The following is a 57338-nucleotide window of genomic DNA, read 5'->3' as shown; positions in this document are numbered from 1 at the left end:
GCGGGTGCTGCAAGAGGCGGCGGGCGAGCAGCAGCTCCAGGTGCTCGACGGTCTGCGGGCCATGGAAGCGGCCTTTACCGAGCAGCTCAATCAGGTGCGCGGGTCGATCTTTACCCGCCGCGATCGCGTCCTCGACAAAATCGATACCTTCGACGCCCGCCTCAGCGAAGATCTGGCTACCCTGGGCACCAATACCGCCGAGCGCGAGGCGGCGGCTCGCACCCAGCTCGACGGGCTGATGGCCGAAATGGCGGAGCGATTTGCCCGATTGGAGGCCGACATTGAGGCCGGGCGCGAGGTCACCCTGGGCCGCCTGGGAGACTTGCAGCAGAGCTATCGGGTGCGGCTGGAAGCGATTCAGGCCGAGGCCCAGCATCAGAAGGACGACATTATGCGCCGCCTGGGCGAAGTGTCGCCCCAGTACCTGGCCGACTCGTTCATGAGCGAGGCGCGGCAGCAGTTCGAGACGATTACCGACAAGCTTACCCGGCTGGAGACCAACCGGCCCCAGCTGTTTCTTACCGCCGATGAATACATTGGTCGGGGCGATCGCTACCTGGCGGACGGTGACTACGCCCTGGCGGTGGCCGAGTACGACAAAGCCCTCGACATTCAGCCGGTCAATACCCAGGTGTGGCTCAACCGGGCCACAGCCCAGCAAGCGCTGGAGCAGATGGAGGGGGCGATCGCTTCCCTCGACCATGCCCTGGAGCTAGAGCCTAAGCATACGGTCGCGCTGATGCAAAAGGGGCTGATTTTGCGCGAGCTGCGCCGCCACGAGGACGCCCTGACGGTGTTTGACCGGCTCACCGAGATCACCCCCGATGATGCCAAAGCCTGGCTCAACCGGGGCATGGTGCTCAGCCGCCTCAAGCGCCGCGAAGACGCAATCGCCGCTTTTGACCGGGCGCTGGAGATTCACCCCGAGTACCACGAAGCCTGGGTCAATCGGGGTGTGTCTTATGGCATTTTGCAGCAGCATGAGGAAGCGTTTAACTCCTTCGACAAAGCGGTGGAGTACCAGGCCAACGATGCGATCGCCTGGCTCAACCGGGGCCTCTCGTTAATTGAGCTAGAGCGCTACGACGACGCCCTGGCCAGTTTTGACAAGGCCACCCGCTTTAACCCCGACGCCCCCAAGGGCTGGGACAACCGGGGCCTGGCCCTGGTGAAGCTGGGCCGCGACGAGGATGCGATCAAGAGCTTTGACAAGGCGATCGCCCTCGACCCCGACTACCCCAAGGCCCACTACCACAAGGCCCTCTGTTATGCCCTCCAGCGTCAGTTCGACAACGCCATGGAGGCGCTACAGCAGGCGGTGCGCCTCGACCCCGACTACCGCGAAGAAGCCCGCACCGAGCCTGCCTTTGACGAACTGTGGAGCGACAACTGGTTCCGCGAGCTGGTGGAAAAATAGATTGCAGAACGGCCCCTTAGGGGCAGAGAGCGGGTGCATCTGGTCGTATCCGGTACCGTTCCTAGGCGATCGCTTAGCAACGGTCAAATGTTGTACAAAAAATGAGAGATGTAACTAATAGTTTACTTTTCGTGTTCAATTGATCAAAGGTAGACCTATACTGACCCCAGAATCTGGACAGGCTGTTAGTTATTGACTTATTCAAGCAAACTGCTTGGCTTTGTTCAGGGTTCTCAACTGCTATTATCCCAGTCTTTAAAACAGCCCAGCTAAATTGTCGTAATGGGCTTTTCGTTTTGGGTCTCCTTTGGTATTGCTCAATGCAAGTATAATTTGCCCCCAGATTCAGTTTTGAAGGGATCTAGAGTTTTCAACGTTTCTAAATCATGCACTTGGGCGGGCTGCGCGGGGTGAAAATCAAGCGGGTCTGTAGGGTCTAGGGCGTTTACAAATTCACGCCTCAATTCAGCCATGCCTCTGATTTTTGATCAGCCCGTTTATTCCATGGTTTTGAACTAATCGCCCATCTGTAGTCATTGATTTTGCTCCAACAATTCGCTAATTCTCTCCCCAGAGGGGTGAATTGTTTGAGTATTCCCTGAATACTGAAGACTTTGTATCAGAAACAGTCATTGCGGTGGGCAATGGCTAGTTTTGTTGCTTTAGCTGCCATCTTGGCCAGAAAAAAATATATTCCCACGGATTTCAGAGTCAACTCAAATTACCGACGGGATTTATGAAAGCACTTCTTCTTTACCCCAAATTTCCCCAATCGTTTTGGTCCTACGATCGCTTCATGGCGATCGCGGGTCTCAAGGCCGTGATACCGCCCCTGGGGATCATCACCGTGGCGGCGCTGCTGCCTGCTGAGTGGGAGATTCGGTTCTGCGATCGCAACGTCACCGCCGAAACCGAAGCCGACTGGGCCTGGTGTGACATCGTTATTCTCTCGGCTATGTTGGTGCAGAAGCCCGATTTTCAGGGACTGATTCAACAGGCCAAGCGCTTGGGTAAACCCGTGGCGGTGGGCGGCCCCTACCCCACCTCGGTGCCCCAGGATGCCCTGGCCTTTGGAGCTGATTTTCTTGTGCTCGACGAAGGGGAAATGACCGTGCCCTTGTTTCTAGAGGCGCTGGAGCGCGGCGAAACCGAAGGCACCTTTCGCTCGATCGACAAGCCCGATGTCACCCACAGCCCTATGCCCCGCTACGACCTGCTAGAGCGGGATCAGTACTTTATGATGGCGATGCAGTTTTCGCGGGGGTGCCCGTTTAACTGCGAGTTTTGCGACATTATTTCGCTCTATGGTCGCAAGCCGCGCACCAAAGCTCCCCACCAGGCCCTGGCCGAACTGCAAGCGCTCTACGATCTGGGCTGGCGCGGCTCGCTATTTATTGTGGACGACAACTTCATCGGCAACCAGCGCAACGTCAAGCTGTTTCTGCGGGAGCTGATTCCCTGGATGCAGGCGCACAACTACCCGTTTACCTTTATGACCGAGGCCTCGGTGAATTTGGCCGAGGATGACGAGATGCTCCAGCTCATGAGCGAGGCAGGGTTCTACGCTGTGTTTTTGGGCATCGAAACCCCCGACCAGGACAGTCTGGCCACCACGCGCAAGGTGCAAAACACCCGCAACCCGCTGGTGGAAGCCTGCACCAAAATCAATGACGCTGGAATGTTGATCTACGCCGGGTTCATTCTCGGGTTCGACGGTGAGCGGGCTGGGGCGGGCGATCGCATCCAGGCCTTTATCGAAGAGACCAGCATTCCTCAACCCATGCTGGGGCTGCTGCAAGCGCTGCCCAACACCGCCCTCTGGGAGCGGCTAAAAAAAGAAGAGCGCCTGATGGAGAGCATCGACAACGCTACCGGCGACCAAAACACGCTGATGAACTTTGTGCCCACTCGTCCTGTGACCGACATTGCCCGCGAATATGTCGAAGGCTTTTGGACGCTCTACGAGCCGAGCAACTATCTCAGACGCTCTATGGAGCAGTGCCTCAAGATTCGCACGGTGCAGGGGCGAGGGCAGACGATGCAGTTTCCGCTGGGGCGTGGGCTGCGGCTGGTGGCCCAGGTAGTCTGGCACCAGGGCCTGCGCCGCCCCGAGCTACGGGGCCAGTTTTGGCGTCAGCTCTGGACGATGGTGAGGCGCAAGCCCCAGCTACTCAACATGTATCTGGGCCTGTGCGCCGCCGGAGAGCACTTCTGGGAGTACCGCGCCCTGGCCCGCGAGCGCATCACCCACCAGCTCCAGGCTGAACCCGTGGCCCCCCTAATCCAGCGCTCCAGAGAATTGCAGGAGCAGCATTGATTAGGAATCCCGTCGTTTGCTAATCCGACTCGCCCATCCACCCATCTACCCCCTTACCCATTCACTCCCCACCTAAACCGTGGGGAATGTGACTAAAATGTGGTGCTGCGATAGGGACGACCTTGGTAGAAATAGTGCTCTGGGCGTTGGGAATTGGGGTAGGGGCGATCGCGATCGTCGAGCTGCTGCTGCGGGTGCGCTATGGCCTGGGCAATCCACCCCTCTACGTTGCCGATACCCGCACTGGCTACCGCCTGGCCCCCAACCAGAGCCTGCGGCGGCGGGGCAACCGCATTGAGATCAACCAATATTCGATGCGGGGGCCAGCGGTGGCTCCCCAGCGCCCGGTCGATGCCCTGCGGGTGCTGATGGTGGGCGACTCGATTGTCAACGGCGGCTGGTGGACTGACCAAAGCGAGCTACTGTCGGTCAAGGTGCAGCAAGCGCTCGTTGACCTCAATCCACCGGGAGTTCAAACTGTAGAGGTGCTCAACGCCTCGGCCAACTCCTGGGGGCCGCGCAACGAGCTAGGCTATCTGCTGCGGTTTGGTACCTTTGAGGCCCAGCTGGTGCTAGTGGTGCTCAATACTGACGATCTGTTTGCGATCGCCCCCAACAGTTACGAACTCGGTCGCAACCCGGCCTACCCCACCCACCGTCCACCCCTGGCTCTGTGGGAGGTGGCCCAGCGGCGGCTCGGCTACACCCCCAGCCCGGCTCTGCAAGCGCTGCACGACCAAGGGGGCGATCGCGTCGGGGTCAACCTAGAGGCCCTGCGCCAGATCAACCAGGTGGTGCAGGCCGCAGGGGGGCGGCTGGCGATCGCCATGACCCCCCTGCGCCGCGAACTCGATCCCGATGGCCCCCGCGACTATGAACTCGTGGCCCGCCAGCGCCTTACTGCCTTTGCCCAAACCGAGGGCATTCCCTATCTTGACGGCCTGCCCCTGTTTCAGCAGACGGCCCATGAACAGCTCTACTTCGATCACATTCATCTCAGCGCCGAGGGCAATGACTGGGTCAGCCAAGCCTTGGCCAAGCTGCTGCTCGAACTCTGGAATCGCGCCCCCGACCCCTCTCTGCCACCAACCCACGAGCCCCTGAGCGATCTGTGGTGAAGAGGCAAAATCTGGGCTGTGACAGCTTAAAGCGCTAGAATTCAAACCCATTAAGCACCTTTTCGGTTTTCACGCTTCCATTTTTGTTCTTCTTCCACAAACCTGCCTTTAGGGTGAAACCCTGAGTGATCACATCGCGACACAACACAAGTTTTTTTAATGTTGTGTTACATTGTGCCTGGTCACGACGGACCAACGTTTAGTGCCAACCTCAAAGGAGAATTTCCGATGAACCCCCAATCCGATTTCACGCTGGAGCGGCGGAAGGTCGACATCCTCCACCTGTTCTTTTTCCTGATCGGAGCGCCCCACATCTACGGTGTTCTCCGCTTTACTGAGCGACAGCGGCAAGCTAGACCGCCCCTGCTGCAATACCTGGCGGTCGGCATGCTGGCGATGGCGATCGCCAGCGCTGCTGAAATGTGGCTGATGTAGAGATCGAGGTTTTAGTGGGGTGTAGGACTGTCTTGCACCCCCTACCCATCCACCCCCTACCTTACTCACCCCTGCTGCTGAAGTTCGCTATAGGCGGCATACACCCCCTGCACCGTGTACCAGTTGAGAAACACTCGGGCAAGTTCCAGCGCCACCTGGGGCTTGCCCTGGGCAATTAGCCAGCGCAGCAGGGGGGCCATGGTTTTTTCGTTGAGCCGTCCGCCTGCGGTGAGCACACCCCAAAGCACTTGATGGAGGGGGGTCATCTGAATCATCATTCGCACCTCGCGGGTGGGATGTTTTTTGTAGAAAATTGCCCCCATGCGACCCCGCTGAATTTCCTGGTCGATCATCTTGGGGATTTGGTCGAGAGAGAAGGGGGGGTGGTAATGGTAGCCCACGGCTTCGGGCACCTTGACCATGGTGACGCCCAGGTTTTTGAGCCTCACCCCCAGCTCTAAATCCTCCCAGCCGTACTGGCTAAATTCGGTGTCGAACAGGCCAGCGGTCAGCAGCCAGTGGCGGGCGATCGCCAGGTTAGCCGTATCAAAAAAGGCGTTGGAGAAATCCGTCACCTTGGCAGCTTCGGCGGTGGGCTGCTCAAAGTTGCTGGTGTTTACTAGGCGTCCGGCGGTGAATACGCGATCGTCTCCTAAACGCTGGTAGGCGTCGGCTAGGGCCTGGGCGTGAGCCTGGAGACTGCCCGGCGGCATAATCACATCGCTGTCCACAAAGACAATAGTGTCTCCCTGGGCCACCTGCACCCCGTAGTTGCGGGCCGCCGCCGCCCCCTGGTGGTGGCGCTCCACTAGCCGCACGTGGGGAAACTCGGCAGCAGCGGCTTGCAGCCACTCAATCGTGCCATCGGTAGAGCCGTCATCTACCACTATTAGTTCGTAGTCGGTAATGAGGGCGGAGTCAACGGCCTGGTTTTCGAGGGCACGCAAGCACTTTTCGAGAATGGGCTGGCGATTGTAGGTGGGGGTAACAACGCTAAAAAACACGGCGGGCCTCCAAATGGCCCTAATATCCTAGCGCCTTGGCCTGCTCTAGATGCGATTGGGCTATGCCCCTATCCATGCCAAAAAATAATGGCATATTCAGTATAAATGAACTAAAGTTCATGTGTATTTATGGTCGGCGATCAATGGGCGCTAAGACAAAGCTAAGGAAGAGGATAGACGGCGGCCATCAATTGGGGTGGAAGCCTGGGCAGGGCATCACTCTGGCCCTCGTGCTGCTGTCTACGGCCTGCTCCGGTTCCGGCCCAGGGCCCGGCCCGCGCAACGTCACCCTGCACCAAAAGTGGGCGCTACAGCCCGGCGATCGCCTAGCAGGCTACTCGGTACAGAGCGGCCTAGGCGATATCTCGGTTAATGTTCAAGGCAATCGGGTGTTTATGCCCTTTGATGGTCAGGTGCAACCCGCCGAGGGCAACGCCGACCAGTGCGTTATTTTGTCGAGCCCAGATGTGCCCGCCTACCTGTTTCGCCTCTGCGGGCTGCGCCAGGTGAAGTTGGGCGATTTGTCCCAAGGTGAGCCCATTGGCAGTGGCAACACCGTGGCCTTTGCCACCCTGCGCCGCCAAGCCGATGGCACCTGGGCGATGGTTGAACCCGCCAAAGAGCTGTTGGCGCAGTTTCTAGATCGTCCTTAGACGGTCTATTCCGCCAGCAGTCCTTCTCGCAGGCCTCCCTCCGCCGGGGCTCCGGCGGGAGTGTCTATACCCGGCAGCGGTTGCAGCGGGTCAGTTTCGGGAGTCTCTGCTCCCAGCTCGCGCAAAATTGGGGTCGCTGGCTCGGGCTCCTCTACAAACACCGCTGACAGCACCGCTTGCAACGTGGGAGCCATGGCAATGCGGTTTTTGTAGACCAAAATCACCCGGGCTAGGGTGGGCAGCTGATTTTGCTCAGCCACGAGGTACAAGGGCTCTACATAGATCAGCGACTGCTCAATGGGAATTACCAGCAAGTTGCCCTGCTGGGCTTGGGACCCTTGGGTATCCCAGAGAGAAATGCGCTGGGAAATCTCGGGGTCTTGGTTAATGCGGGCCTCGATCTGCTCAGGGCCAAACACTAGATCCTGCTTGGGAAAGCGGTAGAGCAGCCGCAGCCCGTAGCGATCGCCGTCCGACCTCGCCGCCAGCCAGGCAATCAAATTGTTGCGCTGATCGGGGGTAAACAACCGCAGCAGCACAAACTCCTCGGTGTCTTCCTGGGGCAGCTTCATAATCAGGTAATAGGGGTCAACCTCCTGGGCCTCGTTCGCATAGATTTCGTTAGGCGCGCGCCACTGGTCTTCCCGGTTGTAAAACACCTGGGGGTCGGTCATGTGGTAAGTCATGAGCGAATTGGCCTGTACCGAGAAGAGATCCTGTGGGTAGCGAATATGGGCACGCAGGCTATCGGGCATGGCCTCTAGCGGCTCAAACATGGCAGGCAACAGCCGAGCCCAGGTTTGAATAATAGGGTCGTTGGGGTCAGTGACAAAAAAGCTGATCGCCCCGTTGTAGGCATCAACCACCACCTTGACCGAATTGCGAATGTAGTTGAAATCGTTGTCGCTGGGGTCAGAGTAGGGGTACCGACCGCTGACGGTGTAGGCGTCGATCACCCAATAAAGGTAGCCTTCGGTGTCTTGGGAGTCGTAGTTTTCGACGGTGAGGTTGGGGTCGCGATCGCGAAAGCCCTCAAAGCTGACTGTGCTCGGCGGGCGACTGCCGTGGGCCTCGCCAGTGCCCCACTGCTGCGAGGCGTTGCCAATATCAGCGGCGACCAGGTAGGGGTCGGTGTCGAAGCGCAAGAAGGGGGCGATCGCCCGGACGCGATCGGCAATATTGCGGCGAAACAGCAGCCGCGTATCGGCGGTAAAGTCTTCGGTAAACAGCATGCGCCAGTCGAGCAGGTAGCGGGCAAACAACAGCCGCCGCCAAAGGCTGTCCAGGTTGATGCCGCCCCGGCCTAAGTAGGAGGTATAGACATTCTCGTTGCCGCTGGGGTAGTCAAGCTCCAGCAGTTGGGTGTTGGTCATCACGTAGGTGTCGGTGAGCTCCCCAAAATACAGGCGCGGCTCCCCAATGGGAATGCTCTGGCGCACTTCATCACTGCTGGGCAGGTTGTTAATGCCGCTGACAAAGTAGGTGGGCAGCCCGTCGGGGCCAGCGGTATTTACCGGGCTCATGGTAAAACCGTAGCCGTGGGTATAGACCAGGTGCTCATTCACCCAGGTTTTGGCAATCTCAGGCACCCGCTCGTAGTTGAGTTCGCGCGCTGAGATCATCACTTGGCGGCGCTCTGATCGGCGCTGCTGATTCAAGATGCTGTAGCGATCGAAGTCGGCATCTTTAAACTCGTAGTAAAGGCGAATTTGCTGGAGCTGACGGTTGCTGTCGAGCAGCGGCCTGGAGTCCCACAGACGAATGTTTTTGAGGGTGAGATCGTTTTGCTCTAGGTCTTCAGCATTGATATCGCCACTGGGGTCAAAGGGCTCTGACTCGATGGCCTCTAAGTCAAAGGCGGCGCGGGTGAGGGCAATGGAGTTAGTAATAAAGGGGCGCTCGCGCTGGAGTTCGTTGGGCTGCACCACCAGCCGCTGCACTAGGGCCGGCACCAGCACCAGGCCCAGCAGGGTTAATACCAGGTAGCCACAGATACCTGTGACCAGCAGGCTGGCGCGTCCCATCCCCACCCCACCCCCCAGCGGAGATTTAGCAGCAGCGAGAGATTTGCGTATCGGGTTGACATAGATCGGTGCCCACAGCAGCCCTCGGCTTAGAAAGACCAGCCCCAATCCCAGGGTCAAGATCGACAGCAGCCAGTTGGCGGGCAGCACCACATTGACGTGGGTGTAGCCCGCGCCATAGACCACGCCTTCACGGGAGTAGAGTATGTCGTAACGTTCTAGCCAGTGGCTAACGCTGGTGGCCAAAAACAGCAGCCCAGCTAGCCTATAGAGGTGCTGCTGCTGGGGGCCAGAAAAACCATAAAAGCGGCCCTGGCTGAGGGTATTATCTCTGAGCAAATAAACCAGATACACGCTGACCAGGGTGAAGAAGAGGCCGCCAACCACCCAAAATTCCAGCAGGCGCAGCACCGGTAGCCGAAAAATATAGAAGGCAATATCGCGGTTGAAGATCGGCTCTGTTTGCCCGTAAGGTACTGGGTTGAGCGCTAGCAGCACGGCGGGCCACTGCTTGGCCAAAATCAGCCCGTAGCCGAGACTCATCAACATGGCTGCCAGCCGCCCTAGCTGTCGGGGATAGAGCAAAAAGGCCACCGTGCTAATGCCTAGGGCGATCAGCAGCCAGGGCTGGGTGATAAAAATTCCAACCACCTTAAAGAGCTGGAGCTTTGGCCACAGGGCTAGGGGCGTGGTGGAGTCGTAGAGGGTAGTGGTCTGCTGCCAAAAATCACCGGCAATTTGCCCCTGGTAAATTAGCTGTAGGCCGATCAAAAAGCTCAGCGTTATGCTGACTAGCAGCAGCCCGCTCAGACCCAAACTGCTGGCCTGGTTGGGGCGATCGCCCGGTTTCTCTAGCGGTTGAGTGCGATCGGCGAGGGTCAAATGGCCCCAGGTAAACCCCAGAGTGCACAAAATCGGAACAATGCCGAGGATCAGCTGCGACCTCAGCCGCAGCCAAAACACCGCCAGGTAGTTGACCTCCTCAAACCACAGCCGCTCGGCCTGAAGATTGACGATCGCATCAAAACAGAGCAGGGTGAGTAGCCCCAACCCAAGACCCAGCCACCCCCATCGGGGCAGACGCTTGGCAAATGCTTTAGTCATCATGGGCTCTACGATTCGACACCTACCCCAGCAGTGCCTAGATTGTAGCGGCTCAGTGCTGAGGCACTCTTAACAGCTCTTGTTCTCAAAATCGCACTGGAAGATAAAAGGCTCCTGCCAATGCAGCGGAATTTCCAGCAGATCGCGCACGCCGGTCACCCCCTGGCTAATGAATAGCAGCACCGCCACGGTGTTGAGAGCAGCGTGGGTCAGCCGCCAGCGCTTAGACTTGTAAATTTCGGGCAGGGTAGCGAGGGCAAAAATCATCAGCATGGCCGCGGCCATGCCCAGGTAAAAGTGAGACACCTGCCACTCATAGCCGCGCCTAAACACCCCCGGCTGCATTCCCAATAGCCAAAGCCCCATGCCGGTCAGCGTCGCAAAGGTGCCCCGCCAAACCCGGCTGCTAGAGCGATACAGCAGCACCAAAGCCCCCAGGGTGAACGCGTACATAGCCACCACAAACACACCTCGAAAGAGGTCTTCAGCCCAAACATTTTCCCGTAGAAGGGTCTTGAAGATGGGGTGGGCCAAACCCAAAAGCACCAAACTCACCACTGCCCCAGCCAGCCATTGCCCAACCCGCACATGCTCTTTGCCCACCACCGGAGAGATGGTGGTTTTGGTTTTGTCGGCTACGGCTAAGCGCCGCTGGCGAGTCTGCACCGCAAAATAGACGGCGACGCCAATCAACGGCATCACTATCGTGACGGCTAAAAACGGGTGCAGCAATCTGAGCAGATCGGGGGCGTCTAGCATAGGGCTTCCTAAAGAGAGGGCGTGGTTGGGCTAAGTTTTTCTTACTGTAGGGCACAGCCCTCAACCGGCACGGTGATTCGCCGCACAATATCGGGTGTTGATTAACCCGAGCAATGGTCAAGCTCGGCCCTGATCAGCCATCGTCCCGCCCCACACGTTTACAGGTGTTGTTTTATCGATGCCGCTAAGCCCAAAGATTAAAGCGAGATAAGTGCTGCTCAAGGGCCTTGGGAATCTGCTTGACAATGTCGGTCTTGGTTTTAAAGGTCAATCGGTTTTGGGCAGGCAGGTCAAAGGGGTACTGTCCGACAATATCGGCTCGCTCCATTTGGGCCAGCAAAATTTGCTCTGCGGGCTTGGCCTGGAGCGCGTAGCCCATCTCCACGCACACGTGGGGGCTAGGCACCAGCAGCGTGGTGTTGCCCTCCACGGCTGCGATCGGGGTGCCGTCAGCCACAAATAGCAGCGACTTGCGAATTTTGCGGGTGAGGGCGCTGTTGAGCCGAGCGGGGCCGTCGCTGAGTCGCTGGGACAACTCTAGGGTGAGGGCAACGCGAGACTTTTTGTTGAAGCTTTCGACGGCATCGGTCAGGGCTGCATGCAGCGCTTCCGCCGACTCGCTGTACTCCTGTTGGTAGCAGAAGTAGATGGTCGGCTCCAGATGGGCCATGACATCTAGCTTAGTGAAGTAGATCTCGTGGCTGATCAGGTCGATGTTCGCGATGCCGTAGCCGCCGCTGCCCTCAATGTAAAATTCCACGGTTTCGCCATCGAGGTAGCGCTGAAACCAGGCCGACTGCTTCACATCGGCGCTGTCGTCTAAAAAATCGGCTCGCAGTGCCGACTTCAGCAGGCTGTTTTTGCTCAGCCGCAGGTCGTGAGGGCGCTGCTCTAAATCTCGCACCGGCTCGTAGGCTTCGAGATACCAGGCTTTGAGGGCAATAATGGCCATAACGAGTCATCCTCTGAGGCGGTGGGCTGGCCTTGGGGGCCGGTTTGCTCGGGCGCGAGTCCAAAATTATCGTTTGATTCTAAGGCTAGATCGAGATTCAGATGGGAACAAAATCGAAAGAAATGTTGAGTCCCGCATAACCTGGGGCTTACAACGCCTTTGAGGCTAGGGTTTTGCACTAATATCGGCGCGTTTTCTCTCAGTTACTGCTTTGATCGCCATGACCATCGCTATTTCATAGTTCAATTGTACTAAAATTTTCACAATAGTGGAGGACTTGGTTAGGCTATTTGGGTCTGCTCCCGTGCTTTGCCCCCAAGGATGCTCGCCATGATCGACCTCTATTACTGGACAACCCCCAACGGCCACAAGGTCACCATTTTTCTCGAAGAAGCTGATGTTGACTACACCATCAAGCCCATCAACATTGGCAAGGGCGATCAGTTTAACCCCGCCTTTCTGGCGATCGCACCCAACAACCGCATCCCCGCCATGGTCGATCACGAGCCCGCCGACGGCGGCGCACCCCTGAGCCTATTTGAGTCGGGAGCGATCTTGCAGTATTTAGCCGAAAAAACCGGGCAGTTTTTGCCGTCGGGGCTGCGCGATCGCGCCAACGTCATGCAGTGGCTGTTTTGGCAGATGGGCGGGCTGGGGCCAATGCTGGGCCAAAACCACCATTTCAACAACTACGCCCCCGAGAAAATTCCCTACGCCATCAACCGCTACGTCAAAGAAACCGAGCGCCTCTACGGCGTGTTAGATACGCAGCTTAAGGATCACGAATTTATCGCTGGCGACTACTCCATCGCCGATATGGCCTGCTATCCCTGGATTGTGCCCTACGAAGCTCAGCAGCAAAACCTAGAGGATTTTCCCAACGTGAAGCGCTGGTTTGAGTCGATCAAAGCGCGACCAGCGGTGGAGCGGGCCTATGCGATCGCCGAGTCAATGCGCGCCGAATCAACCATGAGCGATGAGGCAAAAGCGATCCTGTTTGGCCAGGGAAGACGGTAGGGGGAGGTGGGGAAGATAAGGGGGATAGGGAAGAAAACAGTTAAAGCTGCCCCACATTCCCAATCTCCCTCATCATCCTCATCCTCAAGCCAGCACGCCGTTTAAGAAGATGTCCGTTAAGCACTCGGCCAGGTCTTTCATCGCCTGGGGCGAAGCCGCTTCGTCGCCGAGGGTATCTTGGCTAAAGCCCGCAACCGTAAACATGCCCAAAAAGACGCGCGCTACCATGCGGGCGTTCATGGGGCGATAGACACCGCGATCCATAGCGGTTTGAAAGAAGGCTTCGGCAACGTCAATCATCTTGTCGATCACTTCGGTTTGAATCTGCTCCCGCAGCTCGGGGTGAAACTGCGCTTCCATAAAGCACACCCGCATCAGGGCCGAGTTCTTTTGCAGGTTGAGCATGCGCCGCTGCATGACCTGACCGATCGCCTTGTAGCTGGCCATTTCGCTCAGCTCAGTCAGCAAATCGGTGAGGATTTCGACCCAGCCTTGGCTGGCCACCGCTACTAAAATCGCTTTCTTATTCTCGAAATGGCGGAACAGGGTGCCCTCAGCCACCCCGGCGGTCTGGGCTAGCTCACGGGTAGTGGTGCCCCCGTAGCCGTGCTTGGCAAACAGCTTTAGGGCCGCTTTTAGAATCTTGGTCTCCGTATCGGTTTCCGCAGGGGCGGGTTTAAAGAAAGGCACCATCACAAAAACCCTCAAGAGTAAGCACAGATCGGCTTCTGTGGCCCATTGTGACCCTGATTCCCTCGAAGGCCGGGGCCGGGTTCACATAACCTCATAAAACCTGAGATAACTACTCTTAAGGGTTTTAGTTATTGCTTTGACCAGAGCTAATCTACCGATTCGGCGGCGGCCAGAGTTTGCTTGACGATCGCATCGCTGATCTGCCGCTGGAGGGCAGTATCGTCGGCGGAGCGCTCCAAAATACTGTTGAACGTATCGATCGAGAGCCCGTCGGCCTCGATGGCTTTTTCCATATCGCCTTCGGTGCTCTGGCGAATGGCGATGATGCGATCTACGGCTGTTTTGAATTTTTTGTCGTCTTTTCGAGAAATTTTGGCTTTTGCGGCAATTTTAGCCATGTCTTCGGGGCTGTTGGCCGCACCGTTGAGCTGAGTCTCTGCGATCGCATTAAACCGCTCAATGGTCAAACCTTCGTCTTCTACGGCCTTGGCCATCTCTCGTTCGGCCCGGAGGCGCAGGGTTTGCACCTGCTGATAAACCTTGGCAAAGGTGGCAATATCGCCATCGCTAAGGGGCGCACTAGCATTCCCCTCAGGCACTTCTACTACAGTAGCCTGGGCGAGCAGCGGGGAGGATGGGCTGGCCCAAGCTGCCCCTGGGGTCAGCCATGCCAGCATGATTAGTAGAGCAGCAACACAATATCTCACCATGGCGGAGTCTCCTGATAACGCGAAATGTAGGCTTGGACAATTTTCCTTAGCCTAGCCCTTTGTTAGCACATCGGCATGGTGACGCAGATGGTCAGCCATAAACGACGCCATAAAAAAGTAGCTGTGATCGTAGCCCGGCTGCATGCGTAAAACTAGGGGTTGTCCGGCCTCTTTGCAAGCGTCAGCAAAAACGTCGGGCAATAGCTGGTTTTGTGCCAAAAAATTATCGGCGGTGCCCTGGTCGATCAAAAGGGTGCGATCGCGCTGAGGGTGAACCTTTACCAGCTCCGTCGCGTCGTAGGCTTTCCAGCTCTCACGGTCTGATCCCAAATAGCCCGAGAATGCCTTCTGACCCCACGGACATTGAGAAGGAGCGGCGATCGGCGCAAAGGCCGAGACCGATTTGAATAGATCGGGATTGCGCAAGCCGCACACCAGCGCCCCGTGGCCCCCCATAGAGTGACCAAAAATGCCCATGCGATCGCGCCGCACCGCAAATTCCTGGGCAATTAGCTCTGGTAGCTCTTGCACCACATAGCTGTACATGGAGTAGTTTTTGCTCCAGGGTGCTTCCGTAGCATCCACATAAAACCCGGCTCCGATCCCAAAGTCCCAGGCCTCCGCTTCATCGGGCACCCCTTCGCCGCGAGGGCTAGTGTCGGGAGCTACCAGCATAATGCCGTGTTCCGCAGCGTAGCGCTGGGCTCCAGCTTTACTGGTGAAATTGTCTTCGGTGCAGGTCAACCCAGACAGGTAAAACAGCACCGGCACCGGGCCAGTCTGCGCCTGGGGCGGTACAAACACCGCAAACCGCATCTCGCAGTTGCAGACAGCCGACGGATGGCTGTAGTAACCAACTGTACCGCCAAAGCAGGCATGTTGCTTCTGAAGTGTCAGGGTCATTGAAGGTGAGGAATAAAGGGTTTGTGGGATAGCCGTCCCGGCTGTCCATTGTCCATTAGATTTGTGCGACAGGTAGGATACCTATCCCACAAGAAGTACCCATGAGTTTGGGAAATAGCCCGGCTGTCCGAGAAGTATCTTAGGACTACTAAAACGTCACCACGCTGCGAATGCTCTCACCCCGGTGCATCAGGTCAAAGGCGGTGTTGATTTCGTCCAGCGGCATAACGTGGGTGATCAGGTCGTCAATGTTGATTTTGCCGTCCATGTACCAGTCCACAATTTTGGGTACATCGGTGCGCCCCCTGGCTCCACCAAAGGCAGTGCCCTTCCATTCGCGCCCGGTCACCAGTTGAAAGGGGCGGGTGCTGATTTCTTCGCCAGCGGCGGCGACGCCGACAATGACGCTGACACCCCAGCCTTTGTGGCAGCACTCCAATGCCTGGCGCATCAAATTTACATTGCCTACGCATTCAAAGCTGTAGTCGGCCCCGCCGCCCGTTAACTCCACCAGATGAGCCACCAGGTCGCCCTCCACTTCCTTCGGATTGACGAAGTGGGTCATGCCAAATTTGGTGGCCAACTCCTGCCGGTTGGGGTTGATGTCAACGCCGATGATTTTGTTGGCCCCCACCATACGGCAGCCCTGGATGACGTTAAGACCAATGCCGCCGAGGCCAAACACCACCACGTTGGCACCGGGTTCAACTTTAGCGGTGTTAATCACCGCGCCTAGTCCAGTGGTAACACCGCAGCCGATGTAGCAGACTTTCTCAAACGGTGCGTCAGAGCGAATTTTGGCCAGGGCGATTTCGGGTACCACCGTGTAGTTCGAGAAGGTGGAGGTGCCCATGTAGTGAAACAGCGGCTCGCCACCCAAAGAAAATCGACTACTGCCGTCGGGCATAAGACCCCGCCCCTGGGTGAGGCGGATGGCCTGGCAGAGGTTGGTCTTAAAGCTGAGGCAGTATTCGCACTGACGGCACTCAGGCACATAGAGCGGAATCACGTGATCGCCGGGCTTGAGGCTGGTAACGCCGGGGCCGACTTCGGCCACCACTCCGGCCCCCTCATGACCCAAGACTGCTGGAAATAACCCTTCGGGATCTTTGCCAGAGAGGGTGTAGGCGTCGGTGTGGCAAATGCCGGTGGCTTTGATTTCGACTAGCACTTCGCCCTCGCGAGGCCCCTCTAGCTGAACGGTTTCGATAGTCAGGGGTTGGCCAGGGCCAAGGGCAACGGCGGCTCTAACATCCACGGGCGAAGTCTCCTTTAGTCAATTAAAACTGTGGCGTTGGTGTCGGGTGCAGCACCCTAGGGGCGATCGCTCAGTCAATATGTAATGTGAATCTGCAATCTGGCTCGTCAGGCAAGGGGCTGAGAGCCACTTAACTGAGCTACTGCAACACCTTAGTCAGCTTACCGACTTTGCGCCGCTTAAGCTATGTGTCAGCTTTCTTAGGCATAGCTCAGCACAATGGCCGATGTGAGGCTAGACCGTTGCCGTGCCCCTTGGCCCGTGGGCATCTTGAGGGCATCAGGCTTTGTGCACTTACGATATGACTCAACTCTTGCGGCGATCGCGCAGACCGCTCTGTGGGCAAGCTAACTCTGCTGGGTTCACGCTGATTGAAGGATTGATTGTGGTGGTGATCGCGGGGCTGATGGCGGCGATCGCCGCCCCCTCATGGTTTAGTTTTGTGCAGCAGCGCAAAATCAACGCTACCCAAGACATGGTGTATCAAGCGCTCAGGGCCACCCAGGCCGATGCCATGCAGCACCGCCACGATCGCCGCTTTAGTATTCGCGAACATAATGGCCGCATTGAGTGGGCCAGCCATCCTGATTCAACTCTGCCAGCCCAGGTCATTGTTTGGCAACCGCTGGTGGAGGGCGTGGGGTTGGCCGATATCGACAATACTCTGGTCAAAACAGGCACTATTCACTATGCCAAGTTTGATATGCACGGCAATGTAAAAGGCCAACTTGGCACCGTTACAGTGGCTATGTCAGGTAGCCAACAGACTCACCGCTGTGTAGTGGTTTCTACCCTAATTGGAGCCATGCGCAAAGGCGAGGGGCATACCCAAGCAAACGACAACGGACGCTTCTGTTATTGACCTCTCCCCCCACTTGGAGCAAAACCGAGTTTAATAGGTTAGCGCCATGACATGCTTAGGAGTGAGTGAATGCCAGAACGAAATGAGGGGTGGTACGTGGTTCAGGCCGCAGACGGTACCTGCAACGTGCTGTCTGCTGAGAGCATCAGCCGTGAGCGCCTACAGGAGAGCCGACCCATGTGGGGGCCCTACGCCACCCAGCAGGAAGCCATTACCCGCCGGGTGGGGTTGATTCGCAGCGGCAAATGCGAGCCCGCCTAAGGAAACACCGTGACCTAGGCGGCAGTTCGGCCCCGCAGCGAGTCGTAGCTTTGCAAAAACCAGGCGTAGGTTTGCTCAACACCGGTTTTGAGGTCGGTTTTGGCCTGCCAGCCCGCTGCGTTGAGGCGCGAGACGTCGAGCAGTTTGCGCGGGGTGCCGTCGGGTTTGGTCGTGTCAAACACTAGCTCGCCTTCATAGCCGACCACGGCTTTCATGGTGAGGGCCAGTTCTTTGATCGAAACCTCTTGCCCAGTGCCGACGTTGACGAAATCTACATCGCTGTAGTTGTTCATTAAAAACACCAGGGCATCGGCTAAATCATCAACGTACAAAAACTCGCGCAGGGGGGTGCCGGTGCCCCACACGGTGACAGTCGGGTCGCCATTGACCTTGGCCTCGTGGAACTTGCGCATCAGCGCGGGCAGCACGTGGGAGTTGGCTAAATCAAAGTTGTCGTTGAGGCCATAGAGGTTGGTGGGCATGGCCGAGATAAAGTTCACGCCGTACTGGCGGCAGTAGTTTTCGCAGAGCTTGAGGCCGGCAATTTTGGCGATCGCGTAGGGTTCATTAGTTTGCTCTAGAAACCCCGTCAGCAGGTAGTCTTCTTTCATCGGCTGGGGGCAGAGCTTGGGGTAAATGCAGGATGACCCCAAAAACAGCAGCTTTTGCGCGCCGTGCTGGTAGGCGCTGTGGATGATGTTGGCCTCAATCATCAAATTGTCGTAGAGAAACTCGGCCCGGTAGGTGTTGTTGGCGTGGATGCCGCCCACTTTGGCCGCTGCCAAAAAGACGTAGTCAGGCTTTTCCTGGGCAAAGAACTCATCCACTGCGGCCTGGCTGCGCAGGTCAAGCTCTTGGCTTGAGGGCAGTACCAAATTTTCATAACCTTGAGCCTTGAGGGTTCTCACCAGGGCGCTGCCCACGAGGCCACCGGAACCGGCTACATAAATTTTAGATTGAGTATCCATAGGGTTGAGCTCAGATAAAAGTTACACCAGCACTAAATGTAGATGGCCTATCCCCATTGCCACGAGTCTGGCATCGGGAGTCTGTCAACGACAACTGCCTGCTCGCCGAGTTTAGCGGTAGTTCACAATGAAGACTGAAGCTCGTCTCAAGTTTCCCAATCTTTTACGCTATGACCCTACCGCCCCTGCCCAACCGCTGGCAATTTTGGATCGATCGCGGTGGCACGTTTACCGACATTGTGGCCCGCCGCCCCGATGGGCAAATTATCGTTCATAAGCTGCTATCCGAAAACCCCGATCGCTACACCGACGCCCCCATTCAGGGTATGCGCGATCTGCTGGGGCTAGGGCCAGGGGAAGCCATTCCGGCTGAGCTGATCGAGGCGGTAAAAATGGGTACGACAGTGGCCACCAATGCGCTGCTGGAGCGCAAGGGCGATCGCACCCTTCTGATCACTACCCAGGGCTTCAAGGATGCGCTGCGCATCGGCTACCAAAACCGCCCCAACATCTTTGCTCGCCACATCGAGCTGCCCGAAATGCTCTACGAGCAGGCGATCGAGGTCAACGAACGCCTTAGTGCCCAGGGCGAAGTTTTGGTTTCCCTAGATGCTGAGGAAGAAGCTCGACTCACCCAGGCACTTCAGCGAGCTTACGATGCCGGAATTCGGGCCTGTGCGGTCGCCTTGATGCACGGCTATCGCTACCCTACCCACGAACTGCGCCTGGGCGACCTCGCCCGTCAGGTCGGCTTTACCCAAGTCTCCCTCTCTCACCGGGTGAGCCCGTTAATCAAGCTGGTCAGTCGGGGCGATACGACGGTCGTGGACGCGTATCTGTCACCGATTTTGAGGCGTTATGTGGATCGGGTGGCGGGGCAGATGGGCGTGGGGGAGGGAGAAGAGGTAATAGTTCAAAATTCAAAATTCAAAATTCAAAATTTGCCTACCCGCCTCATGTTTATGCAGTCTAACGGCGGCCTCACCGATGCGGCGCTGTTTCAGGGCAAAGACAGCATTCTCTCTGGGCCCGCCGGGGGCGTGGTGGGGGCGGTGCAGACCAGCCGCCAGGCCGGGTACGATCGCATCATCGGCTTTGACATGGGCGGCACTTCGACCGATGTCTCCCACTACCGGGGCGAGTACGAGCGCACCTTTGAAACTGAGGTGGCGGGGGTGCGGCTGCGGGCACCGATGATGGCGATTCACACCGTGGCGGCGGGGGGCGGCTCGATCGTGAGCTTTGACGGCAGCCGCTACCGGGTGGGGCCAGAGTCGGCGGGGGCCTATCCGGGGCCGGCCTGCTATCGCCATGGTGGGCCACTAGCGATGACCGACTGCAACGTCATGGTGGGCAAACTCCAGCCCGAGTTTTTTCCCCATATGTTTGGGCCGAGGGGAGATCTGCCCCTGGATGCAGCGGTGGTGCGGGAGAAGTTTGCGGCCCTGGCCAAGGAAATCCACGCTGCGACTGGGGATGCTCGCAGCCCTGAACAGGTGGCCGCTGGGTTTCTCGCCATTGCGGTGGAGAAAATGGCCAACGCCATTAAAAAGATTTCCGTACAGCGGGGCTACGATGTCTCAGACTACGTGTTGTGCAGCTTTGGCGGGGCTGGGGGCCAGCACGCCTGCCTGATTGCTGACGCCCTGGGCATGACTGAGGTGTTTCTGCATCCCTACGCGGGGGTGCTGTCGGCCTACGGTATGGGTTTAGCGGATGTGCGATCGCTCAATGAGCAATCCGTGGAGCTGCCGCTAGATAAGGAGACGCTGCCGCAGATTCAGCCGGTGGTGGAATCCCTAGCTGATAGAGGATTGGAGGAGCTGAGGCGGCAGGGATTTGAAATTCAGAATTCAAAATTCAAAGTTCAAAATTTAGTGCCTGAATTGGTGGATGGGGTGCAGGTTTTGCCTCGGCTATTGCTCAAGTATGAGGGGACAGATTCGGTGCTGCCGGTGGATTTTGCTGGGGTGGAGGCGATGCGATCGCAGTTCACCACCCTGCACCGCCAGCGCTACGGTTTCGCCCAGGAGACTAAACGTCTGATCGTCGATACTGCCGCTGTCGAAGTCATCGGTCACACCCACAGCCCCGCCGAGCCCGACATTGTCAAACCCCGCACTATGCCGCTGGTGCCTAAAACCAGCGTGTCTGTCTACACCGCCGATACCTGGTACGACACCCCCGTCTACCACCGCGACGATTTGTGTCCAGGGGATGCGATCGCTGGCCCCGCCCTGATCATCGAATCGACTGGAACCAATGTTATAGAACCCGGATGGAACGCAACGCTGACAGCAAAGGGGCATTTGATATTAAACAAGAAAGCTAAAAGTCAGAAGTCAGAAACTCAAAATTCAAAACTCAAAACTCAAAATTTCTCTGCCACAGACACCAGCTCCACCCCACCCGACCCTGTGCTGCTTGAAATTTTCAACAACCTCTTCCGCGCCGTGGCCGAAGAGATGGGGATCACACTGCAAAACACCAGCTACTCGGTCAACATCAAAGAGCGGCTAGATTTCTCTTGTGCGCTGTTCGATCAGCAAGGGCAACTGGTGGCCAATGCGCCCCACATTCCGGTGCATCTGGGGTCGATGGGCGAAAGCGTGCGGAGTTTGATCAAGGCCAAGGGCAATAACCTCAAACCCGGCGATGTCTACTTGCAAAACAATCCCTACAACGGCGGCACGCATTTGCCGGATATCACCGTCATTACGCCGGTCTTCTTGGAAGCAAAGCAGCAGACAGCAGGCAGCGAGAAAACCGAAATTTCTCCTTTGGAGACGCTAGGCGTAGGCATAGCCAGTCCAAAGGACTTACAAAACTCCACCCACCCATCTACCCATCCACCCATCCACCCATCCACCCGCCCACTCTTCTACGTCGCCTCTCGCGGCCACCACGCCGACATTGGTGGCATTACCCCTGGCTCAATGCCGTCGAACAGCACCTCAATTGAGGAAGAGGGCGTGCTGCTCGATAACGTGCAGCTGGTTGATCAGGGGCGGTTTTTGGAAGCTGAACTGTTGGAACTCCTGACGGCTGCCCCCTATCCGGTGCGGAATTCGACGCAGAATATCGCCGACTTGCAAGCTCAGATCGCAGCCAATGAAAAGGGGGCGCAAGAGCTGCAAAAGCTGGTGGATCACTACGGTTTGGCCTTGGTGCAGACCTACATGCAGCATGTGCAAGACAACGCCGAGGAATGTGTGCGGCGGGTGATCGATCGCCTCCACGATGGGCAGTTCACCTACCCCATGGATGACGGCAGCCAGATTGCGGTGCAGGTCACCGTGAATCGCGAAGAACGCTGCGCCAAAATTGACTTTTCTGGAACATCTCCCCAACGGCCCAGCAACTTTAACGCTCCGGCAGCAGTGTGCAAAGCGGCGGTGCTTTACGTGTTTAGAACGCTGGTGGATGACGATATTCCCCTCAACGCGGGCTGCCTCAAACCGCTGGAAATTGTCATCCCCGAGGGATCAATGCTGAACCCGCAGTACCCGGCGGCGGTGGTGGCGGGCAATGTGGAGGTGTCTCAGGCGGTGACCGATGCGCTGTATGGGGCGTTGGGGGCGATCGCCGCCTCCCAGGGCACTATGAACAACTTCACCTTTGGCAGCGATCGCCACCAGTACTACGAAACCATCTGCGGCGGCTCCGGCGCTGGCCCCGGCTTCCCCGGCACCGATGCGGTGCACACCCACATGACCAACTCGCGACTCACCGACCCCGAAGTGCTGGAATGGCGCTTTCCGGTGCTGCTGAGAGAATTCTGCATCCGCCAGGGCAGCGGCGGCGCAGGGAAATACGCGGGTGGCAACGGCATTGTACGAACCATCGAATTTCGCGAACCGATGATGGCGGCCATTCTCTCTAACCATCGGCTAGTGCCGCCCTTTGGTTTAGCGGGTGGTCAGCCAGGGCAGATAGGTGAAAACTCTGTAATTCGCGCCGATGGTCGGGTTGAGCCTTTACCTGGGCAGGCTACTGTAGCCCTAGATGAGGGGGACTGCATTCGGATCGCTACACCGGGGGGTGGCGGCTTTGGCAACGTAAAAGAGTGAGGCGCAAGGGAAATTGACTATTCTACGCCCGCCCTAAAGATGTCCTGCGCAGTAAGCCTTAACCCTTCAAAGGTCGGTGAAGCTAGGAGATCGTTTTCAGTAAATCGCTCTAGTTGATAGCCGTCGGCCCCTAGAGTGCAGAGCGTGATCGTTGGCTGCTTCGGTTGGCCAATCACCCGTGCGGCCCCCAAGGCGCGAAAATCTACGATCCAGTATTCGGCGATGCCCATAGCTTCGTAGTCGGCTAGCTTGAGGCCGTAGTCGTCGCGCCAGTTGGTGCTGACCACTTCTACCACCAACTTGATCGTGGCTCCGTTGCAGACGGTAGACGATTTTTCCCACAGCGGTTCGTGCTGGAGTTGGGTGCGATCGAGCACAGCCACATCGGGAATGTAGCCCGCATTGGGCCGCGACGGTTTCACCACACAGGTGCGAGGAATCGTCAACGGCAACCCCGACTGGTCAATCAAAACACCTAGCTTGAGGGCGATGAATCCACCAATGTCTTCGTGGGCACCTGTGGGTCGCACCTCAACCACCTCGCCTTCAATCAGCTCGTAGCGTCCACCATCGCTGGGGTATTGATTGAGAAAGTCTTCAAAACTGAGGGGTTGCGCTGTGGCCTGCACCATCTAGACACCCGCCGTCATTTAGAACGATGTGACTACAGCTTACCGCACTCGTCTGGTTGCTTCGTCTTCGTCAGCCATGCGGAGCGTGAAACTCTAGGCTCATGGGGATGTAGCCTATACAACTTGACATATCAATGTTTCTTGAAATAATAAAGCATCAAAATTTTTTGAAATGAAGCTGTGTGCAGGCCATACAGCTAGTTGCTTGCGTGCTGGAGAGAGTTTAGAGATGGTAAAGGTCGCTATAAATGGATTTGGCCGCATTGGCCGACTGGTGCTGCGGGCGGGCTGGGCCTTTCCTGAACTGGAGTTTGTCCACATCAATGAGGTCAAGGGTGGCCCCGAGGCAGCGGCGCATTTGCTCAAGTTCGATTCAGTCCATGGCCGTTGGGCACCGGAGGTCGAAGCGGTTGGCCCTGAAAAAATTACTATCGATGGCATTCCTCTCAGCTTCAGCAGCGGTGCTGCCCCCGGTGAGGTGCCCTGGGCCGACTATGGCGTAGACCTGGTGCTAGAGTGCTCCGGCAAGTTTCGCACGGCAGAGGCGATCGCCCCCTACTACACCAATGGTGTGAAAAAAGTGATTGTCGCGGCTCCAGTCAAAGAAGGCGCGCTCAACGTGGTCTACGGCATCAACGACCACTTATACAATCCGGTAGAGCATCACCTGCTCACCGCCGCCTCCTGCACCACCAACTGTTTGGCCCCGGTGGTTAAAGTGATTCACGAAGGGCTGGGTATTCGCCACGGGGTGATCACCACCATCCACAACCACACGAATACGCAGACTGTTGTGGATGCTCCCCACAGCGATCTGCGCCGCGCTAGGGCCACAGGTATGTCGCTGATTCCGACTACGACGGGGTCGGCGACGGCGATCGCGCTCATCTACCCCGAACTGGTGGGCAAGCTCAATGGCTTAGCCGTACGAGTGCCGCTGCTCAATGCCTCCCTGACCGACTGCGTATTTGAAGTCGATTGCCCCACCACCGTCGAGGAAGTCAATGCTCTCCTCAAAGCCGCCGCCGATGGCCCCCTCAAAGGAATTCTGGGTTACGAAACCCGACCCCTAGTGTCGGTTGATTACAAAGACGATCCTCGCTCCTCAATTATTGATGCCCTCTCCACAATGGTCGTAGATGACACCCAGGTGAAGGTTCTCGCCTGGTACGACAACGAGTGGGGCTACTCCTGCCGCATGGCCGAGCTAGCCTGCAAGGTAGCCCAGAGTATATAGGCTTATTCCTCAAAAGATGGGGCTCAGCGAACATTTTCTCTTTTCTTGACTTGAACTCTGTGGTGCATTGCTGCGCGAATGCACCCTACGGCTCTCCCACTCCCCACCCCCCACTCCCTATGACCACCTCCACATTCAAGCCCGAGAGCCTGCGCAACTACGCCATCATCACCGCTGCCTACTGGGGCTTTACTCTCACCGATGGTGCCCTGCGAATGATGGTGCTGCTGCACTTTCACGTGCTGGGCTATAGGCCCTTTGCGATCGCCATGCTGTTTCTCTTCTACGAAGTGTTTGGCGTGGTGACCAACTTCTTCGGTGGCTGGATTGGCTCCCAGGTGGGCATTCGGCAAACCCTTTACGGCGGCATTGCCCTGCAAATTTTTGCTTTGGTAATGCTGAGCTGCTTGAACCCCGACTGGGGGGTGCCGGTGCAGGTGGGCTATGTAATGGCGGCTCAGGCCTGCTCGGGCATCGCCAAAGACCTCACCAAGATGAGTTCCAAGAGCGCCATTCGTTTGGTGGTGCCCAAGGAAGCAGCATCGCGCCTGTTTAAGTGGGTGGCGGTGCTCACCGGGTCAAAGAATGCGCTCAAAGGGGTGGGATTTTTCGTCGGAGCCGCCCTGCTAGAGGGGGTGGGCTTTCGTTCAGCGGTGCTGCTTCAGGCGGTGCTGCTGGGGATAATTTTGCTGTTGGGGGCGCTGCTGCCTGCGGGTATGGGCAAAATCGGCAAAAAAGTGCCCTTCAAGCAGCTGTTTTCTAAGAGCAAAGCGATCAATGTGCTGTCGGCGGCGCGGTTCTTTTTGTTTGGCTCTCGGGATGTGTGGTTTGTGGTGGCGCTGCCGGTGTTTTTGTATGAGGTGCTGGGCTGGCGGTTTATGCAAGTGGGCAGCTATATGGCCCTGTGGGTGATCGGCTATGGCATGGTGCAGTTTTTGGCTCCGCAGCTATTGCGCAAAGACCGCACCGGCCAGGTGGTGCCCAAGGCCAAGACAATTCTGTTTTGGACCTCGATTTTGACGGCCATTCCGGCACTGATTGCGCTGACGCTGATGGCTGGGGTGCGGGGCGACATCGCCGTAACCGGTGGGCTGGTGGTTTTTGGCGTGGTGTTTGCCTTTAACTCGGCGGTGCACTCGTACCTGGTGCTGGCCTACACCGAGGATAAGGACGTGAGCCTGAATGTAGGCTTTTACTACATGGCTAACTCGGGCGGGCGGCTGCTGGGGACGATCGCCTCGGGGCTGGTTTACCAGTGGTTGGGACTGGTGGGGTGCCTGGGGGTGTCGAGCTTGTTTGTGCTGGCGGCGGCGCTGATTACGACGCAGCTGCCTGACCCTAGGCCTGCTGAGCCGGTGGCGGTGGGCAGCTAGTGAGCAAATGTTGGTTTTGGCTGACCATTCAAAGATTTGTAATAGGCGATAGAACCCGGAACATCACTCTCTAAACTGTAGTTATAGCTACAGTTTTTGAAAGGAAGTTATGGATAAGCAATCGGACAACCAGCGTCGCCAGGTCATCGGAGAGCTACGCCACCAGCTGCGATTTGCCAATGTAGAAGAGCGCGATCGCATTCGCCAAGAGCTGAACTTTTGGGAACAGCGAGGCCGCTAACTCGCCGACAGCAGGGGCAGCAGCAGGGTGACGAAAAAGTACACCAGCGCCCCTGTAAACACATAGCTATCGGTGCGGTCTAAAATGCCGCCGTGGCCGGGGATGAGGGCACCAGAGTCTTTGACCCCGGCATCTCTTTTCATCAGCGATTCGGTGAGATCGCCCAGCAGGCTGGAGGTGCCCACCATCAGCCCCAGGGCAGCGCCAGTGGCAGGCCAGAGAGGCCATTGCAGCCAGTGGCTGCCGATCAGGGCCACCACCATGCTGCCCAGCATGCCAAAGACTGCCCCTTCAACCGTCTTCTTCGGGCTGATATTAGACAGCGGGGTGCGGCCAATCATTTTTCCAGCGATATAGGCCCCAATATCTGAAGCCCAAATGCAGGCAAAGGCTAGCAGGGTGACAACCAGACCGTAGGGCAAGCTGTCGAGGGCAGGGGGCCAGGTTGCGGGCCAAAAGCCGCCCAGGGGCAGGGTGGTGGCGGTGTCGCCCAGGTCGCGCAGGCGCACCCAAAAGCCGGGCAGATAGCCGCCGTAGAACAGGCCCAAAATAGACGCGGCCACATCGGCAATGGTGGCCACCTGGGGCTGAAACAGCAGATAAAAGCAGATAAACGTACCGCTTAGCGGTAGCAGGGCATCGGCCAAGGGCGGCGACAAATGGGCGGTAATCAGCAGCAGTTGGCTCACCACTAAGGTGATTTTGGCCGCTGGCAAAATGCCTTTAGCTTTTACCAGGGCAAAAATTTCAAGCTGCCCCAAGAAAATCAGCACCCCAAAGCCCAGGGTGAAGTACCAACCCCCCAGCAAAATCATGACCAGGGCGACCGCGATCGCCACTATTCCGCTAATAATTCGAGGCCAGGGCATAGGTGGAGTGCAGAGGGGGTTGAACAAAGCGTTGCCCCTAGTTATGGGGCAGTGACTGTCATGCAGCTTATTACACTGTGCCACATTCCCCTAGAGTCCCCGCTAGGAAACCAAGACAGGCGGGGAGCGGTAAGCGCAGTCCAAAGGCGTGCCCACGCGCTTGGGTCTAACCCTGGCCGGTAGTAGAAGCAAGCTGGGGATAGCCTGCTTCTACTAGGGCGCGATCGCGAATTCGGCAAGAATCGCACCGCCCGCAGGGTGCTGCACCGCCCTGATAGCACGACCAGGTTTGCTCGATCGGCACCCCCAGCGCCACGGCGCGACGCACGATATCCACTTTAGAATCCATCACCAGGGGAGCGACCAGCGCGGGGGCATGGCCCTCTAGCCCCGCCTTAGACGAGAGCTGAGCCAACTGCTGAAACGCCGCTAAATACTCAGGCCGACAGTCGGGGTAGCCCGAATAATCAACTGCATTGATGCCGAGGTAGATCGCCTCGGCCTCCTTGGCTTCGGCCAGTGCCAGGGCCAGAGCAATAAACACCGTATTGCGCCCCGGCACATAGGTGGAGGGAATGCCCGCCGCAATGCCAGTCTGGGGGTCGTCCTGGGGCAATGGCTGGGCCAGGTCGGTGAGGGAAGACGCGCCCCACTGGGCCAGATTGACATCGATAAAGCGGTGGTCGGCGATCGCCAAATGCTTTGCCACCGCCTTTGCCGCCTCTAGCTCGCGCTGGTGGCGCTGTCCATAGTTAAACGACAGTGCCGTCAGATCGTAGCCATCGGCGATCGCCTGGGCGGCGGCAGTGGCCGAATCGAGGCCGCCCGAAAGCAGCACAATGGCTTTGGGACTTAGGCTTGACTGAGACATAGGGTAGAGAAGATCGTTGCGACTGCTTAACAATTTGTCCGGTAGCTAGAGTAGCTCAATCTTGCTCAAAAGCTGATAGACTTTTGGCGGCTATCGTCGAATAGCTGCCAGCAATTCTGAATTTTTACCTTCCTAATTAATAGGTAATTATTCACAAAAAAGATGTCAGCGATAGTGCACGTCACTTAATGAAAATGTCAAAAAAATGAGGCATTAGCTACTTTCAAAGTACTCAAAACTATATAGAAAGTAGGGTGTCGAGAGCAACTAAATCTCTCCCCGAGATAGATATACCAATTGTCACCCAAGTTTCTAGTTGACAGGCCAGTTTTTTGAGCCTAGACTCAGTAAATCGAACAAGTCAGCCTAGTCTGCCAGCTCCGTGCCTTTAGGTTTGTGCCTAAGCGCCCGTGCTATCAGAACGGGGGAACCAGTAAAGGGGCGTATTTCCGAGTTCTTAATACCCAATTGAGGGTAATCGGAAGAGGACATCTCTCAGTCCTAGCCCGTCAGCTAACCTCGTCGGCATTGAGGGGAGATTGAATCGTCAGCATTGTTAGTAATGCCTGGCTGTTTCAGTGTCCTAAGTCGTGTTAACACGGCTTGTTCGCTGTCCATGATTAACCTCTAGGAGGGTCTCATGCAGCCTAAGTTGCGCGCCCGTGCGGCTGCCCGTTCGAGGCAGTCTCGCTCTGTCAAGCCGACATTTCGCCTGCCGTTGGAACGGATTGTTTTACCGGCGATCGCGTTTCTCGTCGTGCTGCTGGTGTGGTGGGTAATCGCCAGCTTTTTTACTACGCTCATGCCCACGCCCTGGGAGGCCTTCGTCGCCAACCTCGACTATATCTTTAACCCCTTCTTCCGGCGTGGGCCGGGCAATTTGGGTATTGGCTGGCTGCTGTTGGCCAGTTTGCGGCGGGTGCTGGTGGGGTTTTTACTCGGGACTTTGGTCGCCATTCCGGTCGGGTTTTGGATCGGCCTTTCACCCCGCGCCATGATGGCGATCAACCCCCTGGTGCAACTGTTTCGCCCGGTGTCTCCGGTGGCTTGGCTGCCCATTGCCCTATCAATTTTTAACCTGGCCAATCCGTCAGCTATTTTCGTAATTTTTATTACTTCCCTGTGGCCAACGGTGATCAATACCGCCCTAGGTGTGGCCAGCGTGCCTAAGGATTATTTAGACGTAGCTCAGGTGTTAGAAATGCCTCGCTGGCGGCAAATGACTAAGATTATTTGGCCAGCCAGTTTGCCCTATATTTTTACCGGTTTGCGCCTAAGTTTAGGCATCGCCTGGCTGGTGATTGTCGCGGTTGAAATGCTCACGGGCGGCATTGGCATTGGCTTCTTTATCTGGGATGAATGGAATCGGCTCAGCCTTAGCTCAGTATTTCTGGCAGTGATTGTCATTGGCCTCACGGGCCTGGTTTTAGACTACGCCATTACCCTGATTGAGCGATGGGCAACCCATCGCCCCGCCAAGGCAATGTAGCCTGCAACTAACGGCCAAAACCTCTCAATACACTGCTGCACAAATTTCCTAGACGGCAGGGTATGGGCAGACCTTCAGACCGAGTCGGTCAGGTCAATTAATTCCTCACACCTCACAGAATCAAAGGATTAAAGCGATGGCGAAGATCAATCGGCGATCGCTCCTGCAGGGGGCGGTTGGGTTTACGGCAGGGCTAGCGGCCTCGGCCTGTAGTCAAGCGCTGCGCCCGAGCGGTTCATCGCCTAGCGGGGCAGCGGCTCAGGCGGCCAACATTGATCAGGTGGTTGACCCGGCCAGTTTGGAGCGATCGCACATTAAGGTGGGCTACGTGCCCGTCAACGACTGCGCTCCCTTTGCGATCGCCCAGGCCAAAGGCTTTTTCCACAAATATGGACTGACGGTCACCCTCAATCGCGAGGCTAGCTGGGGCACCTCCCGCGATGGCGTCATCTTTGGGCGGCTTGATGCGTCCCCGGTGGTTTCTGGAGCTGTCACCAATGCTCGGGTTGGGGCTGAGGGTGCTCCCCAGGCTCCCATGTGTGCGGCCATGACCATTCACCGCCACGGCAACGCCATGACCATGAACCGCGCCATGTGGGAGTCTGGCCTGCGCCCCTGGCGAGAATACGAGGGCGATCTGGAGGCCTTTGGCCGCGACTTTCGGGGCTATTTTGACGGCATACCCACATCTCAGAAGGTCTGGGCCACGGTGCTCAGTTCAGCCATCTACGAATATTTCATTCGCTACCTCTCGGCGGCAGCGGGGGTTGACCCCATAGAAACCTTCCGCATTATTGTTAGTCCGCCGCCGCAGATGGTGTCCAATATCCGCATTGGGGCCATGCAGGCCTACATGGTGGCCGAGCCGTGGAATACCCGCGCTATCTCTGGCAACGAGGATGTCGGCTTTACCTTTGCCCATGGCAAAGAGATCTGGCGAGGCCACCCCGACCGAGTGCTGGCGGTGATGGAAGACTTTATCACCGAAAACCCTAAGACCTACCGCTCCCTTGTCAAGGCGATGATCGAAGCCTGCCGCTACTGCGACGACCCGGCTAACCGCACCGAAGTGGCAGACATTATCTCCGATCGCTCGTTCACCGGGGCCAAGCCCAAATTTACGGAACCGGCTCTGGTGGGTAACTACAACTACGGCGGTTTCGACGGCAAACCTCGCACCGTTCAAATGCCCGACAGCACCATCTTTTTTGACCTGCCAGAAAATCTGTCCCACCCTGCCGGGGATCACTCCACCTTTATGTGGCAGTCTCAGTCGATCTGGCTGATGACCCAGGCCACCCGCTGGGGCCAAATTGAGGAGTTTCCTGCCGATGCGGAAGCCAAGGCGAAGCAGGCCTGGCGCACCGATCTATATCGAGAAATTGCTGGCGAAATGGGCATTGATTGTCCAGCGGATGATTACAAGGTGGAGCCTGGAGAGTTATTCATTGACGGCATTGCCTACGACCCCAGCGACCCAGTGGGTTATTTAAACGGGTTTGAAATTCGCGCTAACCGTCCCCAGCAGATCTTGATGGGGTGAGGGTAGTCGATTGGGAGGTTGGCATGTTGGACGGTTGAAAAGTTGGGAGGTTGAGGAATCCTAACCTTTTAACTTTCTAACCTTTGAATCTTCCCCTTTGCTGCTAAACAGTCTTCCGTGATTTAGATGGACTATTCAGGAGAAAACCATGGTTAAGTCAAGCCAATATTCGCAGCCCTCTGGCCAACGGCAGGCTGAATTTGAAACGAATTTTTTAATTGTTCAAGACCTGGTAAAGGCTTACCCTAGCGCTGGCGGCGACCCGACGGTGGTGCTCGACAACATCAACCTCACCGTGGGGGCCAATGAGTTTATCGCCATTATTGGCCACTCGGGCTGCGGCAAATCGACGCTGCTCAAAATTGTTAGCGGTCTAGAGCAGGCTACCTCTGGTGGGGTGTTTTTGGAAGGGAACCCGATTAAAAAGCCGGGGGCCGATCGCATGATGGTGTTCCAAAACTATTCGCTGCTGCCCTGGCTGACGGTGCGCGAAAATGTGCGGCTGGCGGTAAATGAGGTGTGCGACCATCTCTCGCCCCGCGATCGCGCCGATCTAGTCGAAGAACACCTGGCGATGGTGAACCTCACCGCTGCCGCCCTGAAATACCCTGACGAGCTATCGGGGGGCATGAAGCAGCGGGTGGGCATTGCCCGCGCCCTGGCGATTCGGCCCAAGATGCTGCTGATGGATGAACCCTTTGGTGCCCTTGATGCTCTCACCCGAGGCCACCTCCAGCGCCAGGTGCTGGATATTTGGGAGCGCAATCCCCAGGCGGTGATGATGATTACCCACGATGTGGATGAGGCGATCTATATGGCCGATCGCATTGTGATGATGACCAATGGCCCCAATGCCCACATCGGCGAAATTTTGACGGTGCCGTTTGACCACCCGCGCGATCGCACTGCCCTGCGCGAATCCAAAGAGTACTATGAACTCCGCAACCATGCCCTAGGGTTTCTCGATAGCTACTTTGAGCAAATGAGCTAGGGGCGGGTGAGCAACGCTGACCTTGGCCACTCGTTCTACTCGGCTAAGACATAGCGGGTGAGCACGCGCATGATTTCGTTGATGCGTCCGGTGGGCTGGGGTTTGCTCCACTCGCGCACTTCGGCAAAGCCGAGGCGATAGAGTTCGTGGATGATGCGCTCGACGCCGTGGGCGCTGCCGATGACCAAAATGCGAATGATCTCGCGCCCTGGCTCGGCAGCGGGTTCGATGGTGACTTGCAGAGCGGGGTTAGACAGGATTGAAGGCATAAACGCTTGCGGCATAGGGACACCTTTATGTAATCGCTTAAGATGACAAGCGCATCATACAGCATCCATTACAAAGATGTCATCTCTTGCGATTACATTTACGATGCTCTGCTCCTTTGGGACGATGGGAGCATGGGAAGAGCAGGTAAAGCGCTACGGGAAGTCCTCACGCAGTACGGCATTAGCCAAAATAGCCTTGCCGTCAAAATGGGCTTGCAGCGATCGGCCATCTATAAGTGGTTCCACGAAGAACGCGATCCTACTGCGGAAACAGTCGTGGACATCACAGAAGCGTTGAAAAACCTTAATCCTCAGGCTGCCAAGGATTTCGTAAAGCTGTACCTGGGCGACGTACTCTCAGATTAGTAAGCATCCATAATATTTCTGTCTTGATAACTTGAACCTAAGAAGCTTCCTGAATTCGGGAACTCTGGATGGAATAGTGAACAGGTTTACCCGGTGGCCTTTATGACAGACTCTCTCAAAACTGCTGCAAAGGCAGGGGATATCAAAGCGATTGAAGGTCTTATGAACGAATCCTTCAAGGCAAAGGGAATTACCGTACGTGTTACTAGCATAGACTCTTCATTAAATATCTTGCTGAGAGGGAAAGAACCACCAGACCCTAAATTTGCAGCTTTGGTCAAGCAAGACTTGCAAAGCATTCAGCCCACTGGTTTCGAGAAAGCTTCAGTTGTCGCAAGAGCAATTGAAAAACAAATTTTATGGACTGAAGAGTGGAGCTTAGAAAGCCCTAATACAGAACCAAAGTCAACTCTCTCTAACACTCCTGAAACCTTAAGTCAGACGAAACATAACCGCAATTCAGGAGGGAAAAATTTTACTCTGCTATTGGTGCTATTAGGCTTGGCTGGAGTTATCGGATGGTTCTTATTTGAACGTGCTCAGCCAACCCCAGAAGCTGCCTCAATGCAGAACGCTGCTGAGGAGATCAACCGAACTATAGAGGAAACTGATCAGCAGATTCAGGAAGATTCAGCTTCCAGTGTTACTGATAAATCCCCTTTAACACCGCAAGTAAGTGATCCCTTTGGTGATGCCGTTAGAAGTGCTACACAGGCAGCCAACTTAGCTCAGACTGCTAAGGCATCCGAAGAATGGTCTGATGTAGCAAAATTTTGGTCAGAAGCCATTCGATATATGCAGGAGGTTCCTGCTAATAATACTAACTATGCAGTAGCCCAAACTAAGGCTAATGAATATCAAGCTAATTTTTCTTATGCTCAGCAACAAGAAACCAAAGGACTACCTACTCCTCAACCCAAAGAACCTGTAAAAGAAGCCCAGTTGGCTCCAGATATTATAAATGTAGGTGTTAGTGACGGTGGCCCAGTAGTCGTGAGCATGGATGTTAACTGCTCAAACCAAACAAGTCGAGTCATTGGTTCTATTAGTGCAGGATCGTTTACCTCAATAACCCCGACCCCTTGGGAGGAGTCTCTCCTTGCCCAAGCTGTTTGTCGTGGAGATTCAACCGTTGGAATGGATGGAGTTAATTTCTCAATAGAATATTAGCTAGTAGGGTGGGCAGTGCCCACCATTAAACCTAAGCTGCGCTAGCTAGCTCAATCTTCCTTGAAACCAGGCAAGTTCAGCAGGTTGCATTGGGGCGATCGCCCCTTCTCCCCCCCACAGTGGTCACTGACTACTCTGCCGTAGCTGCGATCGCTGCTCCCCAGAGAAAATATTTTTTTGTCCATCTACGCTTGCTGCGAACTCTATATAGAGAATTGATACAATGGCTACGTTGTAGCTAGGTACATTCCGGGTACAGACATGGTACTTGTAGCGAGCTGCAAACGAGATACTTGCCCAGGCCAGATCCAAAGCACTGACGGAGTAAGTTCTATGAGCAAGACCTTCAACCTCACCATTCCCTTTGACTTTCTCCTGCAAGCGATTGCCAAACTTAGCCCCGCCGACAAGCAACGCCTTTGGGAGTTTCTAGATACCGACCTACACGACTCCACCGACGAAGCCTTCGACCCCGAAGAAGAGACTGCGGTAGCCGCAGCCTATGCCGAGTACCAAGCTGGAGAGTTTGTCACCCTTGACGAGTACACCGCGCAGCGGGCACAGCGCATGGCATGAGCTATACCATCGTTGTGCCCAAGAGCGTGCAAAAGCAACTCGATAGATTACCCGAACAGATTTATCAGCGCATTCTCCAAAAAATACAGCTACTAACAGAAGAACCTTCTCCATCCTTGGCCTATGATCACTCAAATGATGGTACAACCCTCGTCCTGGGTTGATTCTGGGGTCACGCTTCGCAAAGTGCGAGGCCACAGCTTGTTCAAATTCACTGACTCTCTGCAAACCCGTCTAGATGACTTAGCCGAACGGCAGAAGACCGACGAGCTAACCGAGGACGAAAAAGCTGAACTAGCTGGCATCCTTGAACTCGATCGCATATTCACTCTCCTAAACGCCAAAGTTATCGCTGAACAATGACTATCAATGTTGAGCTACGGCGATACGTGCGCGATCGTGCCAACTACCTATGTGAATACTGCCACTCATCCGAAGAAGCCGGTGCAGCCCAATTTGCGATCGACCACATTCACCCTAGATCTCTAGGCGGCTCTGATGCTCCAGATAACCTTGCTCTGGCATGTCAACGCTGCAACGGCTATCGCTACAACTTCACCACGGGTATAGACCCTCTAACTGCTGAGCTAGTCAGTCTTTTCAACCCACGATTGCAGTCCTGGGCTGAGCACTTCATCTGGTCATTCGGTGGCCTCAAAATTGTGGGCATTACTGACTGTGGACGAGCTACCTGCCAAAGACTCGATTTAAACGATGACTTTCATAACGAAGGCTCTATTGTAAAGGCCCGCCGATTATGGATAAAAGGAGGTTGGCATCCTCCTGACGGCGACCCAGTTCAAGCACCATAAGCACCTTTGTTTCTTCAAATCACTCCTACTGGCGAAAGGATGCAGAGCCATAGCGCTAAAATGGGAAACTGCGTTGTTGCTAATCCCAAAGCCTAGACCTATGGCCGGTTCTGCTCGTCAATATCACATCACCACCTTCGGCTGCCAGATGAACAAGGCCGACTCCGAGCGCATGGCGGGCATTCTCGACACCATGGGCCTCACCTGGACCGACGACCCCTTCAACGCCGACGTGGTGCTCTACAATACCTGCACCATTCGCGACAACGCCGAGCAAAAAGTCTACTCCTACCTGGGTCGGCAGGCCAGACGCAAGCACGACAACCCCGACCTGACGCTGATTGTCGCCGGGTGCGTCGCCCAGCAAGAAGGCGAAGCCCTACTGCGCCGGGTGCCCGAACTCGACTTGGTGATGGGGCCACAGCACGCCAACCGCCTGCAAGACCTGCTAGAGCAGGTATTCGACGGCAACCAGGTCGTCGCCACCGAAGAGGTGGACATTATGGAAGACATCACCAAGCCCCGGCGCGACAGCACCATCACCGCCTGGGTGAACGTGATCTACGGCTGCAACGAGCGCTGCACCTACTGCGTCGTGCCCGGCGTGCGCGGCGTCGAACAATCGCGCAGCCCAGAGGCCATCCGCACCGAAATGGAAGAACTGGGCCGCCAGGGGTTCAAAGAAGTCACCCTGCTGGGCCAAAACATCGACGCCTACGGACGCGACCTGCCCGGCTCCACCGCCGATGGGCGGCACCAGCACACCTTCACCGACCTGCTGTATTTTGTCCACGATGTGCCCGGCATTGAGCGCCTTCGTTTTGCCACCAGCCACCCCCGCTACTTTACCGAGCGGCTGGTTCGCGCCTGCGCTGAGCTGCCCAAGGTGTGCGAACACTTCCACATTCCCTTTCAGTCGGGCGACAACGACGTGCTGAAGGCGATGGCGCGGGGCTACACCCACGAAAGATATCGCCGCATTATCGACACCGTGCGCCGCTACATGCCCGATGCGGCGATCAGCGCCGATGCGATCGTTGGCTTCCCCGGCGAAACCGAGGAGCAGTTTCAGCGCACGATGGAGTTGGTCAGCGACATTGCCTTCGATCAGCTCAACACGGCAGCCTATTCTCCCCGCCCCGGTACCCCCGCCGCCCTGTGGGAAAACCAGCTGTCTGAAGAGGTGAAGGCCGATCGCCTTCAGCGGCTCAACCATCTGGTGAATACCAAAGCGGCGGAGCGATCGCAGCGCTACGCAGGCCGCATCGAAGAAGTGCTGGTCGAAGCCGCCAACCCCAAAGATCCTACCCAGGTGATGGGCCGCACTCGCGGCAACCGGCTGGCCTTTTTCGCTGGCGATTTTGCGGCGCTGAAGGGCGAGCTGGTGCAGGTCAAAATCACCGAAGTGCGCCCCTTTAGCCTAACCGGGGAACCCATTCAGGCGTTAGTCGCCGCCAGCTAACCGAGCGTTTGCCTCAGAACAATTGAGCACACCCTAAAGTGCTGGGCGCAGGAGCTGCTGCGCTGCACTGTCGTGCGATCGCGGCCCTAGCCCGCCTTGGCAAAATTGGGATTGCAGGGGGAGAGGACGCGATCGGCCAGCTAACGACATCCTAAGAGTCTTCATTTTCTGTGCTTTCAGATACATTTATGCAGTTATGTCAGCAAAGTGTGACAAAATACCTTCAGAGTATTTTTGCTTATCGACTGCGTTGACCAGTCAGGCGGTCAAGGGCCAATAGCGGACACCACTATGAGACTTAACTATCGACCTGCGCCTCAAAACCTCAGACTATTGCGCCCTTCACCCCATCAGCCGCAATTCACCCACGAGCAGATTCTCACTTCCTACCTGTGCAGCTTTGTGGGTATTGCCGTCTTGGCCTACCTCACGGTCTACACCGGCTATCCCTTGATCGTCGCTCCTTTTGGGGCCACGGCGGTGCTGGTGTTTGCCGTGCCTGAGAGCCCTTTAGCTCAACCTCGCAACGTGATTGGCGGCTGTGTGATTGGCGGGATAGTCTGCGTTGCCTGCGTCAGTCTTTTTGGCACTGCGCCCTGGGTGATGGCCCTGGCCGTGGCCACCTCGATTCAGCTCATGCAGCTCACCCACACCCTGCACCCCCCAGCGGGAGCAATTGCCCTGGTGGGCGTCATGAGCGATGCCTCTTGGGATTTTGTCTTTACCCCCGTGTTTACAGGGGCGGTTTTGCTCGTGCTGTGTACGGTGGCCTTTAGCCGCTGGATTCCAGGTCGCCCTTACCCAAAACACTGGCTTTGATAGCCTCACCGATGGGCCGCATGCGCGGCCTTTTTAGTCTGCGGCGGGTAGCGGTAGGGGCTTCTCTTGCCAGAATAGAGGAATGGCGGCGATCGCCGCCACCAACTGCAACCCTGCAAACACCGCCAGAGCGGCGGTAAACCCCCAGCGCAGGGCTTCGCCAAACAGCAGGCTGCCCAAACCAAAGCCCGTAAACAGCACAAACACCTTCAGCCCCATGGTCTGCCCCAGACTTTTGCCGTCGCCCAAATCGGTGACAATGCCCACAAACAGAGGCTGAGTCAGGTCGTAGCCCAACGAGAGCACCAAAATTGCGGCGGTCGTCCCTAGCGGCGGAATGTAGGGAATCATCGTCAGCCCGGCCAACGCCGCCATCGCCAAGCCTGGGGGAATCAGCCAGCGGCGACCCCAGCGATCGACCGCCTTGCCAATCAGCGGGCTAAAGATCAGGCCCGGAATGCCGTAGCCCAGAATGGTCAGACCAATGCCCAGGGCATCCATGTCGTAGCGCTGGGTCATGTAGTAGCCCAGCCAGGTGTAAACGCCGGAGTGATATACCCCGTTCCACAGGACGTAGGCGTAGGTGCGAGCGCCGCGAAAATTGGACAATACAGCTCGGTACCCAGCAAAAATTGTGGCCATTGAGGGTAGCTTGGCGATTTTAGGCTCGTCAAACAGCGCCCCGTAGCGCCGCAACCGCCAGAGCACCAGGGCCGCTGCCGTGGCCGTGCCCAAAAACAAGGCTCGCCAGCCCACAAAGGGTTCTAAAATAGCGCCTCCAGCAGACCCGGCGGCCATGCCTCCTTCCATAGCCGCAAATATCAAACCCAGCTTGGCACCGCGCTGGTTGTAGGGAAACAGATCGCCAATCAGCGCAAAGGTGAGCGGAATCACCCCACTCGCGCCCAGGCCAGTGAGCAACCGCCAAAAGCTCATTTGGCCTGCCGTTTGGGCGGTGGCGGTGAGGGCCGTGCAGACAATAAAAATAATCAGAGAAATACGAATCAGCGGCCAGCGACCAAAGCGATCGGAGAGAATGCCGTAGAACAGCGCCGCCAGGGCGTAGGACAGCATGTAGGCAGGCACGATAAACCCAATTTCCTGGGCAGAGACGTCAAAGATCTCGGCCAAACGGGGAATCAGGGGGGCAATCATGTAGCCTTGGAGGAAGACCAGCCCAGCGGCGATCGCCAGCAGCCCAAACAGGCGATTGTGCTGCCGCAGCCGCAGCGATGGATCGGCCTCTTCCCAGTGGGGAAAGTCCGGCATGCCAGAATTGGGGGTAGTCATGAAGCTAGCAGGGGTGGAGAACGATGGCGACGGTAGCTCAAAAGTCAGGGTTTCCTGACCTAGGGTGCCGCATAAAGCCTACCAGGCTTTACGCCTTGTCACAAGGCAACATTGCTCTACCCAAGCACCTCGCCACCGCACCCAATCACGATGGGACTAGGGCTGAGGGCACGGGCGACTCTGGTGTGTAGAACGCTAAATGGGTAATGCCGTATTGCTTTTGGCGCACTAGCTCTAGCCCAGGGACGGCGATCGCAGCCCAAGCGTCGGGGCGATACTCCACGGCAATCTCACCCGTAGGCTGAAGCAATCTTAGGCTCACCACCCGTTCGAGAACAGGCAGGTACAGCTCGCTGTCGTAGGGCGGGTCGAAGTAGATGCAGTCGAAGGGCTGCCTGTGCAGCCGCGAGAGCTGCTTCACCACATCGCCGCGAAATAGGCTAAACGTTTGGTCACTCTGGGCCACCTTTTGCCAGTTTTCGCGGGTAATGGCATAGGCCTCCGGTGATTTCTCAATGCCCACCACCTCGGCAGCACCGCGACATAGAGCCTCGGCTCCGATCGCGCCGCTGCCGGTACACAGGTCGAGCCAGCGACTGTCGGCCACGCGACTTTGCCAAATGTTAAATAGCGCCTCGCGTACCCGCGCCGAGGTGGGGCGGGTGTCCAGACCGGGCAGGGTTCTGAGGGCGCGGTTGCCGTAGATGCGTAGCATGGGCTAGGCCACAGCCATAGGAGTTTGAGCCTTTACCAGGGCAACAAAGTTGGCCAGCATGGTGAGGCCAGCGGGGGCCGATTTTTCGGGGTGGTACTGCATGGCCATGATGTTGTCTTGGGCGATCGCCGCCGTCACGGTCTGAGTCCCATGGGTGGTGGTCGCCGCATTCACCGCTGGGTCGCTCGGCTCAGCATAGTAGGAGTGCACAAAATAGACCCAGTCGCCATCTTTAACTCCCTGCCACAGCGGATGTGCTGGCTGGGTCAGGGTTAGCTGGTTCCAGCCCATGTGCGGAATTGCGATCGTCGGCTCTTTTTTAAATTTGCGAATCCGGCCTGAAATTAGCCCCAGCCCTGGCTCTATCCCTTCGTCGCTGCCGTCAAACAATAGCTGGAGACCAAGGCAGATGCCTAAAAAGGGTTTGCCCGTCGCAATTTCTCGCTTAATCGGCTCGATCAGCCCTTTCTCGCGCAGGTGCCGCATCGCCGGGTCAAAGGCTCCATCGCCGGGTAGCACCAGGGCATCAGCCGCCTCCAGATCGGCCACCACGTCGGTAATGGTCGGCGTGGCTCCGGCCAGCGCCAGCCCTTTGCAGGCCGAGTGTAAATTGCCCATGTCATAGTCGATTACGGCAATGTTAGCCATACACTCTCCTGCTCCCTAACGCCCGGATTTGCTCAGACTCTATCCTACCTGGGGATGGGTAGAGAGTGGATGGGTAAGGGGGTGGGGAAAGTTTTGAGGGTTGAATTTTTAGCGGACAAAACGCATTCAAAATTCAACCCTTAAAATTCAAAACTAGCTCGTTACTCTATCACTCGCCCATCCCCTTACCCCTCACCCCGCTATGCTCCTCACCACCTTCGCCCCCTGGCGCGCTCACCAGCCCTCCAACGCCGCCGACGATCTGATTGCCCACCTGCAACAGCAGCAGCAGCTTCCCCCCGGCACCACTGTTCTACGCCACATTCCCGTCAGCTTTGAGCTGGCCCCTATTCGCGTTATGGCCAAGCTAGTTGAACTGCAATCTCCGGTGGTGGTGTGCTGCGGCATGGCCGAGGGGCGCAGCCATCTACATTTAGAACGCTACGGCAAAGAAAAAGATATAGCGCTAGAAACTTCTCTGCCGTTGGCGGGGTTGCTAACCAATACCCAGCTCAGCGGTGTTAGCGACGACGCGGGCACCTACGTCTGTAATCATCTTTATTACCAGCTGCTGGGGGCGATCGCCCAGCACCGCTGGCCTACCCAGGCTCTCTTTGTCCACATTCCACCCCTGACAGCAGCAACGCGCCCTATTTTTGCCCACGACCTGGCCCTCATACTAAAACGGCTGACCCTATTGGCCAGCCGTTCTGCATAGGGTACCAGTCGTCAGCTAGTTGACCTTCGTCCGAAAGCGCACCAGACCAACCTGATTGGCGTTGATGGTTCCAACATCGACCACCACTGCCCCATTGTTTTGGTCAGGACCACATATATCAGGTAGCACTGTCCCTGGTGCAAAGAAGGTGCCGGGGTCGTCGCCAGCGGCATTGGTGTAGTCAACCTCGGGGCCAGCCGGGCTGGAGGATGCGATCGCTCGAATGCCCAACCCAGTCCCGTAGGCATTGGGGTCAAACGTCGTCCCCGCCGGAATTTGATCGCATACCAGCAGGTTAGTAACCTCGGTGTTGCTGCTGTTGGCCAGATAAATGCTGTACTCAATGCCATTGTCCTTCACTACCGGCGGGTCAGAAATGGTGATTAGCCCTTGGCCCAGGCTGTTATTGCGCAGCAGGTTAATACCGCTTTCTGTCCCTATCACCTGGCTAAAGTCAGGCAACGGAGAGGGGCCATCCAAATTGCTGATCCGCTTCACTAGCGAAAACCCACCCACTCGTCGAATCAGGCCAAAGCCACCAGCGACAAGATCTAGTCCTCCTTCAGAAGTCCCGTCGGTGTCCAGTGGAAAGCCCGCAAAATTTACCAGGCCATTGGTGCCCTCAATGGCAGGGGTAATATCAGCGGCAAACAACGAAAACCCAAAAGTAGTGACTGTGCCTGTTGGGTTTAGCAGCAGAGAATTAATGGGAAAGAAAATTCCCCTGATGCTCTGGGAGCCAACGATGTGGGTTGGCCTCAAAGCTGGGGCAACGGGAGCTGGCTCATCTCGGCGCAGTACGGCGGTGGAAAAGGTGGCATTTACCCCGTCTCCTCCCCAGGTGCCTCCCGGCACTTGCACAAGCGGGCCGTAGGCTATGGGATTCCCTGCTCCATCTAGTTGCGTGATGGCAGCAATGCTAAACGCATCGTTTCCACCCCGTTCTAAGACTAGAAAACCCACATCCGACGGAGAAACCGAAGCTGTATTGATCGCCGCACCACTACCAATGATGTAGTCAATGCGCTCGATATTATTGCGGGTATCTTGATCACCCGGCCCATCCTGTGTGTTGTTAAACACGTTGTCAATACCGCGATTAATCGCTGGGTTGAGCATCGCAGTGGCAATGGTCTCAATGCCTGGGGATTCAACGACCTCAGAGGGGCCCAGGTTGAGCGGGATGTTGGGAGGAACGGTAGGTGGAGCGTTGGGCACCCGCTCGTAAAAGAGCAGCTGCCTTTCGGCTCCACCATTGCCGAGTGGCGGCCCAGCACGCCGAAAAACAACTTGATCGGGAACGACCGGAGGTACGCTGAAATCGTCGGCAGGCTCAAAGCGCGTACCGGCAATCTCGACTGCTGTTAAAATCCGGTCGGAGCCAGTCCCAAAGGAAATATTGATGGTGCCGGCACCGCAGCCTGGAAATCCATCAGTTACGGTAGCGTCACAGGGAGAAGCATAGGGTGCCCCGGTATAGCTGTTGCTGTTGGCGGGAAGTTGAGGAGTTGTAATTAGACTGTCAATACCAACGGGGGCAACAAGCTGAGCCAAGGCAGGATGTGCTCCCCCCAACAGTCCAGTCGCTATTACCACCAGGCTGCCCACCAGGCCAAGCCAGTTGGAGCTAGAAGAAGGTCGGCACTTCACAGCGTTGTTATCCTCAGTGGGGAACATAGAAGACTGACACATAGCAGACATTGATCAACTAGACTCAACAAAATTTGACGGGTGACTATAAACCTGGGGGCTATTCAAGCTGGAGGTCGGCCTCTTGGTTGAGGAAGATAATATCGAGGCCGCGCACGTCGGTAAAGATAAACTCGACGCGGCGATCGCGGGCATAGTCTACCCGACCGCTACCCTCGCTGCGGCGCTGGGTTTCACCTAGGGGCACAATTCGCATGCGCTCCAGGGGCACCCCCTTGCGAATCAGGTAATCGCGGGCTGCCAGGGAACGGCGCTCACTCAGGGCCAGGTTGTAGGCGTTGCTGGCGCGGGGGTCAGTGTGGCCGTGCAGTTCCACCGTGAGGAAGGGATATTCGAGCAGGGCGGCGGCAATTTGGTCGAGCACCCCGGCACTCTCGGGGCTGATGTTGGAGCGATCGAGGGCAAAGTGAACGTTACGCGGAATCTCTAGCCGCAGGGGTTCCAAGGGCGGCGGCGGCTCGACGGGCGTGGGCGGTGGCGATGGCGGATCGCAGTTGGGCAGTTCTGCCGGGGTGGTGGGCAGAGTGGGTAGGGTGCCATCGGCGTCGGCGACACCAGCCACAGCGGCGGGTTCTGAGGTGCCCCAGGCGGGATCGGTGGCGATCGCGCTCACCCGCGTCCCTGGCGGCAGCGCTAGACTGGCGCTAAAGGTGCCCTCGGGGCTGGCGGTTACGGTTCCCAACGGTTCCGTGAGCGGGCTGTAGGGAAAGCCATCTTCCGCCACTCGGTAGAGATCGACCTCGCTGCCGGGGTCGGCGGTGCCGGTGAGGGTGACTTCCTCTAGGCCGCTGGCAAAGCTGTAGGCGTCAAACTGAGGGGCGTTGATGGCGGCGTTGCCGGTCTCGCGGCGGCGCTGGTGTGAGTTGCGCGGCGGGTTCGGTCCATCCCCCTTCTGAAAGTCTTGTACCCCCGTGTTGCCCTGGGTGTTGAGGTCGATGGCCAGGCCATCTAGCTCGGCGTAGCGGTTGCCGCGAATCTGGTTGCGGTGGCTCTCAGGGAACGCCGTCACCGCCACCCCTGGCCCCGGCTGGTAGCCGATAAAGTTGTCGCTGAGCTGATGGTCACTGCCCATCAGGTACACCGCTGCTCGCTCAAACCGTCGCCCGTTGTACTGAATGGCGTTGCCCGAGATCTGGGTGGCCCCCTCCGGCTTAAACAAATAAATGCCGCTGCCATCGTTGGCGCAGATCAGGTTGTCGGTGATGGCGCTGGCGGCGATCGTGCCCTCTAGGCGAATGGCGTCGGGCATGCCAGCCAAGCCGTTGCCGATGATGGCGTTCTCGCTCACCTGTAAGCCATCGGCCCGAAAGCCGGTGATGATGGCGCTGCCGTCGTGGTTTTGAATGCGGTTGTTGCGAATCGTGGTCTCCACGGCGTTAAACACCGTCACCCCAAAGGCCGAGGGCACGGCGGGGAACTCGCCGTCGGGCGGTAGCCCCAGCCAATTTTGCTCAATCACGACCCCGCGCGGGGCCATGTCGGGCTGGTCGAGACGAAACAGCTCTAGGGCGGGGCTGAGGGGGCTAGCGTCGACCGGGGGGGCCAGGGAGCTGACAAAAATATCGGAGGGTGGCGTGGTTTGGGTAGCGCGATCGCTCGTCCTAAACCCATACAAACTTAGCCCCCGCACCGTCACGCCATCGGCGGCAATGGTCAGGCCGCGAGCCACCTCGCTGCCCTCTGCCACCGTCAAGCTCACCGCTGGCGCTGCTGGAAACTTGGGATCATAGGTGGCTTCGGCGTCGTAACCGGCCTGGGTGGTACCGTCGATCACCAGCTCTGGAGCGACAATCTCAGGCAGTAGCTCGACTAGGGCGATCGTGGTCTGCCCCACCGGTAGGTCAAAGCCAATCCGCGAGCCTTGCCCCGTCGGTAGAGGCTGCACTAAGGCTTGCTCTGCCTCACTCAGTTGTTCAGGGGTAAGGGTGCCGTTGGCCAGCTCGATCGCCTCTCGTAGCGTCAGCCCTTGGTCAGGCTGCACCGGCCCATCATCACCACTAGTTACCCGCATGCTGTAGGTCGCCAGAGCCGACTGCCCTAAGGCCGGGGCGATCGCCAAGCCCACCGCTGGGAGGCCCAGAGCGAGCGCACCATATCCGATCCACCACCGCTGATTCATTCCTCACCTCCTGGGGCAGTGCCCGTTGCATCGGCCTCGGGCCTGTCGATCAGGGCCGCCTCATCCACGTAAGACTCTTGCTGCTGGGGTGGCGACACCGGCTGCACCCCAAAGCGGTTAAACAACTGATTCACCTTGGCGGTAATGCCAAAGTAAGGGCCACTGGCCGACCGATAGCCACCACCGCCCACAAAGGAACCATCGCTGGCCCCGCCAAAGCTGTAGCCCAGCCCCAGCCGCACGTCGGGGGTCAGGTAATAGCCCGCCTCCAGGGCAAAGCCGGTTTCGTTGTAGCCGACCACCGGCTGCCCTAGCCAGCGCACCTCGGCTCCCACATCCCAGCGGTAGGCAAAGCGGTAGGTAGCCCGTGCCTGGGCCAGGTGAATGCTGTTCGAGAAGCCAATGTCCTGGGCTAAGTTGGCGGTGCTGTAGCGCAGGCCGTACTTGCCGTAAAACTCCCACCGGTAGTTGGGGGCGTAGATGCCCTCCAGCGACAGGGTGTGGTCTTGGGCCTCTGAGCTGACCCCCTGCAAGATGCTGTTGGGGGTGCTGCTGGGGTTGTTGCGAAACTCGTAGCTCAGCAGGCCGTTGAACTGGTCGCTCACCGGGTTGCGGTAGGCTAACCCCAGCCGCAGCGTACTGGAATCCCCTAGCTGATCGGTGATCGTCTGGTTGGCAAAATTGCCCATCTCAAAGCGGGCCAATCCGGTGAGTGCATCGGTAATGCGCCCGGCGGCGGCGGCCCCCAGCACCAGGTTGCTCGAACCCGGCGAGTCACGATACTCAACGCGGCCACTGGCCTGCCAGTCGGGGTTGTCGGTATACTCCAGCCCGACTGAGTATACGGTAGAAGCTTGAAGGCCAAGGCCCGAGGCCCCCTGACCCACCGCAAAGGGCTGGGCGAATTGCTGGCCCAATCCGGTGATGTTAAAGGCATCCCCAAAGATGCGCTCGAAGCCAAAGGTGGCCCGCAGGCCGGGGGCCAGCGTCAGTCGGTGGTTGAGGCCGACCGCCCCCTGACCGGTAATGCCGTTGTAGCCACCCAACAGCGAGTAGCGGTTGGTCAGGGTAGTGTTGTCGTCGAGCTGGTAGTCAACAATGGTGTCGAGGCTGGTGATCGAACTCGGCCCCTGCACCCCCGACAAAAACTGCTGGGCCAGCCGCAGGCTGACGCCGGGCTGCACAGCCCACTCTAGACCGACAGTATTGCGGGTCGGATAGAGGGGGTCACCAGCACTCAGGTTGATCTCACTCTGGGCCAGGGCGCTTAAGGTGGCGGTCAGCGGCAGGTTGAGCCGCGACACCAACTGGTTGGCATCGGTGGAGAAATTGGTCAGGCGGTCTTCGCGGGAGCGATTGACAAAGTCCACTCCCAGGGTGGCGCTGCCGATCTGCTGCACAACCCCAACCCGAATTTCAGTGAGGGTGTTGTCGACGACCCCACCCCGCACCGGGTTAAAGCCGGGCTGGAGCAGCCCAAGGGCGGTGGTTTGCACGGCCACGGCGTTGCCCACATTGCGCTCCTGATCGACCAGGGCGCGCAGTTGGGTTTGTGCCCCCACTTGGGCCTGCACCTGAGCCCCCCAGCGGGTCTGGCCAGGGCTAAAGCTGCTGGTAGCGGTGTTGTTAAACCCGCTATCGGTAGAGCGGTAGTAGGCCTGGCCGGTGATGCCCTCAAAGGGGGTGGCGCTCAGCTCAACACGATAGGCATTGCCCTGGTTATTGGTGGCCCCGGCATTAAAGGAGGAGCGGGCATATTCACCCGTCACCTGGCCCAGGTCACCCAAGGGCCACTGGAAGTCAAAGCCGTAGAGGGTAAAGTCTTGGGCTCCCTGGTTTTCGGTCAGCAGGGTGGCTCCCACCACACCGCCGCTGTCGCCCTCGGGGCGGTACTGCAAACGTCCCGCGTAGAGGCTGCCCCGCACCGAGGCGTCATCGACCTGGTAGGTGACCACAATGCGTCGCACCAGGGTGGTGCCCAGGGGGTTGAGGTCGACGGCCCGCACCGGCTGGCGAAAGAGCAGGGTACCGCGATCGTAGTCGATGTCGTAGTCGACGCCGCGATAGAGCGGAGTGCGCTCTAGCACTGTGCCGGGGCGGTTAAATTCTTCGGCCTCGATAAACACGTTCTCACTGCCCCGCAGCACTAGCCGCCGCGACAGGAAGTAGTAGCCGCTGGTGCCGTCGGGGGCGATGGTATCGCGCTGGAAGGGCCGCACGTTGTCGCCATACATGGCGGTCAGCTGGAGGCCGTTGCCAAAGGTGTAGTTACCTTTAAAGCCGTGCAGCTCGCGCACGGTGGCGGTGAACTGCTGGGACGTCCCGGCAAACTCCTGAGTGCCGTAGTCGCCCCACATGAAGTAGTCGGGGTCGGCATCGGGAGCGAGCGAATCGCGCTGAAAGCGCAGGTAGAGGCTGTCAATCGACTCGGTGAGAAAGTCGGTGGTGGAGCTGTCGCCGTAGACGGGGTAGGTCTGATCACAGGCCTGCACATCGCGGTAAAGGCCGTTGCCGTCACAGCGATCGTTGAGGCCGCGAGTGTTGTTGTAGGCCCCGGTAAACGACCAGTCGCCCAGGGCACCCGTAGCAAACAGCCCGGTGGTAAAGCTCACCTCAACATCCTGGTTGAGGGAGTCGGCGCTGAGAAAGTCTCTGAAGCTGCCCAGCAGGTTGGTGCCGCCCCGACCAATGCGGAAGTCAACCACCCCAGAAATGATGGTGGGGCGCAGATCGGTAACGAAGCTCACCTGCGTGGTGGCCTCTAGGGCGGGGTACCCGTCTCGCAGCGTGGGGTCAAGCTCGCGCAGGGTGCGAGAATCGACCATGGCCCGCACCGTAACCGATTGGGCATCGAGGGTCGATCGCAGCCGCGCCTCAAATACCCCCTGCCGAGCCAGCACCTGAAACCCACTGCGATCGCCATCGTAGTCAGCCCCAATAAACTCGCCAGCGCTGCTGGTCAAAGTCACCACCACATTGTCTTCTAGGGGATCGCCCTCGGCAGCGGTGACCGCCCCGACTAAAGTCAGCGCCGATCGCCCATTAGCGGGTATTTGAATGTCGCGCTCGGGCTCGACGGTAATGGCGTAGGCGGCCACCTCAGGCTGGGGCACAACGGGCCGCAGCGGCTGGGTAGGAGGCGGGTCGAGGGGCAACTGGTCGCCACCAAACTGAAACTCAAACCGTTCAGAGTTCTCGCTGCGGTTGGCTAAGGGCACCCCGCCTTCCCCAGGCAGAGCTTCAGGCGCAGGGAGATCGCCTGAGGGGAGGACGGTAGCGGTGGCGATCGCAGCCGTTGAATCGGCCCAGGGCTGCACCGCCGCCGTCGAAACCACAGTATCAGAGGTCGTCAGTGGCGACTCTGGCAGAGGTAACTCTAGGGTTTCGATGGCGGCGGATTCGGCTGGCGCAGGGTCAACAACAGATGGCACCGCAGCCCCTGGGCTACCAGAGATCTCCAGATCCGCTGCCGTACCCAGTTCCCCAGGGGCGGCATAGCTGGGCAGTAACATACCGAATGATCCAGCCAGGGTTGTTAACAAGCCCAACCCCAGCGAACGAGAAGACAGAGGCATCATGACTGCTCCTCCCCAAAGGTTGGTGTAACGGCAAAGTTCATTCGGCCCAACCCACCCGGCGACAGCCGCACAAAGCGAGAGGCGCTGTTTTCTTCAATCCGGTAAAGGTTTGGGGCTAGGGTGTAGCCCGGTAGGCTGTAGAGATCCAGCGTGCCAACCCGATAGCCCGGCAGCACGTTGGCCAGCGAGAATAACCCCTCAGGGTCGGTCAAAATGCGGTTGCCATCGTCCATAAAGATGACGGCGTTGGGCACTCCAGTCTCACCGGGCTGCTGCTGACCGTCGAAGTTTTTATCGACAAACACCCGGCCCAAAATGGTGCCACAGTCCGCCACAATGCCGGGGCGAATGGTCATCTGGTAGGCGGCGGTTACCGGTGTAAAGCCGGGGGCCGCTGCCTGGGCGATGTTCCGCCCGTTGCCGCGTACGGCGTCAGGGGTCAGCAAGACTCCGTAGGCTACAGACACCGACTCACCAGGGCCTAAGGAAGCAAAGGTCAGGGTTAAGCTGCTATCGGTGGTGACCACCTGGGTGGGCTGCTGCGGAGTCGCCTGCACCGAATTGGGCACGTAGAGCAGCCCCAGGGGCAACTGGTCAGAAATGGTGAGCGGTGTGGCCGGCTGGGAGGAGCGATTGGTGACCACTATGCGGTAGATTGCCACATCGCCAGGCTCGGCAGCGGCGCGGTCGGCGGTCTTGGTAATTTGCAGCAGCGGCAGCTGTGGCCCTGGCGGTGTCAGTGTGCCCACCTGCGTCTGGTTAGAGACGGTGGTGACTAGTGGCCCATTGGGCACTGCGGCAAATTGGGCTGAAGCCTGGTTGACAAAAATCTGACTCTGAGCCTGCGCCACCGTCGATGGTGGCACTGCATGGCTTAGAAAATAGCTTAAAACCAGGGCTAGCCAGAACAGCAGCCCCCGGTACAGTCGTCGCTGATTACGTCTCACACCACCCCTCTGAGACTACTCTTCACACCACTGCCATCTCTCTGGGTTAGCCAAAGAAACGCATTCATCACTCCCTGAAGGCTCGTTTTGGCTCGTTGTCAACAGTCGAAAGACTTGTATTTGATGCCAAATCTCGGCAAATCATACCAAGGCCATCCGTAAATACCACAGAAAGCTTGTAAAGATTTATAAAGGGCTCCGGATTTCCCTTCGTTAGACACTCAGTCCCCGATGCTGAAAAATTTAGGCAGGCAATAAAAATGCTCTGCCGTAAATTGAGCTAGAACCTATCACAGAGGTTATATGGAATTTGTAAAGTCTTTACCTGGGGGGCTACTAAGCTTATGACGCCCACCGGTCGAGTTGTTCAGATCAGTGTTTCGTCTGGTGGGGTGCCCAAATTGCCGGTGCCCGCTGGTGAGGTGACTAGGGATGGTCTAGAGGGCGATCGCCAGCGCAATCTCAAATTCCACGGTGGCCCCGATCGCGCCCTCTGTCTCTGGTCGTTAGAAGTGATTGAACTGCTGCGACAGGAGGGGCATCCCATCGCCCCTGGCAGCGTCGGCGAAAACTTCACCCTAGCCGGATTGGATTGGGCCAGCTTGGCCCCAGGCAGCCAGCTTTGCCTGGGCGACCAAGTGTGGCTCGAGATTACCGACTATGCCGTTCCTTGCCGCACCATCATGCGGTGGTTTAGCGATCGCCGCTTTAGCCGCATCAGCCAAAAGCACCACCCTGGCAGCAGTCGGCTGTATGCGCGCGTGCTTCAAGGGGGATTGGTGAGAACGGGCGATCGCGCCTCTGTGCAGGCAGCGGACGAGTGATCTGGGGCCGCACACCGGCTTTCCCTTTACAATCATCGAAGAGGCACTATGATTTGGGTTAAGCGGAGTGCTCAAGAAGCCCTGCACCCAAGCCCTCAGGCTTTACAGTTAGGTGAGTAGACAATTGCCATGACAATACCAGCGCTATCAAACGACTTTTTACTGGCGGCAGGAGCGTACGCCGGCATTGCTGGGGTCTACCTAGTGGTAATTCCCCTGGCGCTAATTTTCTACGCGCGGCAGCGCTGGTATATCGCAGGGTCGGTCGAGCGCACGCTGCTATACGGGCTCGTGTTCGTCTTTTTCCCCGGCATGCTGCTGTTTAGCCCCTTCCTAAATTTTCGTCCTCAGCCCCGCAATCTCAAGGCTTAGGGGGTTATGCGACGGATTGACGTAATTGCCATTGGCATTGGCATATTCCTGGCCGGAGGCGGGCTGTTCCTGGGCTTTCGACTGTTTGGCCTAGACGGCATCAACGCTGGCATTTGGAGCCAGGTCGTGATGGTGGGTGGTCTAGTGGCCTGGCTAGCCAGCTACCTGCTGCGGGTGGTCACCCACAACATGACCCTCAATCAGCAGATGGAAAACTACGAGTCGGCAGTATTGCAGCAACGCCTTGACGAGCTCAGCCCCGAGCAGTTGGCCGATCTTCAAGACAAGCTCGGTGAGGAAAAGGGTGATTAGGGGGTAAGGGGTATAGGGTGATCGGCGGCTCAACCAAGTTTGTCCCCGATGCAATGGTCAAATCGATACGGTTTAATCAATTCGACCGTAGGGAGTCGCAATCGTTGCCCCGTTCCCCCCGCCCCTGAACCCAAAACCTCGAACCATAGACGTAGTGCCTCTCTTGTCTTAGAGTGCTCTATTGGGCGAATGTTTGCCCAACCTCGCTGGCTTCCTGCCTTGGACTAAGTTTTTGGTAACCCGCTATGGCTCTTGTTTCCGATCGCTTCCGTGACCTGCGAGCGCGGGGTGAATGCGCCCTAATTCCCTTCATTACCGCTGGCGATCCTGACCTCGGCACTACCGCTGCGGCCCTGCGGGTGCTCGACCAAAATGGCGCTGACTTCATTGAGCTGGGAGTGCCATACTCCGACCCCTTAGCCGACGGCCCAGTAATTCAGGCGGCGGCCACCCGTGCCCTAAATCACGGAGTTACCCTCGACGCTGTCCTTGGCATGGTGAAAGCGCTACAGCCGCCGTTGCAGGCACCGCTGATTTTGTTTACCTACTACAACCCCATCCTCAACCGAGGCATTGACCAGTTTATGGCCGATCTGGCGGCGGCTGGGATTGCGGGACTGGTGGTGCCTGACCTGCCCCTCGAAGAGGTCGATGCGCTGCTGGCTGGGGCCGCTGCCGCCAATATTGATGTCACACTGCTGGTGGCTCCGACTTCGCCGCCCGATCGCATTGCGGCGATCGCTGCCCAGGCTCAAGGGTTTGTCTACCTGGTCAGCGTTACCGGGGTTACCGGCGTCCGCAGTGAGCTGCAAGGCCGCGTCAAAGACTTAATTGACAATCTCAAACAATCCACCGACAAGCCCGTAGGCGTCGGCTTCGGCGTCTCTGACCCTGACCAGGCTCAGCAGCTCAAGGCCTGGGGAGCCGATGGTGTGATTGTGGGCAGCGCCTTTGTCAAACGCTTGGCCGCCGACACCCCCGAGATCGCCCTGAAAACCATTGCCGACTTTTGCCAAAGCCTCAAGGCCGCCCTGGTTTAGGCACCTAAACGACGACTTTCGCCGTAGCGAGGAGTCATGGGATCGGGGATGAAAGGTACAAGCGCATAGGGTCTAGCCTTCAACCTTAGACCCTATATCCTTTACCCATGCCTACGTCACCCGCCATTTTTGGCCATGGCTAGCCTGCAAAAAGGGGGCGGCTTTCGCCGCCGGCTGGGGATAGCCAAACAGATAGCCCTGCATTTCGGTGCAGCCCAGTTCGTAGAGACACAGGGTTTGCTCGGCGGTCTCAACCCCCTCGGCCACTAGGTTGAGGGAAAGCCCCTTGGCCATGGCAATAATCGCATTCACCATGGCCTGGTCAACCGAGCTATGGGGCAGGTCTTTGACAAAGGCGCGATCGATCTTGATGCCGTCGAGAGGAAACTGCTTCAGGTGGCTGAGGCAGGAGTAGCCGGTGCCAAAGTCATCCATCGAGATTTTGACGCCGAGCTGACGCAGGTCGCGCAGCCGCTCAATCGAGGCGGCCATATCGGCCATAGCCGCCGTTTCAGTAATTTCTAGCTCTAGGTAAGTAGGGGGCAGGCCGGTTTCGTTGAGCACGGCGGTGACCACGTTGACCAGATTGGGGTGCTGAAGCTGCCGAGCTGATAGGTTGACCGCCAGGTTGACCAGGGGCATTCCCGTCCGGTGCCAGGCCATCACTTGGGTACAGGCCGTTCGCATTACCCATTCGCCAATGGGCACAATCAGTCCATTTTCCTCTGCCAAGGGAATAAATTGGTTTGGGGCCACCAGCCCCAGGGTGGGGTGCTGCCACCGCAGCAGGGCCTCCATCTGCACCACGACCCCGGTGACAACATTTACCTGGGGTTGGTAGTAAAGCACAAACTCGTCGCGGCTTAGGGCGTGGTGTAGGTAGGTTTCTAGCTTGAGTCGCTGGGCGGCCTCGGTGCTGAGGCTCTGGGTGTAGAACTGGTAGTTGTTGCGGCCCTGCTGCTTGGCTCGATACATGGCGGCATCGGCGTTTTGCAGCAGGGTGGTCATGTCTTGGCCGTCTTGGGGAAACAGGGCAATACCAAGGCTAGCGGTGACATGCAGCTCGTGGTTTTGCAGCAAAAAGGGGGGCGTGAGCTGGTCGGCAATGCGTCGGGCCACTTTGGCGGCATCGCTGGCGGTGGTCAGGTTAGGCAAAATCAGCGTAAATTCGTCGCCGCCCCAGCGGGCCACAATATCTTCTACCCGCAGGGCGGCGCTGATTCGCTGGGTGACTTGCTGCAATAGCAGATCGCCGACGGCGTGGCTGAGGGTGTCATTGATGGTTTTGAAGTGGTCAAGGTCTAAGAAAATCACCGCCAGCATCTGCTCATTTTGGCTGGTGCGGGCGATCGCCTGGGGCAGATGCTGGTCAAAAAAGGTGCGGTTGGGCAGCCCGGTGAGGGCGTCGTGGTAGACCTGGTAGCACATCTGAGCTTCGGTCTGCTGACGCTTGAGGGCACCCCCCAGGCTGGCCGCCACCGCCACCAAAATTGACTCGTCGCTGGCGCTCCACTCCCACTCCTGCTGACAGGCGTCAAAGCCGATGTAGCCCCACAGGTGAGCGTCAATGAAAATGGGCACCATCAAAATCGACAAAATGCCGTCTCTGAGCAACACCTCCTGCTCAGCGGAAGGCATGTGGCGGGTCAGGGCACAGATCGATTGGCCCTGCTGCAAAAGGGTGTGCCAACGCTCTAGGCCCAGGGCGCGGTAGCTCTGGTCTTGCCAGTGAGGCTGGTCGATGCCGGGAGCCGTGGCTGGAGTAGTCCACTCGTAGCGCAGGGTCATGGCCGGTTCCCCCGTGATCGATTGGGGGTGGTGGGTATAGACGTAGGCGCGATCGGCGGTAGCCGCATCCCCTAAGCGGGCCAGCACTTGGGGAATGGCTTGGTGCATGTCGGCGGTGGTAAGCAAGCACTGGCTGGCCTCGGCCACCCCTTGCAGCAGGCGATCGCGGCGCAAAATAGCCGCCTCTCCCCGCTTGCGATCGGTAATGTCTTCGACGGTGCCCTCGTAGCCGATGAGTGTGTTGCGATCGTCATAGATCGCCCGCGCCGACTCCGCAATCCAAATGATGGCCCCGTCCTTGCGGTAGACCTCAGACTCAAACCCCAGCACCGCTCCCCCGGCCTGAATCAGCTCGGTAAACTCCTGGCGGCGGCCAGGCTGCACGTAGAGCTGCTGGTTAATATTGGTCAGGGTCTGCATCAAATCCTGGGGTGATTCATAACCATAAAGCCTAGCTAGCATGGAGTTTACGGTTAGATACTGTCCCTCGGGCGTACTCTGAAACATGCCCTCAACGGCATTCTCAAACATGCTGCGATATTTCAGCTCAGCCTGCTTTAGCGACAGCTCGGTATGGCGACGCCCTAGGGCCAGGGCCAGGTCAGCGGTTACCACCTGGAGGAGGTCAATGTCGGCCTCGGCCCAGGGGTGAGGGGCAATGCAGTTGCTAAATCCCATCACCCCTTGCAGCCGGTTTTGCAGGGTCAGGGGCAGCAGCAGAATCGACTTCACATTGCTCGGCGGGCCGCCCAGCAGCTGGCGCTGGAGGTCAGAAAAGTCTGATTCTAGCTGGTTGATGGTCTGCTGTTGGCGCAGCTGGGCATGCCAATCGCTAAAAGGCTCTAAAGGCAGGGTTTGAAAGCGGGGGTCGCCAGCGGTAGACCCAATGCCTGGGGCCGACCACTCTATCCGCTGGCGCAAAAACTGGGGTTCACCCTGGCTGCCTTGCAGCTCATAGTAATAGACCCGACTGGCACCCACCAGCTCTCCTAGTGCCGCAAAAATCGCCAAAATAGAAGGCCCTTGCCAATCCCACTGCCAAGCCAGCAGCAGGCGCTGAATCTCAGCCAGGGTCGCCAGGGTCTGTTCTCGCCGTTTGAGGGTCTGCTGGGAAGCAATTTGCGCGGTTACATCCTCAAAGGTGCAGAGCACTCCTATCACAGTGCCATCGGCATCGCGCATGGGCAGGCGGCTACAGTCGATCCAGCCCTGATGACCGTTGGGGTAGGTTTGGGGCTCAATGGCCCGGAGATCGGCGACGCCCTCAGTCATGACCAGGCGATCGCGAGCGGCTCGGTAGGCGGCTTCCTCTGCGTTTAGGCGGGGCAGAGCGGTGTCGGTGCTCCCCACGATATCGGCGGGTGATGACAGCCCCATAGCCGTGGCAAAGGCCTGGTTGCAGCCCAGGTAGCGTCCCTGACTGTCTTTCCAAAACAGAGATTGGGGAATGCTGTCTAGCACCAGCTCCAGCAAATCTTCCCGCGCTTTTAGGGCCTGTTCCGCCTGGCGCAGGGCCGCCTCCGACTGTTTCAGGGGGGTGATGTCGGTAATAAATCCCTCAATGCCGTTGATCTGGCCTTGGCTATTGACGGTGGGCGATCCCTTTTCCCAAACCCATTTTTCCTCGCCACTGCGAGTGTGGATGCGATACTCCACCTCATAGGCTTGACCTAGGTTGACTGCCTGCTGAATTTTGGCCAAAACTCGGGGAAGATCGGCGACGTGGGTAATGGTGTTGTACGACGCTGGGTAGTCTGGGCTGAGCAGCTCCTCGGGCTGATACCCGGTCAGGGGGTGACAGCCAGCGCTGAGGTAGCGCATGGACCAGCCAGTATCGCCATCGGCTTGAAACACAATGCCTGGCATCACATCGATGAGCCGCTGAGGGGCCGCTGTGCCCAGGGGCTGCGTTAGAAAAGTAGTTTGACCATTCTCGTAGGGGGAGTTCAGCAGTGCCAGGGTAAGCCAGTAGAGGGCGGAGTTGGATGCGAAAAAGCCGACCGATGGAGGAGAAACTACGGAGTTAACGCGATGGATCTCAGGCTCGTGCATAGGTCATTGGCTTGGCTTGGCGGTCTTAGTGCCCGTGGCGGTGGTCTCAATATGCCCAAAGTTGTGAGTAAGAATGCTGCTCAACTATACTGTACGCGCCAATTTTGCCGTCGCAAACCAAATCAACGGCTTTTGCTCAATCGTTAGAGGCCGGATGGTGCTGAGCGATCGCCCGCATGAGGCTCACCACCGCCTGGGCGGGCGGCTGGGTCAGCACCTCTGGGCAGAGCACCAGGGATAGCCCCAGGGCGGCGGTGTCCTGCTCGGCCAGGGGCGTCAGGGCAATCAGGGGCAGGCGGGCCAGGTCTGGATGGCGGGCCAGCGCTTGGAGATAGGAGGTCGCGATCGGTATCTCCCGGTCTAAAATTACGGCCTTAGGTTGCCAGACCCGGCTCAGCAGGCTGGCCTGTTGCAGATCGTCTACCTCCAACAGGCGACAGTGGTAGCGCTGTAGCCAGGTGTACACCAGGGGAGGTAGCGCTCTGCCCCCCCCCGATGGGCGCAGCAAAAGCATGGTCAGCCCGTCGGGGAGGGGCAGCGACAGCGATGGCACCCGGCAAATTTGATCTAGCGTAGGCCGCAATGTCTGCGTCAGGGTTTCTAGATATAGCATCTTTGGTATTGCGGCGTTAGGGGTTGTGGTTTCAGGGGTTGTGGCGATCGCCGCATCCCCTAAAGCTGACCGCAGGGCCACTGCCCCAGGCATCTCTAGGTGCTGGAGGAGAGCCATCTGAGCCGCCGGATCAGCCGGGGCATCGGCCAGCCCTTCCCAATGGATGAGCGTACAGGGGGGGGCGAGACGAGTTTGCATGGCCGCTAGGGTTTGGCAGCAGGGAGCCACCGCTAGGCGGTAGGGGCTGTCCCGCAGGTTGCCGTAGACCTGATCAATGATGGATTGGCTAGCACTGGCCAGCAGCACTAGCGTGGTGTCGCTCTTATCGGTTGCCCCGAACTGGGGCAGCAGCAGCGTAAGGCGGCTACCCCAGCTCGGCGCACTCAAGTTGCTGAGTTCCCCGCCCTGGAGCTGGGTGAAGCGACGGGCCAAGGCCAGCCCTAACCCGTCTAACGATTGGGGAACCGGCTGAACTTCGACATCTGGGGCGATCGCCGTTTCCATTGGTGGGCCAGGGTCAACGATAAACGTTGAACTCCATAGGGTAATCCCTAGCCATGGCCCCCAGGGCTCGATCACCAGCCCGCCGGGGGTTGCGCCGTAGGCGATTAGATAGCCCAGGCTATAGTGAAGACTTTGGCGCAAGCGCAGCGGATCGGCCTGCACCCACCCCTCTGCGATCGCTAAACTCACTGTAAAGTCTTCGGCCCAGATGGCCACTGCCCCGCTGCCCTCAGGCTGGGTGCTAAAGAAGCCAGGCAGTAACTCTTGGGCCAGGGGCTCAAGGTACACCCGCTGGAGCAGCAGCCTGAGCTGGCCTGTCTCTAGCCGCATCCAGTCAAGCAGCAGGTTGATGAGGCCCATTAGCTTGCGAATGGCCTGCCGCATCAGGCTGACGTAGCGAAACTGGCGATCGCTGAGCACCCCCACCCGACTGTCAAGCAGCAGGGTCGATAGCCCCAGCAGGGTTGTCATAGGGGTCTTGAGGGCGTGGCTGAGTTCAAGCACCCAAGCCTGCTGTCCTAACTCCAAGGACGGTGTGTCAAGGCGATCGCCGGTTTTTTGCTCTGATTTAGAGTCGGCTTCGCACTCTGCTAGCCAGGTCACGAGCTGAACGGGGTTGATTACCCCCAGGTACTGACCGTCGGTGCCAATGCCGACCCAGACCCCAGCCGGTGCTTTTAGGACTAGGGCTCTAAGTCTGGTGCTGATCGCGCGATCGCCCCACTCGCTGGCCATTATTTTAACCACGGGTTTTAGCCAAGGTTGGCAGTCGGCCAACTGTAGGGTAGCGGTTTCCCCCGACCCGCCCAGCCGCGAAGTGCCGTGGCTGATCGCCCAGAGTTGCCCGACGGCGATCGCCCCCA

49 protein-coding genes and 1 riboswitch (2 of these 50 running past the window's edge) are annotated in these 57338 nt (G+C 57.8%); of the genes, 27 read left to right on the top strand and 22 right to left on the bottom strand.

What is annotated here, in order from left to right:
- From H6G07_RS18005 to H6G07_RS17990, 4 genes are all read left to right on the top strand, one after another.
- Window positions 1-1417: the 3' portion of a tetratricopeptide repeat protein gene (locus H6G07_RS18005; RefSeq protein WP_084173279.1), read on the top strand. 1448 nt of this gene lie to the left of the window's left edge; only the last 1417 of its 2865 coding nucleotides appear in the window; its start codon lies beyond the left edge, outside the window; it ends in the stop codon at window positions 1415-1417.
- Between the two features lie 736 nt (window positions 1418-2153).
- A complete protein-coding gene (locus tag H6G07_RS18000; protein WP_073609336.1) occupies window positions 2154-3734 on the top strand; it encodes a B12-binding domain-containing radical SAM protein in 1581 nt (526 codons plus the stop codon).
- Between the two features lie 122 nt (window positions 3735-3856).
- Window positions 3857-4852, top strand: a complete 996-nt coding sequence (locus tag H6G07_RS17995; RefSeq protein WP_199312206.1) for an SGNH/GDSL hydrolase family protein — start codon at window positions 3857-3859, stop codon at window positions 4850-4852.
- A gap of 228 nt (window positions 4853-5080) precedes the next feature.
- Window positions 5081-5287, top strand: a complete 207-nt coding sequence (locus H6G07_RS17990) for a hypothetical protein (RefSeq protein ID WP_139297085.1) — start codon at window positions 5081-5083, stop codon at window positions 5285-5287.
- A 65-nt stretch (window positions 5288-5352) separates the two neighbouring features.
- Here the strand turns inward: H6G07_RS17990 and H6G07_RS17985 are convergent, their stop codons facing one another.
- A complete protein-coding gene (locus H6G07_RS17985; protein ID WP_073609334.1) occupies window positions 5353-6291 on the bottom strand; it encodes a glycosyltransferase family 2 protein in 939 nt (312 codons plus the stop codon).
- Window positions 6292-6482: 191 nt separating this feature from the next.
- On the opposite strand from H6G07_RS17985, the gene H6G07_RS17980 reads away from it, so the two are divergent.
- Window positions 6483-6944: a hypothetical protein gene (locus H6G07_RS17980; protein WP_073609333.1), complete on the top strand. Its 462-nt coding sequence runs from the start codon at window positions 6483-6485 to the stop codon at window positions 6942-6944.
- A gap of 5 nt (window positions 6945-6949) precedes the next feature.
- Here H6G07_RS17980 and H6G07_RS17975 read toward each other — a convergent pair whose 3' ends face one another.
- From H6G07_RS17975 to H6G07_RS17965, 3 genes are all read right to left on the bottom strand, one after another.
- Window positions 6950-10072, bottom strand: a complete 3123-nt coding sequence (locus H6G07_RS17975; protein WP_199312204.1) for a UPF0182 family protein — start codon at window positions 10070-10072, stop codon at window positions 6950-6952.
- Window positions 10073-10141: 69 nt separating this feature from the next.
- Complete coding sequence (locus H6G07_RS17970) at window positions 10142-10831, bottom strand: DUF4079 domain-containing protein (protein WP_073609331.1); 690 nt, start codon at window positions 10829-10831, stop codon at window positions 10142-10144.
- A gap of 184 nt (window positions 10832-11015) precedes the next feature.
- Window positions 11016-11783: a hypothetical protein gene (locus H6G07_RS17965; RefSeq protein WP_073609330.1), complete on the bottom strand. Its 768-nt coding sequence runs from the start codon at window positions 11781-11783 to the stop codon at window positions 11016-11018.
- Window positions 11784-12113: 330 nt separating this feature from the next.
- On the opposite strand from H6G07_RS17965, the gene H6G07_RS17960 reads away from it, so the two are divergent.
- Window positions 12114-12800 carry a glutathione S-transferase N-terminal domain-containing protein gene (locus tag H6G07_RS17960; protein ID WP_073609368.1) on the top strand — a complete coding sequence of 229 codons (687 nt, stop codon included), beginning with the start codon at window positions 12114-12116 and terminating at the stop codon, window positions 12798-12800.
- Window positions 12801-12884: 84 nt separating this feature from the next.
- Here the strand turns inward: H6G07_RS17960 and H6G07_RS17955 are convergent, their stop codons facing one another.
- The 4 genes from H6G07_RS17955 to H6G07_RS17940 all read right to left on the bottom strand — a co-directional run bounded on the left by H6G07_RS17955 (window position 12885) and on the right by H6G07_RS17940 (window position 16364).
- The gene (locus H6G07_RS17955) at window positions 12885-13493 is read right to left on the bottom strand and encodes a TetR/AcrR family transcriptional regulator (RefSeq protein ID WP_073609329.1); all 609 of its coding nucleotides are present in this window, start codon (window positions 13491-13493) and stop codon (window positions 12885-12887) included.
- Between the two features lie 146 nt (window positions 13494-13639).
- On the bottom strand, window positions 13640-14203 hold the full coding sequence (locus tag H6G07_RS17950; RefSeq protein ID WP_084173275.1) for a DUF4168 domain-containing protein: 564 nt from the start codon (window positions 14201-14203) through the stop codon (window positions 13640-13642).
- A gap of 51 nt (window positions 14204-14254) precedes the next feature.
- Window positions 14255-15106 carry an S-formylglutathione hydrolase gene (gene fghA / locus H6G07_RS17945; RefSeq protein WP_073609327.1) on the bottom strand — a complete coding sequence of 284 codons (852 nt, stop codon included), beginning with the start codon at window positions 15104-15106 and terminating at the stop codon, window positions 14255-14257.
- Between the two features lie 148 nt (window positions 15107-15254).
- Window positions 15255-16364, bottom strand: a complete 1110-nt coding sequence (locus H6G07_RS17940; protein ID WP_073609326.1) for an S-(hydroxymethyl)glutathione dehydrogenase/class III alcohol dehydrogenase — start codon at window positions 16362-16364, stop codon at window positions 15255-15257.
- 301 nt (window positions 16365-16665) lie between these two features.
- On the opposite strand from H6G07_RS17940, the gene H6G07_RS17935 reads away from it, so the two are divergent.
- Entirely contained in the window at window positions 16666-17226 is a 561-nt protein-coding gene (locus tag H6G07_RS17935; protein ID WP_073609325.1) for a pilus assembly FimT family protein, read from the top strand.
- A gap of 69 nt (window positions 17227-17295) precedes the next feature.
- Complete coding sequence (locus tag H6G07_RS17930) at window positions 17296-17487, top strand: hypothetical protein (RefSeq protein ID WP_073609324.1); 192 nt, start codon at window positions 17296-17298, stop codon at window positions 17485-17487.
- Between the two features lie 14 nt (window positions 17488-17501).
- Here H6G07_RS17930 and fcl read toward each other — a convergent pair whose 3' ends face one another.
- Window positions 17502-18455 (bottom strand): GDP-L-fucose synthase, encoded by a 954-nt coding sequence (fcl, locus tag H6G07_RS17925; RefSeq protein WP_073609323.1) that lies wholly within the window; start codon window positions 18453-18455, stop codon window positions 17502-17504.
- Between the two features lie 170 nt (window positions 18456-18625).
- Here fcl and H6G07_RS17920 point away from each other — a divergent pair, with 170 nt between their 5' ends.
- The gene (locus H6G07_RS17920; protein WP_073609322.1) at window positions 18626-22525 is read left to right on the top strand and encodes a hydantoinase B/oxoprolinase family protein; all 3900 of its coding nucleotides are present in this window, start codon (window positions 18626-18628) and stop codon (window positions 22523-22525) included.
- Window positions 22526-22542: 17 nt separating this feature from the next.
- Here the strand turns inward: H6G07_RS17920 and H6G07_RS17915 are convergent, their stop codons facing one another.
- Window positions 22543-23157 (bottom strand): Uma2 family endonuclease, encoded by a 615-nt coding sequence (locus tag H6G07_RS17915; RefSeq protein WP_073609321.1) that lies wholly within the window; start codon window positions 23155-23157, stop codon window positions 22543-22545.
- A gap of 229 nt (window positions 23158-23386) precedes the next feature.
- Here H6G07_RS17915 and H6G07_RS17910 point away from each other — a divergent pair, with 229 nt between their 5' ends.
- The 3 genes from H6G07_RS17910 (at window position 23387) to H6G07_RS26730 (ending at window position 26008) form a co-directional block, all read left to right on the top strand.
- Complete coding sequence (locus tag H6G07_RS17910; RefSeq protein ID WP_073609320.1) at window positions 23387-24394, top strand: ArsJ-associated glyceraldehyde-3-phosphate dehydrogenase; 1008 nt, start codon at window positions 23387-23389, stop codon at window positions 24392-24394.
- Between the two features lie 119 nt (window positions 24395-24513).
- On the top strand, window positions 24514-25767 hold the full coding sequence (arsJ, locus tag H6G07_RS17905) for an organoarsenical effux MFS transporter ArsJ (protein WP_073609319.1): 1254 nt from the start codon (window positions 24514-24516) through the stop codon (window positions 25765-25767).
- A gap of 109 nt (window positions 25768-25876) precedes the next feature.
- Window positions 25877-26008 carry a hypothetical protein gene (locus H6G07_RS26730; RefSeq protein WP_277882083.1) on the top strand — a complete coding sequence of 44 codons (132 nt, stop codon included), beginning with the start codon at window positions 25877-25879 and terminating at the stop codon, window positions 26006-26008.
- Here the strand turns inward: H6G07_RS26730 and H6G07_RS17900 are convergent.
- Window positions 26005-26877: a phosphatidate cytidylyltransferase gene (locus tag H6G07_RS17900; RefSeq protein WP_073609318.1), complete on the bottom strand. Its 873-nt coding sequence runs from the start codon at window positions 26875-26877 to the stop codon at window positions 26005-26007. The genes H6G07_RS26730 and H6G07_RS17900 overlap by 4 nt on opposite strands.
- 166 nt (window positions 26878-27043) lie before the next feature.
- A complete protein-coding gene (gene queC / locus H6G07_RS17895; RefSeq protein WP_073609317.1) occupies window positions 27044-27748 on the bottom strand; it encodes a 7-cyano-7-deazaguanine synthase QueC in 705 nt (234 codons plus the stop codon).
- 387 nt (window positions 27749-28135) lie between these two features.
- Window positions 28136-28291: riboswitch (cyclic di-AMP (ydaO/yuaA leader) on the top strand.
- A 97-nt stretch (window positions 28292-28388) separates the two neighbouring features.
- Here queC and ntrB point away from each other — a divergent pair.
- The 3 genes from ntrB to H6G07_RS17880 all read left to right on the top strand — a co-directional run bounded on the left by ntrB (window position 28389) and on the right by H6G07_RS17880 (window position 31771).
- Window positions 28389-29237 carry a nitrate ABC transporter permease gene (ntrB, locus tag H6G07_RS17890; protein ID WP_084173273.1) on the top strand — a complete coding sequence of 283 codons (849 nt, stop codon included), beginning with the start codon at window positions 28389-28391 and terminating at the stop codon, window positions 29235-29237.
- A 136-nt stretch (window positions 29238-29373) separates the two neighbouring features.
- Window positions 29374-30780, top strand: coding sequence for an ABC transporter substrate-binding protein (locus H6G07_RS17885; protein ID WP_073609316.1), 1407 nt, complete (start codon window positions 29374-29376; stop codon window positions 30778-30780).
- Window positions 30781-30928: 148 nt separating this feature from the next.
- Window positions 30929-31771 carry an ABC transporter ATP-binding protein gene (locus tag H6G07_RS17880; protein ID WP_073609315.1) on the top strand — a complete coding sequence of 281 codons (843 nt, stop codon included), beginning with the start codon at window positions 30929-30931 and terminating at the stop codon, window positions 31769-31771.
- A gap of 35 nt (window positions 31772-31806) precedes the next feature.
- Here H6G07_RS17880 and H6G07_RS17875 read toward each other — a convergent pair whose 3' ends face one another.
- Entirely contained in the window at window positions 31807-32055 is a 249-nt protein-coding gene (locus H6G07_RS17875; RefSeq protein ID WP_073609314.1) for a hypothetical protein, read from the bottom strand.
- A gap of 27 nt (window positions 32056-32082) precedes the next feature.
- Between H6G07_RS17875 and H6G07_RS17870 the strand changes: the two genes are divergently transcribed.
- The 7 genes from H6G07_RS17870 (at window position 32083) to H6G07_RS17840 (ending at window position 37245) form a co-directional block, all read left to right on the top strand.
- Window positions 32083-32406, top strand: a complete 324-nt coding sequence (locus H6G07_RS17870; protein ID WP_338420713.1) for a helix-turn-helix domain-containing protein — start codon at window positions 32083-32085, stop codon at window positions 32404-32406.
- 102 nt (window positions 32407-32508) lie between these two features.
- Window positions 32509-33576, top strand: coding sequence for a hypothetical protein (locus H6G07_RS17865; protein WP_073609313.1), 1068 nt, complete (start codon window positions 32509-32511; stop codon window positions 33574-33576).
- A 333-nt stretch (window positions 33577-33909) separates the two neighbouring features.
- Window positions 33910-34152 (top strand): hypothetical protein, encoded by a 243-nt coding sequence (locus H6G07_RS17860; RefSeq protein ID WP_073609312.1) that lies wholly within the window; start codon window positions 33910-33912, stop codon window positions 34150-34152.
- 123 nt (window positions 34153-34275) lie between these two features.
- Entirely contained in the window at window positions 34276-34515 is a 240-nt protein-coding gene (locus H6G07_RS17855) for a hypothetical protein (RefSeq protein ID WP_073609311.1), read from the top strand.
- Window positions 34512-34964 (top strand): HNH endonuclease, encoded by a 453-nt coding sequence (locus H6G07_RS17850; protein WP_073609310.1) that lies wholly within the window; start codon window positions 34512-34514, stop codon window positions 34962-34964. Before H6G07_RS17855 ends, H6G07_RS17850 begins: the two co-directional genes overlap by 4 nt.
- A gap of 100 nt (window positions 34965-35064) precedes the next feature.
- Window positions 35065-36426 carry a tRNA (N6-isopentenyl adenosine(37)-C2)-methylthiotransferase MiaB gene (miaB, locus tag H6G07_RS17845; RefSeq protein ID WP_073609309.1) on the top strand — a complete coding sequence of 454 codons (1362 nt, stop codon included), beginning with the start codon at window positions 35065-35067 and terminating at the stop codon, window positions 36424-36426.
- A 291-nt stretch (window positions 36427-36717) separates the two neighbouring features.
- Window positions 36718-37245, top strand: a complete 528-nt coding sequence (locus tag H6G07_RS17840; RefSeq protein ID WP_084173271.1) for an HPP family protein — start codon at window positions 36718-36720, stop codon at window positions 37243-37245.
- Window positions 37246-37278: 33 nt separating this feature from the next.
- Here the strand turns inward: H6G07_RS17840 and H6G07_RS17835 are convergent, their stop codons facing one another.
- The 3 genes from H6G07_RS17835 to hisH all read right to left on the bottom strand — a co-directional run bounded on the left by H6G07_RS17835 (window position 37279) and on the right by hisH (window position 39898).
- Window positions 37279-38535: an MFS transporter gene (locus tag H6G07_RS17835; protein ID WP_073609308.1), complete on the bottom strand. Its 1257-nt coding sequence runs from the start codon at window positions 38533-38535 to the stop codon at window positions 37279-37281.
- Between the two features lie 145 nt (window positions 38536-38680).
- Window positions 38681-39250, bottom strand: a complete 570-nt coding sequence (gene rsmD / locus H6G07_RS17830) for a 16S rRNA (guanine(966)-N(2))-methyltransferase RsmD (RefSeq protein WP_073609307.1) — start codon at window positions 39248-39250, stop codon at window positions 38681-38683.
- Window positions 39251-39253: 3 nt separating this feature from the next.
- Entirely contained in the window at window positions 39254-39898 is a 645-nt protein-coding gene (gene hisH / locus H6G07_RS17825; RefSeq protein ID WP_073609306.1) for an imidazole glycerol phosphate synthase subunit HisH, read from the bottom strand.
- A 202-nt stretch (window positions 39899-40100) separates the two neighbouring features.
- Between hisH and H6G07_RS17820 the strand changes: the two genes are divergently transcribed.
- Window positions 40101-40616, top strand: a complete 516-nt coding sequence (locus tag H6G07_RS17820; protein ID WP_073609305.1) for a pyroglutamyl-peptidase I family protein — start codon at window positions 40101-40103, stop codon at window positions 40614-40616.
- A gap of 15 nt (window positions 40617-40631) precedes the next feature.
- On the opposite strand, the gene H6G07_RS17815 is transcribed toward H6G07_RS17820, so the two are convergent.
- Genes H6G07_RS17815 through H6G07_RS17800 form a run of 4 tightly spaced genes read right to left on the bottom strand, consistent with a single transcriptional unit; the run spans window position 40632 to window position 48970 of the window.
- A complete protein-coding gene (locus H6G07_RS17815; RefSeq protein WP_171973040.1) occupies window positions 40632-42308 on the bottom strand; it encodes a hypothetical protein in 1677 nt (558 codons plus the stop codon).
- 58 nt (window positions 42309-42366) lie between these two features.
- On the bottom strand, window positions 42367-44445 hold the full coding sequence (locus H6G07_RS17810) for an OmpA family protein (protein ID WP_073609303.1): 2079 nt from the start codon (window positions 44443-44445) through the stop codon (window positions 42367-42369).
- On the bottom strand, window positions 44442-48020 hold the full coding sequence (locus H6G07_RS17805) for a hypothetical protein (RefSeq protein WP_073609364.1): 3579 nt from the start codon (window positions 48018-48020) through the stop codon (window positions 44442-44444). The genes H6G07_RS17810 and H6G07_RS17805 overlap by 4 nt, the downstream gene beginning before the upstream one ends.
- The gene (locus H6G07_RS17800; RefSeq protein ID WP_244901936.1) at window positions 48020-48970 is read right to left on the bottom strand and encodes a hypothetical protein; all 951 of its coding nucleotides are present in this window, start codon (window positions 48968-48970) and stop codon (window positions 48020-48022) included. Before H6G07_RS17800 ends, H6G07_RS17805 begins: the two co-directional genes overlap by 1 nt.
- 344 nt (window positions 48971-49314) lie before the next feature.
- Here H6G07_RS17800 and H6G07_RS17795 point away from each other — a divergent pair, with 344 nt between their 5' ends.
- The 4 genes from H6G07_RS17795 (at window position 49315) to trpA (ending at window position 51518) form a co-directional block, all read left to right on the top strand.
- Window positions 49315-49794: an MOSC domain-containing protein gene (locus tag H6G07_RS17795; protein WP_073609302.1), complete on the top strand. Its 480-nt coding sequence runs from the start codon at window positions 49315-49317 to the stop codon at window positions 49792-49794.
- Between the two features lie 129 nt (window positions 49795-49923).
- Window positions 49924-50166 (top strand): NAD(P)H-quinone oxidoreductase subunit L, encoded by a 243-nt coding sequence (gene ndhL, locus H6G07_RS17790; protein ID WP_073609301.1) that lies wholly within the window; start codon window positions 49924-49926, stop codon window positions 50164-50166.
- A 6-nt stretch (window positions 50167-50172) separates the two neighbouring features.
- Entirely contained in the window at window positions 50173-50478 is a 306-nt protein-coding gene (locus H6G07_RS17785; RefSeq protein WP_073609300.1) for a DUF3007 family protein, read from the top strand.
- Window positions 50479-50723: 245 nt separating this feature from the next.
- Window positions 50724-51518 (top strand): tryptophan synthase subunit alpha, encoded by a 795-nt coding sequence (trpA, locus tag H6G07_RS17780; RefSeq protein ID WP_073609299.1) that lies wholly within the window; start codon window positions 50724-50726, stop codon window positions 51516-51518.
- A gap of 111 nt (window positions 51519-51629) precedes the next feature.
- Here the strand turns inward: trpA and H6G07_RS17775 are convergent, their stop codons facing one another.
- Both H6G07_RS17775 and H6G07_RS17770 read right to left on the bottom strand, forming a co-directional pair.
- Window positions 51630-55358, bottom strand: a complete 3729-nt coding sequence (locus H6G07_RS17775) for a bifunctional diguanylate cyclase/phosphodiesterase (protein WP_073609298.1) — start codon at window positions 55356-55358, stop codon at window positions 51630-51632.
- A 136-nt stretch (window positions 55359-55494) separates the two neighbouring features.
- On the bottom strand, window positions 55495-57338 hold the 3' portion of the coding sequence (locus tag H6G07_RS17770; protein WP_073609297.1) for a sensor histidine kinase. 148 nt of this gene lie beyond the right edge of the window; 1844 of the gene's 1992 nt are visible here — the last part of the coding sequence; its start codon lies beyond the right edge, outside the window — the gene reads right to left on this strand; the stop codon is at window positions 55495-55497.

This window comes from Phormidium tenue FACHB-1052 (genome assembly GCF_014696675.1).
Classification (GTDB): domain Bacteria; phylum Cyanobacteriota; class Cyanobacteriia; order Phormidesmidales; family Phormidesmidaceae; genus Nodosilinea; species Nodosilinea tenuis_A.
This window is presented reverse-complemented; position numbering and strand designations above follow the sequence as displayed.

Bases quoted from the DNA above. Each gene is read 5' to 3' on its own strand.
- H6G07_RS18000 (WP_073609336.1), top strand. From the start codon at position 2,154: ATGAAAGCACTTCTTCTTTACCCCAAATTTCCCCAATCGTTTTGGTCC.
- H6G07_RS17990 (WP_139297085.1), top strand. From the start codon at position 5,081: ATGAACCCCCAATCCGATTTCACGCTGGAGCGGCGGAAGGTCGACATC.
- H6G07_RS17975 (WP_199312204.1), bottom strand. From the start codon at position 10,072: ATGACTAAAGCATTTGCCAAGCGTCTGCCCCGATGGGGGTGGCTGGGT.
- H6G07_RS17970 (WP_073609331.1), bottom strand. From the start codon at position 10,831: ATGCTAGACGCCCCCGATCTGCTCAGATTGCTGCACCCGTTTTTAGCC.
- H6G07_RS17965 (WP_073609330.1), bottom strand. From the start codon at position 11,783: ATGGCCATTATTGCCCTCAAAGCCTGGTATCTCGAAGCCTACGAGCCG.
- H6G07_RS17960 (WP_073609368.1), top strand. From the start codon at position 12,114: ATGATCGACCTCTATTACTGGACAACCCCCAACGGCCACAAGGTCACC.
- H6G07_RS17955 (WP_073609329.1), bottom strand. From the start codon at position 13,493: ATGGTGCCTTTCTTTAAACCCGCCCCTGCGGAAACCGATACGGAGACC.
- H6G07_RS17950 (WP_084173275.1), bottom strand. From the start codon at position 14,203: ATGGTGAGATATTGTGTTGCTGCTCTACTAATCATGCTGGCATGGCTG.
- fghA (WP_073609327.1), bottom strand. From the start codon at position 15,106: ATGACCCTGACACTTCAGAAGCAACATGCCTGCTTTGGCGGTACAGTT.
- H6G07_RS17935 (WP_073609325.1), top strand. From the start codon at position 16,666: ATGACTCAACTCTTGCGGCGATCGCGCAGACCGCTCTGTGGGCAAGCT.
- H6G07_RS17930 (WP_073609324.1), top strand. From the start codon at position 17,296: ATGCCAGAACGAAATGAGGGGTGGTACGTGGTTCAGGCCGCAGACGGT.
- fcl (WP_073609323.1), bottom strand. From the start codon at position 18,455: ATGGATACTCAATCTAAAATTTATGTAGCCGGTTCCGGTGGCCTCGTG.
- H6G07_RS17920 (WP_073609322.1), top strand. From the start codon at position 18,626: ATGACCCTACCGCCCCTGCCCAACCGCTGGCAATTTTGGATCGATCGC.
- H6G07_RS17915 (WP_073609321.1), bottom strand. From the start codon at position 23,157: ATGGTGCAGGCCACAGCGCAACCCCTCAGTTTTGAAGACTTTCTCAAT.
- H6G07_RS17910 (WP_073609320.1), top strand. From the start codon at position 23,387: ATGGTAAAGGTCGCTATAAATGGATTTGGCCGCATTGGCCGACTGGTG.
- arsJ (WP_073609319.1), top strand. From the start codon at position 24,514: ATGACCACCTCCACATTCAAGCCCGAGAGCCTGCGCAACTACGCCATC.
- H6G07_RS26730 (WP_277882083.1), top strand. From the start codon at position 25,877: ATGGATAAGCAATCGGACAACCAGCGTCGCCAGGTCATCGGAGAGCTA.
- H6G07_RS17900 (WP_073609318.1), bottom strand. From the start codon at position 26,877: ATGCCCTGGCCTCGAATTATTAGCGGAATAGTGGCGATCGCGGTCGCC.
- queC (WP_073609317.1), bottom strand. From the start codon at position 27,748: ATGTCTCAGTCAAGCCTAAGTCCCAAAGCCATTGTGCTGCTTTCGGGC.
- ntrB (WP_084173273.1), top strand. From the start codon at position 28,389: ATGCAGCCTAAGTTGCGCGCCCGTGCGGCTGCCCGTTCGAGGCAGTCT.
- H6G07_RS17885 (WP_073609316.1), top strand. From the start codon at position 29,374: ATGGCGAAGATCAATCGGCGATCGCTCCTGCAGGGGGCGGTTGGGTTT.
- H6G07_RS17880 (WP_073609315.1), top strand. From the start codon at position 30,929: ATGGTTAAGTCAAGCCAATATTCGCAGCCCTCTGGCCAACGGCAGGCT.
- H6G07_RS17875 (WP_073609314.1), bottom strand. From the start codon at position 32,055: ATGCCGCAAGCGTTTATGCCTTCAATCCTGTCTAACCCCGCTCTGCAA.
- H6G07_RS17870 (WP_338420713.1), top strand. From the start codon at position 32,083: ATGACAAGCGCATCATACAGCATCCATTACAAAGATGTCATCTCTTGC.
- H6G07_RS17865 (WP_073609313.1), top strand. From the start codon at position 32,509: ATGACAGACTCTCTCAAAACTGCTGCAAAGGCAGGGGATATCAAAGCG.
- H6G07_RS17860 (WP_073609312.1), top strand. From the start codon at position 33,910: ATGAGCAAGACCTTCAACCTCACCATTCCCTTTGACTTTCTCCTGCAA.
- H6G07_RS17855 (WP_073609311.1), top strand. From the start codon at position 34,276: ATGATCACTCAAATGATGGTACAACCCTCGTCCTGGGTTGATTCTGGG.
- H6G07_RS17850 (WP_073609310.1), top strand. From the start codon at position 34,512: ATGACTATCAATGTTGAGCTACGGCGATACGTGCGCGATCGTGCCAAC.
- miaB (WP_073609309.1), top strand. From the start codon at position 35,065: ATGGCCGGTTCTGCTCGTCAATATCACATCACCACCTTCGGCTGCCAG.
- H6G07_RS17840 (WP_084173271.1), top strand. From the start codon at position 36,718: ATGAGACTTAACTATCGACCTGCGCCTCAAAACCTCAGACTATTGCGC.
- H6G07_RS17835 (WP_073609308.1), bottom strand. From the start codon at position 38,535: ATGACTACCCCCAATTCTGGCATGCCGGACTTTCCCCACTGGGAAGAG.
- rsmD (WP_073609307.1), bottom strand. From the start codon at position 39,250: ATGCTACGCATCTACGGCAACCGCGCCCTCAGAACCCTGCCCGGTCTG.
- hisH (WP_073609306.1), bottom strand. From the start codon at position 39,898: ATGGCTAACATTGCCGTAATCGACTATGACATGGGCAATTTACACTCG.
- H6G07_RS17820 (WP_073609305.1), top strand. From the start codon at position 40,101: ATGCTCCTCACCACCTTCGCCCCCTGGCGCGCTCACCAGCCCTCCAAC.
- H6G07_RS17815 (WP_171973040.1), bottom strand. From the start codon at position 42,308: ATGTGTCAGTCTTCTATGTTCCCCACTGAGGATAACAACGCTGTGAAG.
- H6G07_RS17810 (WP_073609303.1), bottom strand. From the start codon at position 44,445: ATGAATCAGCGGTGGTGGATCGGATATGGTGCGCTCGCTCTGGGCCTC.
- H6G07_RS17805 (WP_073609364.1), bottom strand. From the start codon at position 48,020: ATGCCTCTGTCTTCTCGTTCGCTGGGGTTGGGCTTGTTAACAACCCTG.
- H6G07_RS17795 (WP_073609302.1), top strand. From the start codon at position 49,315: ATGACGCCCACCGGTCGAGTTGTTCAGATCAGTGTTTCGTCTGGTGGG.
- ndhL (WP_073609301.1), top strand. From the start codon at position 49,924: ATGACAATACCAGCGCTATCAAACGACTTTTTACTGGCGGCAGGAGCG.
- H6G07_RS17785 (WP_073609300.1), top strand. From the start codon at position 50,173: ATGCGACGGATTGACGTAATTGCCATTGGCATTGGCATATTCCTGGCC.
- trpA (WP_073609299.1), top strand. From the start codon at position 50,724: ATGGCTCTTGTTTCCGATCGCTTCCGTGACCTGCGAGCGCGGGGTGAA.
- H6G07_RS17775 (WP_073609298.1), bottom strand. From the start codon at position 55,358: ATGCACGAGCCTGAGATCCATCGCGTTAACTCCGTAGTTTCTCCTCCA.